We start from the raw sequence: 47,255 nt of genomic DNA on the forward strand, positions 1-47,255 counted from the left end.
CATTATCATTCGAGCTGCTCGCAATGCAGTGAATGAGATGAGTCGCCAAACGCTTTTTCCCCTCTGAATATCGGCTTGGCGCCTGCGGGGCTGGGCTTGGCTGGCCCTTTCTCGTTCCTTCGTCTTCATGATGTCTCTGGGTATGGTGTCAATGGCTTTGGCTCCGGCTATTTTTCCCGATTTGGCTCAGCTCTTTGAATCGGTTTACTGGCGAGGTACTCGCAGGGTTTTGCTTATTGCTACACTTAAATCCATTCTTAATACGCCATCTTGATCGAATTGCAGCATGTTGCGTCCGCGTCTAGGCGTTAAGCGTAGCAATCTGCTGTCTTCATGGGCATCATGAACCTTGATATGGGGCTTTGTCACTTGTGCCACTGGCGTGGTGGCATGCATCCCCGTCATTGATTTGGTCCCTAGATTTTCAGTCATGCTCGACCGCCTGGAACTGCCCCCCTGGCTGAAGGCTGGCCTGGCCCTGCCGCTGCTGGTGCTGAACCTGTGGGTGCTGCGCCAGCTGCTGCTGCCGCTGGCGCCTTTCCCGGCCCTGTTCGTCACCGCGGCGCTGATCGCCTTCCTGCTCGACATCCCCAGCCTCTGGCTGCGGCGCCTGGGGCTGCCCCGGCCGCTGGCCACGGCGCTGGTGCTGGGGGTGGCCCTGGGTCTGCTGCTGCTGGTGCTGCTCGGCCTGGGGCCGCGCCTGGTGGAGCAGCTCGGTGATCTGATCGCGGTGCTGCCGCGCTGGATCTCCCACGGACAGGTGTGGCTCGACAACCTCGAGGCCTGGGCGACCCGGCAGGGCATGCCGTCCGACTTCGGCACCCTCAGCAGCGACCTGCTCGGCCGCCTCAGCAAGCTCGCCACCCAGTTGAGCCAGCGGCTGCTGAGCCTGCTGGGGGCCACCGTGGGGCTCACCATCAACACGGTCATCGTGCTGGTGCTGACGGTGTTCCTGCTGCTGGGCGGCGAGAACATCACCGGCGGGTTGGCGCTCTGGCTGCCGCCCGGCGTGCGCCCCCTGGTGATGGACACCCTGGGCCGCACCTTCCGCGGCTACTTCGCCGGCCAGGTGCTGCTGGCCCTGATCCTCAGCAGCCTGCAGATCCTGGTGTTCGCGGCCCTGGCGATTCCCTACGGCGTGCTGTTCGCGGTGCTGATCGGCTTCACCACTCTGATCCCCTTCGCCAGCTCGCTGACGATCGTGCTCGTGAGCGGTCTGCTGGCCCTCAACGACCCCCGCACCGGCCTGGAGGTGCTGCTGGCGGCGATCGTGGTGGGCCAGGTGGTGGATCAGGTGATCCAGCCGCGCCTGATGGGCCGGATCGTGGGCCTGCAGCCCGCCTGGCTGCTGATCAGCCTGCCGCTGGGGGCGCGCCTGGGAGCGCTGCTGGGGTTCGGGGATCTGCTGGGTCTGCTGCTGGCGGTGCCGGTGGCAAGCTGCGGGAAGACTTTTCTGGATGCCTGGCGTGGACGGCCGGGGCTCAACCTGCCTGGGGAATGATCCCCCGGGCCTCAAGCAATCCCAGCACCGCGCTCACGCAGTCCTCCAGGCTGCCCGTGCCCGTCTCCACCCGCAGCTCCGGTGACTCCGGGACTTCATAGGGGCTGGAGATGCCCGTGAAGTCCTTGATCTCGCCGGCGCGGGCCCTGGCGTAGAGGCCCTTGGTGTCGCGCTGCTCGCACACCTCCAGGCCGGCGTCGCAGAAGATCTCGATGAAGTCGCCCTCCGGCACCAGCGCGCGCACCTTGTCCCGGTCCGAGCGGAACGGCGACACGAAGGCGGTGAGCACCACCACGCCGGCATCCACGAACAGCTTGGCCACCTCGCCGATGCGGCGGATGTTCTCCTCCCGGTCGGCATCGGAGAAGCCCAGGTCGTTGCAGAGGCCGTGGCGGATGTTGTCGCCGTCGAGCACATAGCAGGCCATCCCCTGCTCGAACAGGGCCGAGTTCACGGCGTTGGCCAGGGTGCTCTTGCCGGCGCCGCTCAGCCCCGTGAACCAGAGAATCGCGCTGCGGTGCCCGTGCTGATGGGCCCTGGCCTCGCGGGTCACCGTGCTGTGGTGCCACACGATGTTGGTGCTGTTGCCATGGCTGGTGAGCGCCCCGTAGGTGGGGTTGCTGGCGGGGCTGGCGGTCATGCGGGCGTTGGTGATGGGGCTGGTGGGGCCATTCTCCCCTGCGGCCCGTGGCTTCCAGGGATCAGCCCGCGCTGTTCAGGGGATTGCACCAGCGCAGGCCGGGGAAGCGGCAGAAGTCGGTGTCGTTGGAGTGCACCGTTGCCTGGTTTTCGATCGCCAGTGCCGCGATGTGCCCGTCGGTCATCAGCGCGGCGGTGAGCACACCGGCTTCGCTGAAGCCCTCCAGGATCGCGAGATGGCGGGGGCCTGGCTGGAGGATCCGCACCGACGGCTGTTCCAGCCAGCAGCGCAGATGCTGGAGCACGGTGGCCATCGCCATGGGCCTGGGCAGCACCGTCCGGCTGGTCATGATCCGCAGGTAGCCGAGGGCCACAACCCAGGGGATCGCCACGGGCTGGGAACCGCCAACTGACGTCTCCCACCAGGCCTTGGCCCGCTGGTGGTGCGGGGCGTCGGAGTTGTAGGCGTAGACCAGCAGATTCACATCGGGGATGATCACCGTTCCGGCCCCGCCGGCATCTGGGCAGCCATGAACTGCTCTGCCTCCAGCTGGTCCACCAGCTGGTTGAGCCGCAGGGGATCGATGCCGGGCATCAGGCCACAGGCCTGGGGCTGCACCACGAAGGGCTCCCTGCCCCCATCGGCGGGATGCTCACCGGCGGCCAATCCCCTGCGGATCGCGGCATTCACCACATCCTTGAAGCTCCGTCCGGACAGACGCGCGGAGCGGCTGAGCGCTTCGGCAAGGTCATCGTCCAGCGTCAGCGTGGTGCGCATGGGTCTTTGGCGCCGCCATCGACATCATGATGCTCCACCTACAACGCGTCAAGATGCTTCACGAGTGGACTGGCGCGTGGCGTCGGGCGTTCTGCGGGCGGATGAATGTCAGCCCTTGCCCTTCAACCACCGGCCTGCTTCGGCCGGTAGCCAGCGGCCTCCAGCGCCGCCAGCGCAGCGGCCATCTGGTCACCCTGCAGTTCGATCACGCCGTCCTTGAGGGTGCCGCCGGTGCCGGCGGCGGCCTTGAGCTGCTTGAGCAGGGCCTTCAGGTCGGACTCGGGCGCCTCCAGGCCGGTGATCGCGGTCACGAGCTTGCCGCCCTTGCCGGTCCGGGTGCGCTGCACCCGCACCCGCTGCTGAGCCTTCGCCACCCCAGGGGTTGCTGCGGCAGGGCGTTGCTGGGCGGCGGGGAGGCCCGGGCTGCTGAATTCATGCCAGCCACCTTTTCTGGCCATGGGTTCGCGTCCGTCAACCGCTCTCCATCGTCACGCGTCAGCCGCCGCATCCACTGCGCAGGGCGCAGCGCCAGGGCCAGATAGCTGGCGTCGTAGACGCTGAGGCCAAGTTGCTGGCTGAGTCGCAGAGCTGCCAGGCAGAGATCGGCCGTGGCTGCGGTGCGCAGCGGCAGCTGGAGGAGCTCGTCAAGGAGGTCTTCGGCTTCCCCGGGGCTGAGCAGCCCCGCACCACCTGCTTGCCCACCACCGAGGTCATCTCGAGCCAGCAGAGATCCGGCACCAGCAGAAGGCCCTCGCCGCGGCAGCCCCGTTCCATGACGGCCTCCAGGTTCGCGGGCAGTGGGCCATCGGTCAGATAGAGGCGCAGCAGGGCCGAGGCATCGAGAACGTGACACGCCTCGCGGGGACGGGCTTCAGCGGTCGCGGTCGGCGCGCAGGTCATCCAGCAGCCCGGGTATCGGACGGTCCCGCATCCGTTCTCGCCACTGGCGGGCCCGTTCCATCACGCTTGGCTGGCTGAGTCGCACCTCCCGCTCGATCAGCAGCCGCGCGTGCTCCTGCATGCTGCGGTGATTGCGGGCAGCAAGGGCCTTGAACCCGTCGTAGATGTCCTGGGGGATTCCCCGCAAGCTCAGTGATGGCATGGCACTTCAACCAAGCTGAGACCAAAACGCTATCGGCTTTTGCGGTTCTTGAGAGCAAGTCTTGAGATCAACGGGCCACCACCCTCTGCCTTCCGGCCCCTCCGGCTCCCCCCGCCCCAGCCCCTACCTACGCTGGGCGCAACAGCTCCGGCCCCTGGTGACCAGCACCGTCCCCCCGCTCAGCAGCACCCCGGCCGGGCCGGACGCCCTGCAGCCCCAGGCCCGTCCCAATGCCGCCGGCCGCTTCGGGCGTTTCGGCGGGCAGTACGTGCCCGAAACCCTGATGCCGGCCCTGGCCGAACTGGAGGCCGCGGCCGCCGAGGCCTGGGCCGATCCCGCCTTCACCGGGCGGCTCAACCACCTGCTGCGCACCTATGTGGGCCGGCCCTCACCGCTGTATGAGGCCGAGCGGCTCACGGAGCACTACCGCCGCCCTGAGGGCGGCCCCCGCCTGTGGCTGAAGCGCGAAGACCTCAACCACACCGGTGCCCACAAGATCAACAACGCCCTCGGCCAGGCGCTGCTGGCCCTGCGCATGGGCAAGAAACGGATCATCGCCGAGACCGGCGCCGGCCAGCACGGCGTGGCCACCGCCACCGTGTGTGCCCGCTTCGGCCTGGAGTGCGTGATCTACATGGGCGCCGAGGACATGCGCCGCCAGGCCCTGAACGTGTTCCGCATGCGCCTGCTGGGGGCCACGGTGCAGCCGGTCACCGCCGGCACCGCCACCCTCAAGGACGCCACCAGCGAGGCGATCCGCGACTGGGTGACCAACGTCGAGAGCACCCACTACATCCTCGGTTCGGTGGCCGGCCCCCACCCCTACCCGATGCTGGTGCGCGACTTCCACGCCTGCATCGGTGAGGAGGCGAAAGCCCAGTGCGCCGAGGCCTTCGGCCGTCTGCCCGACGTCCTGGTGGCCTGCGTCGGTGGCGGCTCCAACGCCATGGGCCTGTTCCATCCCTTCGTGGAAGACACCGCCGTGCGGCTGATCGGTGTGGAGGCGGCCGGCGAGGGCGTGGCCAGCGGCCGCCATGCCGCCACGATCACCCAGGGGCGGGTGGGCGTGCTGCACGGGGCCATGAGCCTGCTGCTGCAGGACGCGGAGGGGCAGGTGCAGGAGGCCCACTCGATCAGCGCCGGCCTCGACTACCCCGGCGTCGGCCCGGAGCACAGCTACCTGCGCGAGATCGGCCGGGCCGAGTATCTGGCCGTGTCCGACGACGAGGCCCTGCAGGCCCTGCGGCTGGTGAGCGAACTGGAGGGGATCATCCCCGCCCTGGAGACGGCCCATGCCTTCGCCGCCCTCGATCAGCTCTGCCCCACCCTGCCGCCCGGCACCGAGGTGGTGCTCAACCTCTCCGGCCGCGGCGACAAGGACGTGAACACCGTGGCCGAGCGGCTCGGGGGCCTGGGCGGCTGAGCCCAACCCCGGGCCTCCGGTCGCTCAGCCCTCCGGCACCGCCGCTCCCGGGGGGCTCGCCCAGGCCATCGCGCTGTCCGCCTCCTCTTCCCAGGGGAAGCGGGGCAGGCGTGCGAGCGCCTCGCGCTGGGCCTCCACCCAGGTGCTGAGAAAGTTCTGCATGGCCACGGCGTCGGTGCCCAGGCGCAGCTGCCGGGCGATGCGCAGTTCGTCGCGGCGCACGATCACCAGATCGAACGGCGGCCCCACGGTGAGGTTGGAGCGCCGGGTGATCACCTGCGACACCAGGCAGAGGCGGGCCGCATCCTCCAGCGACATGGCTGTGCTGGCCAGGCCATCGAGGGGAGGCTTGCCGTATTTGCTCTCGCCGATCTGCAGAAAGGGGGTTTCGGTGGTGGCCATCACCGCATTGCCCTGGGGGTAGATCATGAACAGCCCATGGGGCTGGCCGGCGATCTGGCCGCCCAGGATGAATGAGGCCGAGCCGCTGGCGCCCGCCTGGGAGAGGGCCGGCTTGATCTCCGCCTGCACTTCGCGGCTGATCCGGCCCACGTAGTCCGCCAGCTCGAACAGATAGTCGGCATCCAGCAGGGAGTGCAGGTGACCCGACCCGGAGGCCTCACCGGCGGCGGCCTGGCCGGTGTGGCGGACGCCCTGGTGCTGGGCCCGGTCCAGGTCGCGCTGGATGCGGTTCACCACCGCCTGGGTGGTGGCCAGGTTGCCCGCCGCCAGCAGCACGATCAGCCGGTCGTCGGAGGGGCGGAAGATGTGCATCTTCCGGTAGGTGGAGATGTAGTCCACCCCGGCATTGGTGCGGCAGTCGGAGGCCATCACCAGGCCCGCCTCCAGCAGCAGACCCAGGCAATAGGTCACGGGGTGTCGGCCTCAGCTGAGCAGTCGCTGCAGGCTAGAGGCCACCGAACGCACCGCCGCCGTGGCCGTGGCGTAGGCCATGCGCATCGGCCCGATCAGGGCCACATGGCCCACGCCGCCGTCGCCGCTGCGGTAGGCGGCCTGCACCACGGCGCAGGCCGCCAGCGCCGCATGGGGGTGTTCGTCGCCGATCCACACCGCGCTCGGCTGCGGGCCCAGCACCCGCTCCGGCTCCTCCTCCACCAGCTGCACCAGCGGCCGCAGGCTGGCAGTGCGGCTGAAGTCGGGCTGGGCCAGCAGCTTGCCCAGGCCGCTGGCCACGGCGTGCTGGCCGGGGGCCGGGCCAGCGCCGCTCCGGGCGTCCACCACCTGGCGCAGCAGCCGGCCGCTGGTGGCCAGTTCCCGGGGCAGCTGCTGCCAGGCGATCGCTCCCTCCGCCGCGCTGCGCAGCTGGTCGTTCGCCCAGCGCTCCAGCACCGGCAGCTCCGGTTCGGCGCCGGCCGGCAGGCGCAGGTTGTGGCTGCTGGTGTGGGTGGCGCCATGTACCAGGAACACCAGCAGCCGCTCGCCGCTCGGCACCAGCCGCAGCGCCTGCAGCTGGGGCTGGCGCTCCGGCTGCCTCGGCCGGGTGATCAGGCTCAGCAGGCCGGTGAGGTCGGCCAGCCGCCGGCCGAGGTGCAGCAGCAGGTCGTCCAGGGCCGGCCACTGCAGGCTCAGGGTCGCCAGTTCCCGGTCCAGCTGCAGGGCGGCGGCACCGGGTGCGGGCAGCAGCTGGTCCACGTAGAGCCGGTAGCCCTGCTGGCTGGGCACCCGGCCGGCGGAGGTGTGGGGCTGGGTGAGAAGGCCCTGCTGCTCCAGGGCCCCCATGGCCGAGCGCACCGTGGCGGGGCTGGCCGGCAGCCCGAAGCGGCGCACCAGCGTGCGGCTGCCCACCGGCTCCATCGTGTCCACGTAGTGACGCACGGCCAGGCCCAGCACCTCCTGCTGTCGACGGGAGAGGGCCTGCACCGGATGCCACGGCTCGGGGTGGAGCGATGGTAAGGACTTCGCCCAGGCTGGGCGCGATCCGGTGCGACTTCGGTAACGGCTCAGGGCAGCAACGTCCCAGGTCAGTAACGGGGCACGCCGGGATCAACCTCCACGCTCCAGGCGTCGATGCCGCCCTGCAGGTTCCACACCTGCTCGTAGCCGTGCTGCTCCACCAGCCAGCAGGCGAACTGCCAGCTGCGCACCCCGGCGTGGCAGAGCACGGCGATCGGCCGGTCGCGCTCCAGCTGCTGGTCCAGCTGCGCCACCCACTCGGCCGAGCGGCTCAGGGGCAGGTGCAGCACCGGGTGGGGGAGCCGTGCCCAGCTCAGTTCCCGGTCCTCGCGCACGTCCACGAGCTGGATCGTCTCGCCTTGCCGCAGGCGGTCGTTCAGCTCCCGGGCGCTGATGCTGAGCGGCGTGTTCACGGGCCTGGGTCCGGTGCAGGATGGGGCCATCCTGCTGTGGATGCATGAAGGCCCGCCGATTTCTGGCGGTGGTGCTGGCGGTGATCCTGGTGCTGCTGGGGCTGGGCGGAGCTGCCTGGTGGCTGGTGTGGCAGCGCTCTCCCCTGCAGCTCCAGCAGCGGGCCCTCACGGTGCCGCGGGCCGCCCGCTTCGTGCCCCGGGATGCGGACCTCAGCCTCCATCTCCTCAGCGACGCTGAGCTGCCGCTCGCCTACGCCCGGGCGGTGGCCGCGCCGCGCCGCCGTGCCGGGGCCGCCGCCAGCCTGGCGCGGCTGCGCGACGGCGCCTTCGCCGCCGCCGGCCTGGACTACCCCGGTGAGCTGGCCAGTTGGCTGGGGGCGGAAACCGGCCTCTGGCTGCTGGCGGGCGAGGAGCACCGGCCCGCCGGCTGGGTGCTGGCCCTCAGCAGCCGCGACGGCGATGGTGCCCGCCGCTTCCTGCAGCGGTTCTGGCAGACCCGCAGTCTGGCGGGCGCCGATCTGCAGGTGAGCAGCTACCGCGGCATGGGCCTGATCAGCGGCCGGGCCGCCCTGCTGGGCCGTGAGCCGGTGCCCGTGGCCACCGCCCTGATCGACGACGACCTGGTGCTGCTGGCCTCCGGCCGGGGCCTGCTTGAGCAGGCCCTGGATGTGTCCCAGATCGACGAACTCAACCAGGCCGCCGACCCGGCCTTCCGGCGCTCCCTGGAGCGGCTGGGCCAGGGAGTGGTGCTGCTCACGGCGCGTCCTTCCGCCCTTGCGGACTGGCTGGGCAGTGAGCTGCCCGGCGCCGGTTCCCTGGTGGCGGCGCTGAGGCCCCAGGGTCCCGATCTGCTGCTGGAGGGCTGGCTGGAGGCGGCGGCGGAGGGCACGGCCTCCGCGGGTGAGGTGGGCGGCAGCCCCTTCCCGGCCCCCGCCGCCGGCGATGCCGGCGACAGGCTGCTCGCGGCCCTGCGCGGGGAGGCCGAGGGTCTGGCGCTGCTGCAGGACCCGGCCCGCTGGTCCCAGGCCTGGCAGGAGCGCCTGCGCCCCTGGCTGGCGGCGGTGCCCGCAGAGGACTCTCCCCCGCTGCCGGTCCGGCTGGCGGCGGCGACCGAAGGCCCGCTGGTGGTGCGCCGCGCCGCCGATGAGGGCTGGCTGCTGGGCAGCTCCGCCGACTCCCCGGATCCTGCCCTGCTGGCGGCTGAGCTGGCAGAGGATGGACTGGTCGCCGCCCCGCTCGAGCTCGGAGGCGACACGGTGCAGGTGTGGACCCGGCTGGAGGCGCCGGCCCGGCGGCGTGGTGGACCGTCGGAGCAGCTGCAGGCCTCCCTGATGGCCGCCCGGCGGCAGAGCGGCGGCCTGGCCTGGTGGTCGGATTCGCTCACGGCCCTGGCCGAGCAGCAGCAGTCGCGGCAGACGCCCCGGCTGCTGCTGGATCGCCTGGATGCCCTCGGTCTGTCCGGCGCGCCCCTGCGTTGGGTGCTGGCCGCCGAGCCTGCCCGCCAGCTGCTCGCCGCCTGGTTCCCCTGGCGCCTGCTCTCCGGCCTCGCCGCCCAGCCCCTGGCGGAGCCGGTGCAGGGTCTGGGGCTGGCGCTGCAGGGCGAGGATGGGGGGCTGCACCTGCGTGCCCGCCTGAGCTACGGATGAGCTGCGGCATGCAATGCGGCACGACCTGTGGGAGGGGCTGAGTCATGACCGAACTGCTGCTGCTGCGTCATGGCATCGCCGAGGAGCGCTGCGGTGACCGGGACGATGCCGCGCGCGCGCTCACGGACGAGGGCCGCGAACGCACCCGGGCGGTGCTGGCCCGGCTGGTCCAGCTGGAGCTGGGCTGCAGCGCCCTGGTCAGCAGCCCGCTGACGCGGGCGCGCCAGACGGCCGAGCTGGCCTGCGCCGCCGGGCTGGCACCGGCGCTGCAGCTGCACGACGGCCTGGCCCCGGGGGGGGACCCCTGGCCCCTCCTCCGGCCCCTCAGGCAGCGGCAGCGGCTGGCGCTGGTGGGCCATGAGCCCGATCTGGGCCTGCTGGCCGCCGCCCTGATCGGCGCCACCCCCGGCAGCATCACCCTGAAGAAGGCCGGTGTGGCGCTGCTGGAGCTGGAGCCCGCCGGGGACGCCGGCCGGCCGCGGGGGCGCCTGCGCCTGCTGATGGGGCCGCGGCAGCTGCTGGCAGGCAGCTAGTGCTACGGCGTGCCCCTGCGGATGGCCGTAGGGTCGGACCTTCCCCGCCTGTCCGCATGCCCGTGAGTGACCCCGCCGCTGCCCCGGGCGCCCCGGCCGAGGGCGCCGCTTCCCACGCGCCGGCGTTCCGGCCCGGGCTCGAGGGCGTGCCGGCCACCCAGTCGGCCATCTGCGACATCGACGGACGCCAGGGCCACCTCACCTACCGCGGCTACGACGCCGCGATCCTCGCGGCCCAGAGCACCTTTCTGGAAACCGCCTACCTGCTGATCTGGGGGGAGCTGCCCACGGCGCTGCAGCTGCGGGATTTCGAGCATGAGGTGCAGATGCACCGGCGGGTGAGCTTCCGCATCCGGGACATGATGAAGAGCTTCCCGGCCCAGGGCCACCCGATGGACGCGCTGCAGGCCAGCGCCGCCTCCCTGGGGCTCTTCTATTCCCGCCGCGCCCTCGACAACCCGGAATACATCTACGGAGCGGTGGTGCGCCTGCTGGCCAAGATCCCCACGATGGTGGCGGCGTTCCAGCTGATCCGCAAAGGCCAGGATCCGATCCAGCCCCGGGACGACCTGCCCTACGCGGCCAACTTCCTCTACATGCTCACCGAGCGGGAGCCCGATCCCCTGGCCGCCCGCATCTTCGATGCCTGCCTGATCATCCACGCCGAGCACAGCCTCAACGCCAGCACCTTCAGCGCCCGCGTCACCGCCAGCACCCTCACCGATCCCTACGCGGTGGTGGCCTCGGCGGTGGGCACCCTCGCCGGTCCCCTGCACGGCGGCGCCAACGAGGACGTGCTGGCGATGCTGGAGGCGATCGGCAGCGAGGACCAGGTGGCCCCCTGGCTGGACCGGGCCATCGCCGAACGCCAGAAGATCATGGGCTTCGGCCACCGCGAATACAAGGTGAAGGACCCCCGGGCGGTGATCCTGCAGCGGCTGGCGGAACAGCTGTTCGACCGCTTCGGCCACGACCCCCTCTACGACCTGGCCCGCAAGGTCGAGGAGGTGGCCGCTTCGCGCCTGGGGCCCAAGGGCATCTACCCCAACGTCGACTTCTACTCCGGCCTCGTCTACCGCAAGCTCGGCATCCCCCGGGATCTGTTCACGCCGATCTTCGCCATCGCCCGCACCGCAGGCTGGCTGGCCCACTGGAAGGAGCAGCTGGGGGCCAACCGCATCTTCCGGCCCTCGCAGATCTACACCGGGGCGGTGCCCCGGGAGTGGACGCCACTGGAGGCCCGCTAAGTTTCCCCCATCCGTGCAGCGCTCATGGTGAGCACCCCGGCCCCCGGCACCGCTCCGGGGCTCGACGCAGCCGCTGGCCTCGACCTGCAGGCCAGCTTCGAATCGCTCCTCCAGGGCCTTGGTCTCAGCCCCGGCGCGGCCCATCTGCTCTGGCTCCCCCTGCCGATGGTGCTGGTGCTGGTGGCCGCCGTGGTGGGCGTGCTGGTGAACGTGTGGCTGGAGCGCAAGATCTCCGCCGCCGTGCAGCAGCGCATCGGTCCTGAGTACGCCGGCGCCCTCGGCATCCTCCAGCCCATGGCCGACGGCCTCAAGCTGGTGTTCAAGGAGGACATCATCCCGGCCCGGGCCGACGGCCTGCTGTTCACCCTGGGGCCGGTGCTGGTGCTGATCCCGGTGATCCTCAGCTGGCTAGTGGTGCCCTTCGGCCAGAACCTGCTGATCAGCAACGTGGGCGTGGGGATCTTCCTGTGGATCTCCCTCAGCAGCATCCAGCCGATCGGCCTGCTGATGAGCGGCTACGCCTCCAACAACAAGTACTCGCTGCTGGGTGGTCTGCGGGCGGCGGCCCAGTCGATCAGCTACGAGATCCCCCTGGCCCTGGCGGTGCTGGCGGTGGTGATGATGAGCAACTCGCTCAGCACCGTCGACATCGTCGATCAGCAGACCGGTGCCGGCATCCTCAGCTGGAACATCTGGCGTCAGCCGGTGGGCTTCCTGATCTTCTGGATCTGCGCCCTGGCCGAGTGCGAGCGCCTGCCCTTCGACCTGCCCGAGGCCGAGGAGGAGCTGGTGGCCGGCTACCAGACCGAGTACGCCGGCATGAAGTTCGCCCTCTTCTACCTGGGCAGCTACATCAACCTGGTGCTCTCGGCCCTGCTCGTGTCGGTGCTCTACCTGGGGGGCTGGGGCTTCCCCCTGCCGGTGGAGTGGCTGGCCAGCTGGCTGGGCCAGCCGATCGACGCGCCGGTGGTGCAGGTGATCACCGCCTCGGTTGGCATCGTGATGACGGTGCTCAAGGCCTACCTGCTGGTGTTCCTGGCGATCCTGCTGCGCTGGACCACGCCGCGGGTGCGCATCGACCAGCTGCTCGACCTGGGCTGGAAGTTCCTGCTGCCGATCGCCCTGGTCAACCTGCTCGTCACCGCCGGCCTCAAGCTCGCCTTCCCGGCGTTCTTCGGGGGCTGACGCTTCGGCTCCCTGCCGGCGTCGGGCCATGTTGCCCCGCGCTTGCGCTGGCGTTTCCCGTCAATCCCACCCAGGTCCCCCTGCAGGGGGGCCATCATGACCCCGTCACCGCCTGAACGCCATGTTCGGATTCCTCAAGAAAGTCGGCGACTACACCCGTGACGCGGTGAGTGCGGCCAACTACATGACCCAGGGCCTGGCGGTGACCTTCGATCACCTGCGCCGCCGCCCGGTCACGGTGCAGTACCCCTACGAGAAGCTGATCCCCTCGGAGCGCTACCGCGGCCGCATCCACTACGAGTTCGACAAGTGCATCGCCTGTGAGGTGTGCGTGCGGGTGTGCCCGATCAACCTGCCGGTGGTGGACTGGGTGATGAACAAGGCCACCAAGAAGAAGGAGCTGCGCAACTACTCGATCGACTTCGGGGTGTGCATCTTCTGCGGCAACTGCGTGGAGTACTGCCCCACCAACTGCCTGTCGATGACAGAGGAATACGAGCTCTCCGCCTTCGACCGCCACAGCCTCAACTACGACAACGTCGCCCTCGGCCGGCTGCCCACCAGCGTCACCAGCGATCCCGCCGTGTTCGCCCTGCGGGAGCTGGCCTATCTGCCCAAGGGCGAGATGGATCCCCACGGCGTGCCGGACACCGAGCCCCGGGCGGGCAGACTGCCCGAGCAGGTGCTCGAGACCCTGCCCAAGGCCGATACCCCCGCAGAGAAGGGCTGATGACGATCGCATCCACCACCCAGCTGATCTGTTTCGCCGTTCTGGCGTTCACCGTCGTGGCGGGTGCCCTGGGGGTGGTGCTGCTGCCCAACGTGGTCTACGCCGCCTTCCTGCTGGGCGGTGTGTTCCTGTCGGTGGCGGGCCTCTACCTGATGCTCAACGCCAGCTTCGTGGCCGCGGCCCAGGTGCTGGTCTACGTGGGGGCGGTGAACGTGCTGATCCTGTTCGCGATCATGCTCGTGAACAAGCGCGAGGACCTCTCGGCCATCCCCGGCCTGGCCCTGCGCCGTGTGCTCTCCGGCCTGGTGTGCGGCGGCCTGTTCGCCCTGCTGATCCGCGTGGCCTTCACCACCCCCTGGGGCAGCGGTCCGGAGCCGGTGGGGGACGAGGCCACGATCCGCATCGGCGAGCACCTCTTCTCCGACTACCTCCTGCCCTTCGAGCTGGCCTCGGTGCTGCTGCTGATGGCCATGATCGGCGCCATCGTGCTGGCCCGCCGCGATGTCTTCAGCCAGGACATCGCCACCGGCGAGAGCGTCGATCAGGGCCTGATCGAGAAGGCCCGCACCCCTCTGCTGCTGGACCGCTCCGGCCGCTGATCCCGGCCGCACACCTGCCCTCTCACCGCTCCCACCTCGGTCCCACCCATGGATCTCTCCCTCTCCTCCGGCATCCCCCTGCAGGCGTTCCTGGTGCTGGCGGCGGTGCTCTTCTGCACGGGCGTGTGGGGCCTGATCAACAGCCGCAACGCCGTGCGCGTGCTGATGAGCATCGAGCTGATGCTCAACGCCGTGAACATCAACCTGATGGCCTTCTCCAGCTACCTCGACGGCCAGCTGATCCGCGGCCAGGTGTTCGCCATCTTCGTGATCACCGTGGCCGCCGCCGAAGCGGCCGTGGGCCTCGCGATCCTGCTCTCCCTCTATCGCAACCGCGACACGGTGGACATGGAGCGCTTCAACCTGCTGCGCTGGTAAGCCTTCCCCATGCGCCTGGAGCGTGTCTGGCTGATCACGCGCTCCGGCAGTCAGGATGCCCACAGCCAGGCCAGGCGCTGCGCCGACGACCTGCGCGGCCAGGGGGTGTCCGTGGTCGTCGCCAGCTCGGGTGCGGCCGCCGACCCCTTCCCCGGCCTGCTGGCGACCGAGGAGCATCTGCCCGACCTGGCCCTGGTGCTCGGCGGGGACGGCACCGTGCTCGGTGCCGCCCGCCATCTGGCGCCGCTGGCGGTGCCGATTCTCTGCTTCAACGTGGGCGGCAGCCTGGGTTTCCTCACCCACGACCGGGGGCTGCTCCAGCTGCAGGGCCAGCCCAACCTCTGGCAGCGCCTGCGTGAGGACCGCTTCGCCCTCGAGCGCCGCATGATGCTGGAGGCCCGGATCCACCGCGGCGACGGCGTGGAGGGTGAGCTGCACGACCACCATGGCGCCCTCAACGACTTCTACCTCCGTCCCGGTTCCGATGAACTGCCGCCCACGTGCGTGCTGGAGCTGGAGATCGACGGCGAAGTGGTGGACCAGTACCGCGGCGACGGCCTGATCATCGCCACCCCCACCGGCTCCACCGGGTACGCCATGGCCGCCGGCGGGCCGATCCTGCACCCCGGCATCGAGGCGATCGTGGTCAATCCGATCTGTCCGATCAGCCTCTCCAGCCGCTCCCTGGTGGTGCCCCCGCGCTCGGAGCTGTCGGTGTGGCCGCTGGGGGAGAGCAGCCGCCGGGTGAAGCTCTGGAAGGATGGCGCCCATGCCGCCACCCTCGAGCCCGGCGACCGGGTGGTGGTGCGGCGGGGGGAGCACCCTGCTCTGATGGTGCAGCTGGAGCACAGCCCCTCCTACTACCGCACCCTCACCCACAAGCTGCACTGGGCCGGCAGTCTGGTGGCGGCCCAGCCATCACACAATTAGGCCAGCGCAGTGCGGTGCCGTGGGCCTGGAGATCGAACGCCGTTTCCTCGTGGTCGGCGGCGGCTGGCGCCGCCATGTGCGCTGGCAGGGCCGGCTGCAGCAGGGTTACCTGGCCGGCGGCGCTGACGGCTTCACCCTGCGCGTGCGCCTCAGCTCCCAGCCTGATGCCCCTGAGGCGCACCCACGCTCGCCTGGTGCGGACGCAGGCTCCGGGGACGGGGCCTGGCTCACCATCAAGGCTCCGGCGACGGCAGAGCAGGGTGGAGGCGAGGCCGGTCCCGGCAGTGGCCTGGTGCGTCAGGAGTTCGAGTACGCCATCCCCGCCGCCGACGCCGCTGCCCTGCTGGCGCTCACCACCCAGTGCCTGAGCAAGCGGCGCCACGGCCTCGACCTGGAGGGCGGCGACTGGGTGGTGGATGTGTTCGAGGGCGCCAATGCACCGTTGGTGGTGGCGGAGGTGGAGCTGAGCAGCCCCGGCCAGGCGGTGACACTGCCGGACTGGTGCGGGCCGGAACTCACCGGCCGGCATGAGCTCAGCAATGCCGCCCTGGCTCACTCGCCCCTGGCCTGCTGGCCTCCGGAGCGACGGGACGCGCTGCTGCAGGCCCTAGGATCGAACCGGAAGATTTCCTGAAGGTTACGCCTTGGTCGGGCTCTACGACAGTCACGGGGTGCTGCGCTATGCGGGGCGCGACCAGGCCGATTGCCTGGCCTACGCCGATCTGTTCGGGCTCGAGCCGGCCGCCTACAGCCTCGAATCCCTGGCGCTGCGGCTGATCGAACCCCACGCCCAGGTGCAGTCGACTCTGGCCGCTCCGATCGGCTGAACCGATCGGCTGAGTCGTCTGCCCTTGAGAGTCGTCTGCACTCATGAGTCGTACTCATGAGTCGTCTGCCCTGGGGTTTGGCTCCGCTCCGGTCAGCTCACCCGCGTCGCCGTGTCCGAGTCGTTCGGCTCCAGGGCGCAGCAGTTGACCCCGTCACGGCAGATCTTGCCGTGATCCATGGCCCAGTTGAGCAGGGCGACGCGGTTCTTGGCGCCGGTCTTGGTGAAGATGTTGCTCACGTGGTTGTCCACGGTGCGCTTGCTGATCGTGAGCCGGTCGGCGATCTCCTGGTTGGTGAGGCCCTCCGCCACGTGGGCCAGGATCTCCAGCTCCCGCTCCGAGAGGTGGCGATCCTGTGGCGGGCTGTGGTGTGGCTCTCGACCCATGCAGGCAGGCTGCCCCGAGAACACACTCTAGGCAGGACCTGGACCCGTGCATGATGGGGCCTGCGCCCCGAGGCACGGATTGCTGCTGCACCAGGCCCTGACCCGTGGTCGAACGGCGATCACGGCCGAGGTCACCCCGCCGCGGGGAGGCGATCCCGCCCGCACCCTCGCCGCTGCCCGGGAACTGCGCGGCTGGGTGCACGCGATCAACGTCACCGATGGCAGCCGCGCCGTGATGCGCATGAGCAGCCTGGCGGTGTGCCGGCTGCTGCGGGAGGAGGGCCTCGAGCCGGTGCTGCAGATGGCCTGCCGCGACCGCAACCGCATCGCCCTGCAGGCCGATCTGCTCGGCGCCCACGCCCTCGGCCTGCGCAACATCCTCTGCCTCACCGGTGATCCGGTGCGGGTGGGGGATCAGCCCACGGCCCGGCCGGTGAACGAGCTGGAGTCGGTGCGGCTCCTGCAGCTGGTGACCCAGCTCAACCAGGGACTGGATCCGGTGGCCGGCAGCCTCCCGGACGGCGGCACCGCCTTCTTCGCCGGTGCGGCCGCCGATCCCCAGTGCTCCAGCTGGACGGGCCTGCGGACCCGGGTGCGGCGCAAGAAGGAGGCCGGTGCCCGCTTCCTGCAGACCCAGATGGTCACCGATGCCCAGGCGCTGCGCCGTTTCGTGGAGGAGATCGCCGCGCCTCTGGACCTGCCGGTTCTGGCGGGTGTGTTCCTGCTCAAGTCGGCCCGCAACGCCGCCTTCATCAACCGGGTGGTACCCGGCGCCAGCATCCCCCAGGCCCTGATCGATCGCCTGGCGGAGGCTCCTGATCCGGCGGTGGAAGGGATCCGCATCGCCGCCGAGCAGGTGGCTGAATACAGCACGATCGCCCAGGGGGTGCACCTGATGGCGGTCAAGGCCGAGGAGCGCATCCCCCTGATCCTCCAGCAGGCCGGCCTGCGGGCCGAGGCGGCTCAGTCCGAGCGGTTGCCCCTGCTCAGCTCGCCTGGCTCAGGCTGAGGTCGGTACCCAGCAGTTCGGCCAGGGCCTTCTGGTGGGGCGAGGGCTCGAGCACGTCCTGGCGCCTGGCGTCGGTGATCAGCCAGTCGAGGGCGGCTTCCTGCAGGTCGAAATGGTCGCCGTTGCGATCCACGCAGTAGCGGCCGAACACCAGCTTCTCGGCCAGCCGCACGCCTGGACCGATGCGTGAGTAGTCGAAAATGATCGAGTTGTCGATGGTGGCGCCCTCGCAGATCTGGCAGCTGGGGCCGATCATCGCCGGGCCGATGATGGTCACGCCGTCCTCGATCCGGGTCATGCCGCCCACATACACCGGCCCCTGAACGTTGATCCGATCCCAGTTGGCGGCCACGTTCAGGCCTGTGTAGATGCCGGGGCGCACCTGCTTGCCGGGGATCTGCACCTGGCGCACCTCGCCCATCAGCACGCTGCGGATGGCCTGCCAGTAGTCGGGCACCTTGCCGATGTCCACCCACTCGAATTCCATCGGCAGGGCAAAGAAGGGAGCACCGGATTCCACCAGCCTGGGGAACAGGTCTGAGCCGATGTCGAAGGGAACGCCACTGGGGATGTAGTCGAGTACCTCGGGCTCGAAGATGTAGATGCCGGTGTTGATCATGTCGCTGGCGGCCGCCTCCAGGGAGGGTTTCTCCTGGAAGGAGCGCACCAGTCCGTTCTCGTCGGTGACGACGACGCCGTAGCTGCTCACCTGATCGCGTGGCACCCGCTTGGTGATCAGGCTGGCCATGGCCCCCTTCTCGCGGTGGCGGCGCACGGCCTCGGTGAGATCCAGGTCGATCAGGGCGTCGCCGCAGAGCACCACGAAGGTGTCGTCGAAGAAGCGCTGGAAGTTCTGGATCTTCTTCAGTCCTCCGGCCGAGCCCAGCGCCTCGCCGATCAGTTCGCCGTCCTCGATGCGGCCTTCGAAGCTGTAGGCGATCTCCACCCCGAAACGCTGGCCATCTCGGAAATAGTTCTCGATCTCCTCGGCCAGGTGCGACACGTTCACCATGATTTCGGTGAAGCCGTGCTGGCGCAGCAGCTCCAGCAGAAACTCCATCACCGGTTTCTGCAGGATGGGGATCATCGGCTTGGGGATCGTGTGCGTGATCGGACGCACGCGGGTGCCCTTGCCGGCCGCCAGGATCATCGCCTTCATCGGCGCGAGCTCACATCGCTGGGATGGGCGAGCTTAAGCGGTGTGTCAGGCGGCGCGCCGTTCCCCTGCCGGTGCCTGAGCTGACCCGTTCTGGCTGATCCCCTCCGAAAGGGCCAGGGGCACCGGTGCCGGCGGGTTCAGCTGGGCCGCCGGTTCCTGCTGCTGACGGCGCAGGCTGAGCGGGCCGAACAGCCCATCGCGCTGATCGAGTTCCAGGCAGCCCTGGTGGCAGAGGAACAGCAGGGCCCAGAACACCCCCACCCGGTCGCAGTCCAGTTCCTCCTCCCCGGCGCCACTGACCACGCTGGTTCTCCAGGCCGCCACCAGAGTGTCGAACTCAACCCAGTCCTCGGCCACGGGCCAGTGCTGCAGGAAGCGGCTGAGGGCGGCAGTGGTTTCCGGCAGCTTCTCGCGATGGGCCAGGGAGGCCACCTGCTCGATCGCCTCCCGCTCGCTGAAGCGGCGCCGCCGCCGGGCCGGCCGGCCCGGGCCGTCCTCCCGCTCCAGCTGCTCGGCGATGTCCTCCAGCTGGCGGATCAGCTCTCCGAGGGTCACCGGACGCTGCAGCGGCGGCGGCGCGACGGGCCGACGGCGCAGGTAGCGCTCCGGCCGCCGGGGCAGCGCCAGAGCTGGATCGAAGCCCCAGCTGTCTTCTGCGGCCTCCGCGGCCCAGTGGCTGTCCTCGTCCGCCTGGGGCTCCGGCAGCAAGGTGCTGGCCTCGAGCACCTGGGCCTTGAGGCTCACCAGCACCGCCGCCGCCAGGAAGGCCTCGCTGCTCTCCGCCAGGTCCTGCTCGTAGCTGCCGCCATGACCGGGGCGCGGCGGCACCAGCCGCGGCAGTGCGATCCGCTGGCGCAGCTGGTCCAGAAAGCCATCCACCACGGCGATCACATCCACATCCCAGGGATCGATCTCCCCCCGTTCGGCCGCGTCCTGCAGCAGCCGGATGGCCAGCCTGGCGCCTCCTTGAGTCAAACCTCAGCCACCGGGGATGTGCCGCTCTGCCGTGCGGCGCTCACCGCACGTGCATGCACGCTACCGATCCCAGCCGGCGCGCACCAGCAACCCGTCCTCAGCCTGCGCCGGAGGCGGGATCGGCCTGGGCCGAGCTCTGGCCCGCCGCCGGCAGCAGGCCCAGCTGGGCATCCACCGTGGCGCGGTAGCGCTGCAGGTCGTTCTCCAGTTCCTGGATGCGCACCTGCTGGGCCTCGAACTCCCCCTGCCGCTGCATCGCCTCCACCTTGCGGGCCACCCCGGTCCAGACGGCGAACACCCAGGCGGCCGTGGCGCCGACACCACCGACCACCAGCAGCAGGGCGGCGAGCGGCATGGTGGCCTTCATGCCGGGCAGGAAATGAACCGTGGTGGGGGCGGTGTTCTCGAGGGTGAACATCACCGTCGCCAGGCCGAAGCTGAAGATCAGCAGGAAGTTCAGCTGTTTCATGGCGGGGAGCGCTCCAGCCAGGGAGCGTAAGCCCGGCGGCTCGACGGGGGAAATCCAACCCGGGCGCAACCGACCCGTGCGAATCGACCCTGGGGATTCAGCCGGTGAGGGCCGGTGCCTGCAGAGAGGCCTGCAGGCCGGCCTGGCGGATCAGGTTGCCGGCCGGGGTGGGCATCACCAGGGCCATGGCCGAACTCTCGCGCCGCACCAGGGCTTCGATGGAGGCCCGGTAGCTGTCGGTCATGATCCGCGGGTAGAGACCGATGCCGATGATCGGCACCAGCAGGCAGCTGATCACGTAGATCTCGCGCGGCTCGGCATCCACCAGGTTGGTGTGGGAGGCCAGCTCGGTGTTCTCCTTGCCGAAGAAGATCTCCCGCAGCATCGACAGCAGGTAGATGGGGGTGAGGATCACGCCCACCGCCGCCAGGATCGCCATCACCACCCGGAAGCTGAGGGTGTAGGCCTCACTGGTGGCGAAGCCCACGAACACCATCAGCTCGCTCACGAAGCCGCTCATCCCGGGCAGGGCCAGCGACGCCAGGGAGCACACGGTCCAGAGCGCGAACATCTTGCGCATCTTCTGGCCCACGCCGCCCATCTCATCGAGCTGCAGGGTGTGGGTGCGGTCGTAGGTGGCGCCCACCAGGAAGAACAGGCTGGCGCCGATCAGGCCGTGGCTGATCATCTGCAGCATGGCGCCGCTGGTGCCGAGGGCGCTGAAGCTGCCGATGCCGATCAGCACGAAGCCCATGTGGCTGATGGAGCTGTAGGCGATCTTGCGCTTGAGGTTGCGCTGGGCGAAGGAGGTGAGCGCGGCGTAGATGATGTTCACCACGCCCAGCACCACCAGCAGGGGCGCGAACTGGGCATGGGCTTCCGGCAGCAGCTGCACGTTGAAGCGCAGCAGGGCGTAGCCGCCCATCTTCAGCAGGATCCCCGCCAGCAGCATGTGCACCGGTGCCGTGGCCTCCCCGTGGGCGTCCGGCAGCCAGGTGTGCAGCGGCACGATCGGCAGCTTCACCCCGAAGGCGATCAGCAGGCCCGCGTAGCAGAGGAGCTGGAACTTCGCCGGGAAGTCCTTGGCCATCAGGGCCGTGTACTCGAAGCTGATGCTGTCGCCGTAGAAGGCCATGGCCAGGCCGGCGAGCAGGATGAAGAGGGAGCTGCCGGCGGTGTAGAGGATGAACTTGGTGGCGGCGTACTGGCGCTTCTTGCCGCCCCAGATCGCCAGCAGCAGATACACAGGCAGGAGCTCCAGCTCCCAGGCCAGGAAGAAGAGCAGCATGTCCTGCACGGCGAACACGGCGATCTGGCCGCCGTCCATGGCCAGCAGCAGGAAATAGAAGAGCCGCGGCTTGAAGCTCACCGGCCAGGCCGCCAGGGCCGCCAGGGCGGTGATGAAGCTGGTGAGCAGGATCAGCGGCATCGACAGGCCGTCGGCCCCCACCGACCAGGCCAGCCCGAGCTGGGGCAGCCAGTCGATCCGCTCCACCAGCTGCAGCCCTTCCACGGCGGGGTCGTAGCCGTTCAGGTAGCCCCCCACCGTGAGCAGGAAGGTGACCAGGGCCACGCCGAGGGCGAACCAGCGCACCTGCTTGCCGTCACCCTTGTCGGGCACGAAGGGAATCAGCAGGGCCGCTCCGATCGGGAACAGGATCGAGGCGCTCAGCCAGGGAAAGGCCACGTAGACAGGCAGTCCGTTGGCTGGAGTGTAGAAATACCTGCCCGGGCGCCCCGGCGCCGGTGGGGGGAGTCACACAGTCCGTAGTGGCGCTGGGGTGGCCGGGTCACCGGCCGGCGCGGGCGCGCAGCGCCCAACGCGGCCGGCGACCCGGCCACCCCAGTAGGAGTGGGGGGGCGGGCAGGCTGAGCAGTAGGTGCCTGGTGCCAGCAGCGGGACCCGCAGCCGCAGCTGAACCCACCATTGCTGCAGCGCAGCTCGCTTGGCACCTTGCGGCCAGCCCCCAGCGTTTCGATCAGCGCAAATAACCGGGCCCCGGAGCCCCACACCTGCGGGGTTCGGCCCGCTTGGCTGAGGCGCTGAGGCCGTGTTGCGCGCAACGCGCGCGCACGGCCGAAGCCCTCAGCCCAGCGAGCCGAACAGGACCACCAGGGCGATCACCCCCCCGAACACGATCAGCGCATAGAACTGGGCCCGGCCGGTCTCGAAGTACTTGAGGCCCTCGCCGCTGCCCAGGGTCATCAGGCCGGTGAGGTTCACCACGCCGTCCACCACCTTGGAGTCCACCTCCAGCACCGAGCGGGCCAGCTTGCGGCTGCCCTGCACGAACAGCCTGTCGTTGATGGCATCGAGGTACCACTTGTTGGTCAGGAAGGCGTTGATGGCCGGGAAGCGGTTGGCGAACAGGGCGGCCATGTCCAGCTTGCCCAGGGGATAGGCCAGCACCGCCACGGTGATGCCTGCCACCGAGATCGCCACCGAGGCGCCGGCCAGGGGCAGGAACTCGCCCCAGCTGAAGTGCTCGGCCATCTCGGCCGCCTCGTGGGGGTCGAGCAGGGCGCCGAAGCGGCTGTTCCAGGGGGTGCCGAGCAGGCCGATCAGAACGGAGGGCACCGCCAGCACCGCCAGGGGCAGAGCCATCTGCCAGGCGGATTCATGGGGGTGGTCGGCAAGGTTGCCGTGCGCATCGCCGTGGTCCTCGTCACCGGTCTTGCCGGCTGCGGCCAGCAGCTGGGCCGCCATGGCCTTGTCGTTGCCGCGGAACTCCCCTTCGAAGGTGAGGAAGTAGAGCCGGAACATGTAGAAGGCGGTCATGCCGGCCGTCACGAAGCCCATCGCCCACAGCAGCGGATAGGTGTTGAAGGCCTGGCCGAGGATCTCGTCCTTGCTCCAGAAGCCCGCCAGGGGCGGGATGCCGGCGATCGCCACGCAACCGATGAAGAAGGTGCTGCTGGTCACCGGCATCCAGCGGCGCAGGCCGCCCATCAGACGCATGTCCTGGGCCAGCACCGGCTCGTGGCCCACCACCTCCTCCATGGCGTGGATCACCGAACCCGAACCGAGGAACAACATCGCCTTGAAGAAGGCGTGGGTCACCAGGTGGAACATGCCGGCCACAGGGGCGCCGCAGCCCATGGCCAGCATCATGTAACCGAGCTGGCTCACGGTGCTGTAGGCCAGGCCTTTCTTGAGGTCCTGCTGGGTGAGGGCAATCGTGGCCCCCAGGAACAGGGTGATCGTGCCGATCACGGCAATGGTCACCTGCACGGCGGCGAAGGGTTCGTACACCGGCTGCAGCCGGGCCACGAGGAACACGCCGGCGGCCACCATCGTGGCGGCATGGATCAGGGCGGAGATCGGTGTGGGGCCCTCCATGGCGTCGGGCAGCCACACGTGCAGGGGGAACTGGGCCGACTTGGCCATCGGCCCCATGAACACCAGCAGGCAGAGGATCACGGCCACGCCGCTGCTGAGGCTCCCACCCGCCACCGCCTCCTGCAGGCCGGCGCCGATCTCCTCGAAGCCGAAGCTGCCGGTGGCCCAGAACAGGCCCAGGATGCCCAGCAGCAGGCCGAAGTCGCCCACCCGGTTGGTCACGAAGGCCTTCTGGGCGGCGTTGGCGGCGCCATCGCGGTCGTACCAGAAGCCCACCAGCAGGTAGGAGCACATGCCCACCAGCTCCCAGAACACGTAGATCTCGAGCAGGTTGGGGCTGATCACCAGGCCCAGCATCGAGCTGCTGAACAGGGCCAGGTAGGTGAAGAAGCGCACATAGCCCTTGTCGTGGGCCATGTACCCATCGGAATACACCATCACCAGCAGGGCGATGGTGGTCACCAGCGCCAGCATCACCGCTGCCAGCGCGTCGACGCGGAAGCCCATCTGCAGGTTGAAATTGCCGGCGCTGGCCCAGTTGAACAGCACTTCGGTGGGGCCCGCCCCCGCCAGTTGCTGGGCCAGGATCGTGTAGCTGAGCACCGCCGCCGCGCCCACGCAGCTGATCAGCAGCCAGGCCACGGGCTTGCGCAGCCGGTTGATGGTGCGGTTGAAGCTGATCAGCCCGAGTCCCACCAGGCAGGCGCCGGCCAGGGGCAACACCGGGATCAACCAGGCGAGTTCAGCGGCTGAAGGCATTCCGGCGCGGGCTCCCAGGGAGGCGGGCTGCCGGCGAGTGTAGGCAGCTCATGACAGCGCTCCCTGGACCTGTGGGGGATCGCTGGTGCGTCAGCCCCGCGTTGTCCTCAGCCCAGCCAGTGGGCGAGGCCGGTGCGCGAGAAGGCGGTGGCGCCGAGGCCGATGAACCGGTGCGCCCACCAGAACAGCCCCACGGCGATGGCGATGCCGAGCTGCGAAGGTCGCAGGAATTCGCCCGCCACCAGCCGCTGCCGGCCGTCGAGCACGGCCCTGAACGGGATCACCGAGGTGCTGGCGCGCAGCTCCTCGAAGGCGGCGCCGAAGCGGTTGCGCAGCCGCCGGTCGCCGTTCCACACGGCGAACAGGTGATGGGCGATCAGGCCGGCGCAGGTGACGACCATGAAGCTGCTGCCGATCCAGAGCAGGTGGGTGGCGCACCAGAGCACCTGGCCCACTGCCTGGGGATGGCGGCTGATGCGGATGATCCCCGTGGCGTAGAGGCGCACCTGGGGCTTGAGCAGCGCAGGGATCTCGAGGAGGTTGTAGGTGGCCGGGTAGAGGAACGCGAAGCTGATGGCGGTGCCGGTCCACACCACCGGCACGATCCAGGGCTGATCCTGCAGGTTCCAGAGGCGGATGCCGTCGTAGCGGTGGGCCAGGAAGTAGCCGATCACCACCACGGCGGCGGGAATGCTCACCCCGGCGAAGATCAGCCGCCAGGCCCGCTCGCCGATGCGGGCCACCGCCAGGTGGCGCAGCGAGGCGCCGCCGCTGTGGAGCACGGCGAAGGCCAGCAGCAGGCCCAGCATCACCCAGCTGCTGTGATGGCTGCCGGCCGGGCTGGTGAGGCTGGCGATCACGGGCAGGCGGGGATTGTGAAGGGCCCGATTCTGGCCACAGGGCGGTCCCCGTAGAGTTTCAGCCTCCTGCCGGCGCTGGCCTGCGGGCTCCTGGCCGAACCATGGCAGACCTGCCGTTCACCCTCGATCAGCTGCGCATCCTGCGGGCCATCGCCTCGGAGGGCAGCTTCAAGAAGGCGGCCGACAGCCTCTACGTCACCCAGCCGGCGGTGAGCCTGCAGATCCAGAACCTGGAGAAGCAGCTGAGCGTGTCGCTGTTCGACCGCGGCGGCCGCAAGGCCCAGCTCACCGAGGCCGGCCACCTGCTGCTCAGCTACTGCGACCGCATCCTCAGCCAGTGCCAGGAGGCCTGCCGCGCCCTCGACGACCTCCACAACCTCAAGGGCGGATCGCTGGTGGTGGGCGCCAGCCAGACCACCGGCACCTACCTGATGCCGCGCATGATCGGGCTGTTCCGCCAGAAGTACCCCGATGTGGCGGTGCAGCTGCAGGTGCACAGCACCCGCCGCACGGGCTGGAGCGTGGCCAACGGCCAGATCGATCTGGCGATCATCGGCGGCGAGCTGCCCAGCGAGCTCAACGAGCTGCTGCAGGTGGTGCCCTACGCCGTGGATGAACTGGCCCTGGTGCTGCCCGTCAAGCACCCCCTGGCGCGGCTGCCGGAGCTCACCAAGGAAGACCTCTACCGGCTCGGCTTCGTCTGCCTCGACGCCCAGTCCACCACGCGCAAGATGGTCGACCAGCTGCTGGCCCGCTCCGGTCTGGAGGTGTCGCGGCTGAAGATCGAGATGGAGCTCAACTCCTTCGAGGCGATCAAGAACGCCGTGCAGTCGGGCCTGGGGGCCGCCTTCCTGCCGGTGGTGTCGATCGAGCGTGAACTGGCCGCCGGCACGCTGCACCGCCCCCAGGTGGCCGACCTGATGGTGCGCCGCCAGCTCAAGCTGATCACCCACCCGGCCCGCTACTGCTCCCGCGCCGCCGACGCCTTCCGCCGCGAGGTGCTGCCGGTGTTCGCCAGCGCCGACAGCCCCCTGCGGCGCAACGGCCAGCAGGTTGCCTCTGCTCCGGCGGTGGCCCCTGCCGCTGAGGCCGCCGCCGGGGCTGCCGGCGTCTGAGCTAGCTGATCGCCAATCAGAACTGGTTGGCTTCCGGCGTCACCCCGACGCTGTCGTCAGCCGTGCCGCGGGTGATGAACTGGTTCTCGCGGATGTCCGTCTGATACACGCAGCGCACGATCGGCTGGTCCTTGATCGAGCCGATGTAGGCGAAGGTGTTCATGCGCTGCTTGCACTGGCGCATCTGCTCAGCGGTCACCGCTCCCTGCTGCTGCAGCACGCTCCAGTTCTCGCGGCGGATCACGCAGCCGGGCCGCAGCGCGGGCTGGGTCACGAAGCTGGAGCTGGGGTTCATGGTGGTGTAGATCTCCACATCCATCACGAAGGCGCTGGCGCCCCACTGCCGGCAGAACTCGGGATCGGGCACCGCCATGTCCAGCTGCTGGGAGCTGGCGATGTTGCCCTGGTTGCCCTGGGTGGTGCTGGAGAGGGCCGTGCCGATGCCGATGCCGAGCACCAGCACCCCGGCCAGCACGGCGATGGTGGCCATGTTGAACTGAGGCCCGCCGGGCGCAGCACCACCGCCACCGCCAGCGCCCCCGCCACCGGCAGGGCGGCGCGGCGGGCGTTCGCCCCGGGGAGGCGACTCAGCCGCGGAGTAGCGATCCGATCGATAGGGATCGGACCCGTAGCGATCGGAGCGGTAGCGATCCGACCCGTAGCGGTCGGATCCCCCGCGTCCGGTGTCGGAACGGGCTGGTTCAGGGCGGCTGCTGTAACGGGTCACAGGGTGTCCGGCGTGCGGGGCAGGCCCATGGAGTAGTTGAGCACCCGGCAATCCGGGTTGTAGCGCAGCTCCCCGGCCTGCAGCAGCTGGCGGATCTGCCCCTCCAGCTCCGAGCCGATCCGGCGCAGGGTGTAGTCGGTGAGCGGTTCGCCGGCGCGGGCCTCCACCAGCTCACGGAACCGCTGCTGCACCTTGGCCAGCACCGGCTCGTCCCAGAGGAATTCGTTGTCCGGATCCACATCCAGGGTGAGCTGGCCGAGGTCGGGCACCAGGTCGCCGTTCTCCACCCGGGCCGTGAACAGGCGCACGTGGCGGGTGGTGGACTTCAGCAGCGTGGCTGCGGGGCTGGACTCGGCCATGGCGGCTGGGGGGGGGGCTGGTGGCGGCTGGGGCTGGGGACGGCCTCGGGCTGGCGTCCAGGAACCGGACTCTAGGAACCCCGCCGATGGCGGAGGCTGCTGGCCTGGGCGCATGGTCCCGGTGCGCCACCTAGGGTTGCCCCTGGTTTTCAACCTTTGCTATGCGCGTCGCCATCGCCGGTGCCGGCCTGGCAGGCCTGGCCTGCGCCAAGTACCTCTGCGACGCCGGCCACACCCCGATCGTGGTGGAGGCCCGCGACGTGCTCGGCGGCAAGGTGGCGGCCTGGCAGGACGAGGACGGCGACTGGTACGAGACCGGTCTGCACATCTTCTTCGGTGCGTACCGCAACATGCGCCAGCTCTTCAGGGAGCTGGACATCGAGGACCGGCTCCAGTGGAAGAGCCACTCGATGATCTTCAACCAGAAGGAGACCCCCGGCACCTACAGCCGTTTCGACTTCCCCGACATCCCCGCCCCCTTCAACGGCGTGGCGGCGATCCTGGGCAACAACGACATGCTCAGCTGGCCGGAGAAGATCGCCTTCGGCCTGGGCCTGGTGCCGGCGATGCTGCGTGGCCAGCAGTACGTGGAGGAGTGCGACCACTACTCCTGGACCGAGTGGCTGCGGCTGCACAACATCCCCGAGCGGGTGAACGACGAGGTGTTCATCGCCATGGCCAAGGCGCTGAACTTCATCGATCCCGACGAGATCTCCAGCACCGTCGTGCTGACGGCCCTGAACCGCTTCCTGCAGGAGAGCGACGGTTCGAAGATGGCCTTCCTCGACGGCAACCCGCCCCAGCGGCTGTGCCAGCCGATCGTCGATTACGTCACGGCGCGCGGCGGTGAGGTGCATCTCGATTCGCCCCTGCGGGAGATCGAGCTCAGGGCCGACGGCACCGTGAGCGGCTTCCGCATCGGCGGCATCAAGGGCCAGCAGGGCTACACCCTCAGCGCCGATGCCTATGTGAGTGCCCTGCCGGTGGATCCCTTCAAGCTGCTGCTGCCCGAGCCCTGGAAGGGGCTCTCCTATTTCCGGAAGCTGGAAGGCCTCAACGGCGTGCCGGTGATCAACATCCACCTCTGGTTCGACCGCAAGCTCACCGACATCGACCATCTGCTTTTCAGCCGCAGTCCGCTGCTGAGCGTGTATGCCGACATGAGCAACACCTGCCGCGAGTATGCAGACCCCGAGCGCTCGATGCTGGAGCTGGTGTTCGCCCCGGCCAAGGACTGGATCGGGCGCTCCGACGACGAGATCGTGGCCGCGACCCTCGAGGAGCTCCAGCGCCTCTTCCCCCAGCACTTCACCGGGGAGGATCAGGCCCGGCTGCGCAAGGCGATCGTGGTGAAGACGCCGCTGTCGGTCTACAAGACGGTGCCGGGCTGCCAGCGGCTGCGCCCCGATCAGACCTCGCCGATCGCCAACTTCTTCCTCGCCGGCGACTACACCATGCAGCGCTACCTGGCCTCGATGGAGGGGGCGGTGCTGAGCGGCAAGCAGTGTGCCCAGGCCATCGAGGCCGCTCTCGCCGAGGGCCGGCTCACCCCAGGTGGCGCGAGCGAGGCTGCCGCCTCCCTGGCCTCGGTTTGAGCGGCGGCGGCATGGTGCTGGCCGATCGCGCCATCGGACGTCTGCCCCTGCCCACGCTGGCGGAGGCCTTCGAGGCCTGCCGGCGGGAAACGGCCGAGTGGGCCAAGACCTTCTATCTCGGCACCCTGCTGATGCCGCCGGCCAAGCGCCGGGCCATCTGGGCGATCTACGTCTGGTGCCGCCGCACCGACGAGCTGATGGACAGCCCCGAGGCCCAGCAGCGCTCCACGGCTGAACTGGCCGCCAGGCTGGATGCCTGGGAGCAGCGCACCCGGGCCCTGTTCCACGGTGAGGTGCGCGACGGTCTGGACCTGGTGATGCGCGACACGATCGAGCGCTTCCCCCAGCCCCTGCAGCCCTATCTGGACATGATCGAGGGCATGCGCATGGACCTCACCACCACCCGCTACGCCAGCTTCGAGCAGCTGCGGCTCTACTGCTACCGGGTGGCGGGCACGGTGGGCCTGATGACCCAGGAGGTGATGGGCCTCGATTCCGCCTACACCAGCGCCCCCTGGAGCGACCCGCCGGACACCTCGGAGGCGGCGGTGGCGCTCGGCATCGCCAACCAGCTCACCAACATCCTGCGGGATGTGGGCGAAGATCGCGGCCGCGGCCGCATCTATCTCCCCCAGGACGAGCTGCAACGCTTCGGCTACAGCGAAGAGCAGCTGCTGGCCGGTGTGATCAACGACCAGTGGCGGGCGCTGATGCGCTTCCAGCTGCAGCGGGCCCGCGAGTGGTTCACCCGCTCCGAGATGGGCGTGCGCTGGCTGGCCCCCGATGCCCGCTGGCCCGTGTGGGCCTCCCTGCGGCTGTACCGCGGCATCCTCGATGTGATCGAGCGGCACGACTACGACGTGTTCAACCGTCGGGCCTACGTGCCCCGGCGCGGCAAGCTGCTCGACCTGCCCTTCTCCTTCCTGATCGCCCAGGCCCGCTGACCGTTCAGATCGCTCCGGCCTCCTCGCCGATCCAGCGGAGCAGGAGCGGATTCACCAGCTCCGGTGCCTCGTCGTGGGGACAGTGCCCCACGCCCGGGAGCACCACCAGCTCCTGGATGCAGGCGTAGCGCGAGGCCCAGGCCCGGGCCTGGGCCGGGTCTTCCCAGGGATCGGCCTCCCCCCAGATCAGGCGCACCGGGATCAGGGGCTCACCCGCTGCGGCCGGCTGGCTCAGCTCGGCCAGGAGTTCAGGGGCCAGGTGGTCGTTGAACAGGTTCACGAACCCCCGGAAACTCTCCAGGGCGCCGGGGTCGGTGCTGGGACGGACGAGCAGGTCGACGAGTTCGTCGTCCACGTGGCTCCCGCTGGGGTAGGCCCGTGCCAGCACGCGGCGGATCGCGGCCGGCTGCGCCAGCAGCCGGAACAGGGGCCCGATCAGGGCCCGCTGCCGCACCAGGCTCTTGAGCAGGGGCCGCACCGGCCGCTGCCAGGCCGGCAACTCCCCCAGCCGCTTGTCATCGAGGGCGCGCTGGGCACAGTCGATCAGCACCACCTGATGGGGTGCCGAGCCCCGGCTGCGCAGCAGCAGGGCGGCGGTGAGGGCCACCATGCCGCCGATGGAGTTGCCCACCAGATGCAGGCGGACCGGCTGCGTGCCGACCTGCAGGAGTTCCGTGGCGGCATCGGCCACCTGCCGGGCCCAGAGGTCGAAGCAGTAACGCACAGCGCCCGGCTGAGCGGGTTCGTCAGCCAGCCGCGAGCGGGGCTTGGCGCTGGCCCCGAAACCCAGCAGGTCGATGGCGAGCACGTCGGCCCTGGCCGCCAGGGCTGGCAGGGAATGGCGCCAGTGGCCCGAGGACGCCCCGAACCCGTGGATCAGCAGAACCTTGTCCGGGGTTGCCGGATCACCGGTGCGGCGCAGGCCGACGGCGTGGCCCTGCCACGACCAGTGCAGGGAAGGGGCCTGGGTCAGGGAATCAGACGGCAGCCTTCTGGCTGTCGAGGAGCTGCTTCAGCTTGGCGAGTTCACCGGCCCAGCGGGGATCGGGGGCCTGGCTGTCCACCTGATCGGCATGCACCACCTTGTTCACCGCCTGGCGCAGCGGGGCGGTCTGGCCGCGGCGGTCGCCGCTGCCCGCCGTGCGGCTGTCACGCCGTTCGGAGATCTCGATGCGCAGGCTGTTGCCGCCGAACTCCTTGCCGTTGAGCTGGGCGATCACGGCTTCCGCCAGCTTCTGATCGTCGACGTTGGCGAAGCCGAAGCCCCGGCAGGTGCCGGTCTCGCGGTCGTTCACCGCCTTGAAGCGCACCCCCTCACCCACAGCGCTGAACAGAGCCTCAAGCTCCTTGGCATCAAAGGACTGCGGCAGGTTGCCGACATAGAGACGAACGCTCATGGATGGGACTCGGAAAAGGGGGAAAACTTCAGCGGGCGAGGACAGGACCCTCTCACCTCACGCCTTCGCACCATGCAGTTAACCACGGCGCTCCCCCCTGGGCCTCACCCCCGGCGTTCGTCCAGCCAGCGCCGGGCGGCCGCAAGTGTGGCCTCGGCATCGGCAGCGCCCAGCCGCCCGAAGGCCCGCTCGCGGGTGAGGTGCCTCAGCAGAGCGCCCAGCTCAGGGCCGGCGGGCAGGTTCAGGGCCAGCCGCAACCGGTCGCCATCCAAGGGTGGGCGGGGGTGGAACAGGGGATCCTCGCCGTCCCGCCAGCGGGCCAGGGCGCCGCTGGTTCCCGCAGCCGGCAGGGCGAGCAGCAGCGCCGGCAGCGTCGCCTCCAGATCGCGGTGCAGCTCCAGACGCTCGGTTTCGGGCAGGGCGTCGAGCTCCTGGCCGGCCGGAGCGGCCAGATCGTGCAGACGCTGCCACCAGCGGCGCAGGCCCTCGCACTGCCGCTGCAGCCTGCGGCTGCCGCGCAGGGCCGCCACGGCCGCGGCTGGCAGCAGTGCCGCCAGCCGGGCCAGCGGCAGGGCCACCTCCCCCTCCACCGCGCTCAGGCCGAGCCGCTCCGGGGCTTCGCGATCGAGCAGGGCCAGCCGGCCCGCCGCCTCCCGATCGGCGCCCCAGGGGTTGAGCAGACCCAGCTCCAGGGCCTGGGCCAGACCCCGCTGCCCCTCCCCGGCGGCGGCCAGGCGCTGCAGTTCGCTCAGCACCCGCTCGCCCGCCACCGTGCCCAGCAGGGCGGCGTGGGCGCCGATCCAGGCCCGGGTGCCGGTTTCCAGCTCCAGCTCCAGCTCCCAGCGCAGCCGGATGCCGCGCAGCAGGCGCAGCGGATCGTCGAGCAGATTGCCCTCCGACACCGCCACCAGCTGGCCGCGCCGCAGGGCCGCCAGGCCGCCGGTGGGATCGAGCAGGCGGCTGCCCGCCGCCAGCGGCAGGGCGATGGCATTGGCGCTGAAGTCACGCCGGCCCAGGTCGTCGCTGAGCGCCTGCCCCTCCTGGCGGGCCAGGTCGATCGTCCAGCCGCCCACCACCACCCGGGCGATGTCGCGCCCGGCATCGAGCACCACGCAGGTGCCGCCCAGTTGGTCGGCCAGGCGCCGGCCGAGGGTGACGGCGCCGGCCGGCACCACCAGGTCCAGATCCGGATGCTCGGCCAGACGGCCGAGCAGGGCATCGCGCACGGCGCCCCCCACCAGGGCCGTGCCCTGCGGCAGCGCGCCGGGGGGGATCGGCCACGCCTGGGGCCGCAGGCGCTGCCAGAGCCGGCGCTCCAGCTCGCCCGCGCTGCCCTCCGGCGGCAAAATGGCATCCAGGGGGGACCGGGCCGGCATGTGCATCTGTGTGGATTGCCGTTGGGTCGACCGCTGTCAGGCCTATCACGCGGTCGAGCGTCAACATGGCGTCGAGCACCTCAGTTCCCGGCCTGATTTCCGGCCCCGGGAACCCCGCATCCACGTGCAGGTGATCGACCTGCCTGACGGGGGCGCGGGTGTGGAGTGGGACGTGCGCGGCTGCGGCAGCTTCCTGGCCGAGCCGGGGCGCTGGCAGCGCCTGCGGCCCGGAGCGCTCCTGCCCTCATGACGGGTTCCTGCCGCTGGCTGCTGGCACTGCACAGCTCCACCGCCGAGCTGGGTGTGGGCCTGCGCTGCCTCGAGGGCTCCCGGCCCGACCGGATCGCCACCTTCCCCCTGGGCCGGGCCCTCTCCAACCGGCTGCTGAGCTGTGTGGAGGAGGTGCTGCCGGCCGAGGACTGGCCGGCGCTCGGCCGGCTGGCGGTGGCCACCGGCCCGGGCGGGTTCACCGGCACCCGGCTCACCGTGGTGCTCGCCCGCACCCTGGCCCAGCAGCTCAGCCTGCCGCTGGATGGCGTGAGCAGCTTTCTGCTGGTGGCCCGCCGTCTGGCACTTTCCGCTCCCACCTGGCTGGTGCAGGAGCTGCCCCGCCGCGGGCTGGTGGCGGGGCTCTACGGACCCGCTGACGGCGGCGACGGCATGGTGGAGCTTCGCCAGCCCCGTCTCCACGCCGACGCCGCGGCCCTGGCCGCCCTCGACCCGGCTCCCCAGCGCCCGGCCGCCGTGGCCGTGGCCGAGGACGTGGCTGAGCTGCTGGCGCTGGCGCACCAGGCCCACCGTGCCGGACGCGAGGCCCCGTGGCAGCCGGTGCTGCCGGCCTATCCCACCGCGCCGGTGGGCGTGTGATGCAGGCCGTTCCACCCGCTGCTCCCGATCCCCGCCGCCGCCGGCCCCTGCCCCCGCGCCGGCGCCCCCCGCCACCGGTGCCCACGCGTCCCCGGCGCGCTCGCCCGCCGCTTCCGGCGCGCCGAAGCCGGCTGCCCTGGCGCGGCTCCCTGCTGCTGCTCCTGGCCGGCGCCCTGGTGTGGCTGTCGCGGGGCTGGTGGTGGCCGACACCCCCGCCTCCCCAGGTGATCCTGGTGCTCGGGGGGGATCTGGAGCGGGAGCGCCATGCCGCCGCGATCGCCGGTGAGCGCGGCCTGCCGGTGGTGGTGAGCGGCGGCAGCAATCCGGAGTACGCCCACTGGCTGTTCGAGCAGCGCCAGGGCCTGCCGAGCCATCAGGTGACCCTCGACTACCGCGCCACCGACACGCTCACGAACTTCACCTCCCTGGTGGACGATCTGCGCCAGGCCCGCGTGCGCCATGCCCTGCTGGTCACCAGCAGCGACCACATGGACCGCGCCCTGCTGGTGGGCCGCATCGTGGCCGGCAGCCGCGGCATCCATCTCACCCCGGAGCCGGTGGACTGCGGCGACCAGTGCCTGCCGGAGCGGCGGCGGAAGGTGTGGGGCGACGGCCTGCGGGCGGCGCTGTGGGTGGTCAGCGGCCGGGATCTGCGCCACTGGGCGGCAGAGCGTCTGGCACCCGGGCGCTGGACAGAGCGCGTGCGCCGATCGGCCCCTGGTCCAGCAGAGCGTTGATCTGCCGCTGACAGGCGGCGGTGCAGGCGTCGAGATCGGCCCGCCGCCGGGAGGGCGGCGGGCCGATCAGGGTGCCGATGCGCACATGCACCGGCACCAGCCGCGGCCAGCGCTGGCCGCGGCCCAGGGCGCGGTGGCTGTTGAGGATGGCCACCGGCAGCAGCGGGGCGCCGCTGCGCGCGGCCAGCAGGGCGGCGCCGGGCTGGGGCCGGTTCACGCGGCCATCCCTCTGCCGGCTGCCGTCGATGAACACGCCCACGGCCCAGCCCGCCAGCAGCCGGTCGCCGGCCGTGCGGATGGCCTCGCGGTCGCTGCCCCCCCGGGTGACGGGATAGGCGCCGCAGGCGCGGATGATCGGCCCCAGAAGGGGCACCCGGAACAGCTCGGCCTTGGCCATGTAGGCCACGGGCCGGCCCACCGCATGGCCCAGCAGGGGTGGGTCGAGGTGGGAGCCGTGATTCGCCACCACCACCACCGGACCCTCCCAGGGCACATGGTCCCGGCCGCTGACCCGTCCCCGCAGCAGCTGGAACACCGGGAACACGAGCAGGTAGCGCACCAGCCGGAAGGCCAGGTTGGGCCTGGGACTGAAGACCAGCGCCTGCTGCTCGGCCGCGATGGGCCGCAGGCTGCCGCCGTTCATGCGCCCAGGTCGGCGGCGGTGGCGATGCCCGCGGTGCCGATCTCAGCGCCGCTGCGCTTGATCAGGCCGCTGAGCACCGTGCCGGGGCCGATCTCCACGGCGGTGTCGATTCCCGCAGCCGCCAGCGCCTCCATGGTTTCGCGCCAGCGCACGCCGCTGGTCATCTGGCGCACCAGACGATCCTTCAGGGCCGCGCCGCTGGTCTCCGGGGTGGGGTCGGTGTTGCTCAGCACCGGCACGCTGGCGTCGGCGAAGGGGATCGCCTCCAGCTCCGCGGCGAAGGCCGCGGCGGCCCCGGCCATGAACGGGGAGTGGAACGCCCCGCTCACCGCCAGGGGCACGGCCCGCTTGCAGCGCAGTTCGCCGCTCACCCGCGCCACGGAGTCGGGGGTGCCGGAGAGCACCACCTGGGCGCTGCTGTTGTCGTTGGCGATCACCACCCCGTCGCTGGCGGCCACCAGGCTCTCCAGCTCGGTGCGATCGAAGCCCATCACCGCCGTCATGGCACCGCCGCCGGCCTCCGCCATCAGCTCACTGCGGCGCCGCACCAGGGCCAGGCCGGTGTCGGCGTCGAAGACCCCCGCGGCGTAGAGGGCCACCAGCTCCCCGAGGCTGTGGCCGGCCACCAGGTCGGGGCGCCGGCCCTGGCCGTGCAGGGCATCCACCAGCAGGCTCTCCACCACGAACAGGGCCGGCTGGGTGTTGCGGGTGTCGTTGAGATCGGCCGGCGCGTCACTGCCGCCGTTTCCCTCGCCATCGCCGCTCCCGTCGCCGCTGCAGATGGCCAGCAGATCGCGGCCGAGCAGGGCCGACGCCCGGGCGAAGCGTTCACGTGCTCCCGGCAGTTCGATCACGCCATCGGCCATGCCCACCTTCTGGGACCCCTGGCCAGGAAACACCCAGGCAATCGCCATGCCGTCACTGCCGCTCCGATCGGCCAGGAGGTTAGGCCTCAGCCCGGAGGGCCCTGCCAGCGCAGCAGGGCGGCGCCCCAGCTCAGGCCCGCCCCGAAGCCGCTGCTGGCGAGCAGGTGGCCGGACAGCACGCGCCCGTCCCGGACCGCTTCGTCCAGCATCAGCGGGATCGTGGCGGCCGAGGTGTTGCCGTAGTGGGCGAGGTTGCTCAGCACCCGCTCAGCGGGCACCGCGAAACGCTCGGCCACGGCGTCGAGAATGCGCTGGTTGGCCTGGTGCAGCAGCAGCCAGTCGAGCTGGGCGGGCGCGACGCCCGTGCTCTCCAGCAGTTCCTGCAGGATCGCCGGCACCTCGCGGACGGCGAACTTGTACACCTCCTGGCCGTTCATGTGGATGGGGGCGAACCCGCCCTTCTGGGTGGACAGCTCCCCCAGCAGGGCCGCGCGGCTGTCGGTCTGGGCGAGGGTGAGGCAGGCGTTGCGGCTGCCGTCGGAGCGCATGCGAAAACCCAGCAGGCCGGTGTCGGCCGCGGCGCAGGCCTCCACCGCCACGGCGGCGGCCCCATCCCCGAACAGCACGCAGGTGCGCCGGTCGTCCCAGTCCACCCAGCGGCTGAGCTGATCGGCGCCGATCACCACGGCCCGCCGCACGGCTCCGCTGGCGATGTACTGGCCGGCGGTGACCAGGGCGAACAGGAAGCCGCTGCAGGCGGCGGTGAGATCGAAGGCCACCGCGCCCGTGGCCCCCAGGGCCGCCTGCACGCGGGGCGCGGTGCCGAAGAGATCGTCGGGGCTGGAGGTGGCCAGCAGGATCAGGTCCACGTCCTCGGGGCGCCAGCCGGCATGCTCCAGGGCGCGGCGGGCGGCCTGGCTGGCGAGCACCGTGAGCGGTTCATCGGGGCCGCAGACCCGGCGGGCGCCGATGCCGGTGCGGGAGCGGATCCAGGCGTCGCTGGTGTCGACCCGGCGGCTGAGCTCCTCGTTGCTGATGCTCACCGCCGGCAGGGCGCTGCCGCAGCCCACCAGGGCCATGCCGGCAGCGGGGTTGGTGCCGGCCCCAGCCATGGGGCCTGTGAGGCTGAGGGACACGCCGTTGGGCACGCAGCTGGCCCGGAATCGGCCTCAGTCAACCACAGGCGATCACGCCGGCCGCGGCGCTGCTCTGGCCGCTGAGGGCATGCAGGTCGTCCATCACGTGGTGGTTGGCGGCGGAGTGGGCCAGCCGCAGCGCACTGAGCACGGAGAGCGCCTTGCTGCTGCCGTGGCCGATCACGCAGACGCCGTCCACACCGAGCAGCAGGGCACCGCCGTGCTCGGCATGGTCAAGCCGCTTCTTGATGCGGCGCAGGTTGTTGATCAGGAAGGCGGAGCCCACCTTGCCCCGCCGGCCGCGGGGGAGCTCCACCTTGATCACGTCGAGCAGCACGCTGCCCACGCTCTCCAGGAACTTGAGCAGCACGTTGCCGGTGTAGCCGTCACACACCACCACGTCGAAGTCGCCGGAGAGGATGTCGCGCCCCTCGCAGTTGCCGGCGAACAGGAAGCGCCGTTCGGCGGCCAGCAGCGGATAGGTGCGCTGGCAGAGGTCGTTGCCCTTGCACTCCTCCTCGCCGATGTTCACCAGGCCGATGCGGGGCCGGGCCACCTGCAGCACATCGCGGCAGTAGATGTTCCCCAGCAGGGCGAACTGGTGCAGCCACTCGGGCTTGCAGTCCATGTTGGCGCCCACATCCAGCACCAGCACCTGCTGTTCGGGGTCGCGGGTGGGGAACAGGGCGCCGATGGCGGGGCGGTCGATGCCCTTGAGCCGGCCCAGCCGGAAGATCGCCGAGGCCATCACCGCCCCTGAGTTGCCGGCGGAGTACACGGCGGTGGCCTGGCCCTGCTTCACCAGGTCCATGGCCAGGTTGATGCTGGCGTCGCGCTTGCGCCGCACCACGGTCGCCTCCTCGTCCATCCCCACGGAGGGGCCACTGGGCACCAGCTGGATCCAGCCGCGGGCGAGGGCGTGATCGAGCTGCTCCTGCAGCGCCAGTTCCGCCACGGCGGCCCGCAGCAGGTCGGGCTCCGCCACGAAGCGCACCCGCAGCGGCAGACGCTCAACCGCCTGCAGGCAGCCTTCCAGGATCGGACCGGGCGCATGGTCGCCGCCCATGCCGTCCACGGCCACCCAGAGGCGGTCGGCCTCGTTGATCGGGGCGTTCTCGTCGGGCCCGCCCAGACCCCGCTGCAGGCGCCGCAGGGGGTCGAACACCAGCGGCTGCAGCACGGTGTGGGCGGCGCTGGTGGCCGCGCCGGCCACCGAGCCGGCTCCGGACACCGCCGCGCCGGCGACGGAGCCGGCGACGCTGCCCGCGGTGGTCGCCGCGGAGGTGGCCGTGCCCACCAGGGTGGTGACGGCGGCGTTGCGGCGGTACCAGATCACCAGCCGCCGGATCGTGCGGTGAGGCTTGGCGCGCCTGTCAGGCTCCTTCGGAGGCAACGGGGTCAACGATGCGTTGGAACAGATAGCCGGTGCCCCGGGCCGTGAGGATCAGCTCGGGATTGGCCGGATCATCCTCCAGTTTGGAGCGCAGCCGGGAGATGTGGACATCCACCACTCGCGTGTCCACGTGACGTTCCGGGGTGTAGCCCCACACCTCCTTGAGGATCTCGCCGCGGCTGAAGGGCTCGCCGCTGCGGCTCACCAGCAGCTCCAGCAGGCTGAACTCCATGCCGGTGAGCCGGATGCGCTCGTCGCCGCGGTACACCTGGCGCTTGTTGGTGTCGATGCGCAGGTCGCCGATGCTGATCACCCCCGAGTTGGGGATGCCGGCTCCGCTCTCCTTCTCCACCCGCCGCAGCACGCAGCGGATGCGCGCCTCCAGTTCCTTGGGGCTGAAGGGCTTCACCACGTAGTCGTCGGCGCCCAGTTCCAGGCCGGTGATGCGGTCGGCCACGTCGCCCAGGGCGGTGAGCATCACGATCGGCACATCCGATTCCTTGCGCAGCTCCTGGCAGACGCCGTAGCCGTCGAGCTTGGGCATCATCACGTCGAGCACCACCAGGTCGGGGTGGCTGCTGCGGAACACCTCCAGGGCCTCCTGGCCGTCGCTGGCGGTCACCACCTGGTAGCCGATCATCGAAAGCCGGGTCTCGAGGATCCGGCGGATGCTGGCCTCGTCATCGACGACCAGGATCGTCTCCTTCTCTTTGCTGGGGCTCGGGGTCGAGACCGTCATGCCGCCGCAGGCGCTACATCAGACGGCCTCTACTGAAAAGGTCGGAGGGCGCAGGATTCATGCAACGCCACCTTTCTTCATAGTCGTCAGCCGCCGGCCCCATCCGCCCGCCTTCCCGCCGCCAGTCCCTGCCGCCGTCAGTCCTTGGCCAAGCCCGTCACCGTCTACGTCTGCAGTGCCTGCGGCGCCCAGACCCGCCAGTTCTTCGGCCGCTGCAGCAGCTGCGGCAGCTGGAACACCCTGGTGGAGCAGCTGCGGGCGGCGCCGGCCGCCGACGCCCGCCGGCGCCGGCCGGTGAGTCCGGAGTCGGGCTGCGCCCCGAGGGCCCGCCGCTCCGAGCCGATTCAGGCGGTGGGCGAGCGGCCGCTGCAGCGGCTGGCCAGCGGCTACGGCGAACTGGACCGGGTGCTGGGCGGGGGACTGGTGCCCGGCTCGCTGGTGCTGCTGGGCGGCGACCCCGGCATCGGCAAGAGCACCCTGCTGCTGCAGAGCGCCCGCGCCATGGCCGGCCGGGCCTCCGTGCTCTACGTGAGCGCCGAGGAGTCGGCCCAGCAGGTGAAGCTGCGCTGGCGGCGCCTGGCGCGCATGGAGGAGGCTGAAGGCGCGCCTGCGGGGGGAGCGGCAGGGGGCCTGGAGGCGGGGGGCGCCGACTTCCAGCTGCTGGCCGAAACCGACCTGGAGCTGGTGCTGCAGGAGCTCGAGGCCCTGCGGCCGGCGGTGGCGATCATCGACAGCATCCAGGCCCTGCACGACGCCGAGCTGGCCAGCGCCCCGGGCTCGGTGGCCCAGGTGCGCGAGTGCGCCGCCGCCCTGGCCCGCATCGCCAAGCGCCAGGACACGGCCCTGCTGCTGGTGGGCCACGTCACCAAGGAGGGGATGCTGGCCGGCCCCAAGGTGCTCGAGCACCTGGTGGACGCGGTGCTCACCTTCGAGGGCGACCGCTTCGCCAGCCATCGCCTGCTGCGGGCCGTGAAGAACCGCTTCGGCGCCACCCACGAGCTGGGGGTGTTCGAGATGCGCGACCGGGGCCTGGCGGAGGTGAGCAACCCCAGCGAGCTGTTCCTGGGCGGCAGCGAGCCCAGCAGCGGCACCGCCACGATCGTGGCCTGCGAGGGCACCCGGCCCCTGGTGGTGGAGCTGCAGGCCCTGGTGAGCACCACCAGCTACGCCAGCCCGCGCCGCAGTGCCACCGGCATCGCCGTGAACCGCCTGCACCAGATCCTGGCGGTGCTGGAGAAGCACCTGGGTCTGCCGCTCTCGCGCTTCGACTGCTATCTGGCGGTGGCCGGCGGCCTGGAGGTGGAGGAGCCGGCGGCGGATCTGGGGGTGGCCGCGGCGGTGGTGGCCAGCTACCGGGATCTCACCCTGCCCCCCGGCACGGTGCTGGTGGGGGAACTTGGCCTGGGCGGCCAGCTGCGGCCCGTGGGCCAGCTGGAGCTGCGCCTGCAGGAGGCGGCCCGGCTGGGCTTCACCCGGGCGGTGGTGCCCAGGGGCACGGGGCTGGCGAAGGCGGCTGGGGGGCTGGGCCTGCAGCTCCTCGAGGCCGGCACGGTGGCCGAGGCCCTGGTGGCGGCCCTGGGGGTGAACCCGGCCGACGACCGGGCCTGAGCAGCCCTCAGAAGTACACGTCCACGCTGCCGCGGCCGCTGGTCTTCAGCCAGTTCTGGGCCTCGATGTAGTTGTTGGGGGCCAGGCGGATGGCCTTGCTCCACAGGTCGGCGGCCTGGTCGTACTGGCGGTCGGCCTCGTCGGCGTCGCCCTGCTCCTCGGCGATCGAGCCCAGGTGGTGGTGGATCACCGCCATGTTGTTGAGGGCCTGGGGCATCTTGCTGTTGAGGTCCAGGGCCTGGCCGTAGTAGTCGAGGGCCCTGGCGTGCTCGCCGTTGGAGGCGAACACCAGGGCCATGTTGTAGAGGATGAAGGCCTTGTCGTTGGGGTCGTCCTCGAGCTTGAGGGCCTCCTCGTAGTTCTCCAGGGCCTCGGCGTACTCGCCGTCGGCCTGGGCGCTCATGCCGTCGCGGTAGTAGGCGAAGGCCTCCTTGGCGCGCCGGTTGGTGGGCAGCACCTTGAGGATCAGGTCGGCCATCACCGTGAAGCTCTTGTCGATGAAGTTGTCGTTGCGTTGGGAGCGGGGCACCGGCGGAAGTGGAGAGCTTCGAGCTGTGCAGTCTGGCCGATCTGCCTAGCGTGGGTTCCCTGCCTGGCTGATCGGCCCGATGTCCGTCTCGCCCGTCGCCCCATCGGCTGGGGTGTCCGACGCCCCGGGCGAGGCTGCCTCACCGCAGCACCCCCAGCAGCACCCCCAGCAGCACCCCCAGCAGCTGGAGCCCCTGCTGCTGGACATCGAAGGCATGAAGTGCGCCGGTTGCGTGCGGGCGGTGGAGCGCCGCCTGCTCGAGCAGCCTGGTGTGCGCCAGGCCAGCGTCAACCTGCTCACCCGCACCGCCTGGGTGGACATGGATCCGGGCCTGGCGGCGCTTGCCCCCGAGCAGCGCAGCCGGCCCCTGGAGCAGGCCCTGGCCGGCCTGGGCTTCACGGCCCGTCCCCGCGCCAGCGACAGCCAGCCCCTCAGTCGGGGTGAGCGCCGGCGCGAGCGCAGCTGGTGGCAGCTCTGGCGCCGCCTGGTGGTGGCCATGCTGCTGCTCACGGTGTCGGCCCTGGGGCACTTCGGCCTGGTGGCGCCCACCCTCTGGCGGGGGCCGGGGGGCCTGGTGCTCACGGCGGAGTGGTTTCACGCCCTGGTGGCCACCGCCGCCCTGCTGGGGCCCGGCCGGCCGATCCTGGTGAACGGCGTCCGCGTCGCCCTCGCCGGCATGCCCAGCATGGACACCCTGGTGGGCCTGGGGGTGGGCAGCGCCTACCTGGCCAGCCTGGTGGGTCTGCTCCGGCCGCAGTCGGGCTGGCCCTGCTTCTTCAACGAGCCGGTGATGCTGCTCGGTTTCGTGCTGCTCGGCCGCTTCCTGGAGGAGCGGGCCCGCTTCCGCACCGGCCGGGCCCTGGAGGATCTGGCCGGACTCCAGCCCGACACCGCCCTGCTGCTGGTGGGCGAGGGTCCGCCGCGGCAGGTGCGGGTCGGTGGTCTGCGCCCGGGCGACCGGGTGCGCCTCCTGCCGGGCGACCGGGTGCCGGTGGACGGGCGGGTGCTGGAGGGGGAATCGGCGCTGGACGTGTCGGCCCTCACCGGTGAGCCCCTGCCCCTGCAGGCCACCGCGGGCAGCGAGCTGGCCGCCGGCAGCCTCAACCTGGAGGCGCCGCTGGTGCTGGAGGTGCAGCGCAGCGGCAGCGACAGTGCCGTGGCCCGGATCATCCGTCTGGTGGAACAGGCCCAGAGCCGCAAGGCACCGATCCAGGGCCTCACCGACCGGGTGGCGGGACGGTTCACGCTGCTGGTGCTGGGCCTGGCGCTGGCCACCTTCCTGTTCTGGTGGCTGTGGGGCACCTCGCTCTGGCCCCAGGTGCTGCACCTGCAGCATCAGGGCAGCGGCCATGCCGGCCATGGCGTGTTCGGCGTGTCGGCCGACACGCCCTTCAGCCTGGCGCTGCAGCTGGCGATCGCCGTGCTGGTGGTGGCCTGTCCCTGCGCCCTGGGGCTGGCCACCCCCACCGTGATGACGGTGAGCTCAGGTCTGGCGGCCCGCTCCGGCCTGCTGTTCCGCGGCGGTGATGTGATCGAGATGGCCTCGCGGTTGCAGACGGTGCTCTTCGACAAGACCGGCACCCTCACCGTGGGCCGGCCGATGGTGACGGTGGTGGAGCCCGCGCCGGGGGCATCGGCCGAGCAGCTGCTGCAGGTGGCCGCCAGCCTCGAGGCCAGCACCCGCCACCCCCTGGCCCATGCCCTGCTCCAGGAGGTCACAGCCCGACGGCTCCCTCTGCTCGATGCCAACGACTGCCGCACCGAGGCCGGGGCCGGTGTGGCCGGCACGCTGGCCGGGCAGGTCTGCCGGGTGGGGCGGCTCAGCTGGGCGGCGGCCGACGCCGGCGCTCCCTGGCAGCAGCGCCAGGCGGCCCTGGAGGCCGGCGGCGCGTCGGTGCTGGCGGTTGCCCAGGCAGGGCGCCTGCTCGGCCTGGTGGCCGTGCAGGACGCGCCGCGCCCCGATGCGGAGGGTGTGCTGGCCCAGCTGCGCCAGCTGGGCTTCCGGCTGGGCCTGCTCAGCGGTGATCGCCACGAGCCCGTGCTGCAGCTGGCAACCGCGCTCGGGCTCAGGCCCGATGAGCTGGGCTGGGAGCTGCGGCCCGAGCAGAAGCTGGAGCGGATCGTGGCCGCCCGCTCGGCGGGGCCGGTGGCGATGGTGGGCGATGGCATCAACGACGCCCCGGCCCTGGCGGCGGCGGATCTGGGCATCGCCGTGGGCACCGGCACCCAGATCGCCCAGGACAGCGCCGAGCTGGTGGTGATGGGCGATCGTCTCGAGGGCATCGTGCTGGCCCTGCGCCTGGCCCGCCGCACCATGGCCAAGGTGCGTCAGAACCTGGTGTGGGCCTTCGGCTACAACCTGATCGTGCTGCCGATCGCCGCCGGTGTGCTGCTGCCGGGCTTCGGCGTGCTGCTCGATCCCCCGCTGGCGGCCCTGCTGATGGCCCTCAGCTCGATCACCGTCGTGCTCAATGCCCTGCTGCTGCAGGATGGCCGCGTGCGGGCTAGCGAACGGCGTGGCGCCTGAACCCAGACCGGGCCGGTTCGTGGTGCTCGAGGGCATCGACGGCTGCGGCAAGAGCACCCAGCTCGAGGCCCTCAGCCGCTGGCTGCCGGCCAGTGGTCTGCTGGCTCCCGGCGTCCGCGTGGTCTGCACCCGCGAGCCCGGCGGCACGCTCCTGGGCCAGGCTCTGCGCCAGCTGCTGCTCCATCCTCCGGCCGGGGCGGCTCCGCTCCCCAGCGCCGAGCTGCTGCTCTATGCCGCTGACCGGGCCCAGCACGTGGAGCAGGTGATCCGCCCGGCCCTGGCGGCGGGCCACTGGCTGCTGAGCGACCGCTTTAGCGGCTCCACCGCCGCCTACCAGGGCTACGGCCGCGGCCTCGACCTGGCCCTCATCACCCAGCTCGAGACGATCGCCACCGCCGGCCTGCAGCCCGATCTCACCCTCTGGCTGGATCTGCCCCTGGCCGAGAGCCGCCGCCGCCGCGGCGACCGGCCCGGCGATCGGATCGAAGCCGGTGGGGACGCGTTTCTGGAGGCGGTGAACCGTGGCTTCGCCGAACTGGCGCACCACCGGGGCTGGCGCCGGGTGGACGCCGCTGCGGCGCCGCAGCAGGTCACGGCGGCGTGCCAGGCCCTGATCAGCCGGCTCCGCGACGCCCCGTGACCGCCCTGTTCGCCGATCTGGTGGGCCAGGAGCAGGCCTGCGCCCTGCTGCTGGCGGCGCTGGAGCGCCGCCGGATCGCTCCCGCCTACCTGCTCGCCGGGCCGGAGGGGGTGGGCCGGCGTCTGGCGGCGTTGCGCTTTGTGGAGGGTGTGCTGGCCGGACCCCAGGGATCCCCGGGCCTGCGCCGGCGCCTGGCGGAGGGCAACCACCCCGACCTGCTCTGGGTGGAACCCACCTATCTGCACCGGGGTGAGCTGGTGCCTCTCTCCCGCAGCGAGGAGGCGGGGGTGAACCGGCGCAGCCCGCCCCAGCTGCGCCTGGAGCAGATCCGCGAGGCGTCGCGCTTCCTGGCCCGGCGGCCGGTGGAGGCGCCCGGCTGCGTGGTGGTGCTGGAGCAGGCCGAGGCCATGGCGGAGCCTGCCGCCAATGCCCTGCTCAAGACCCTCGAGGAGCCGGGCAGGGGGCTGCTGCTGCTGATTTCGGCGGCCCCCGAGCGCCTGCTCAGCACGATCCGTTCCCGCTGTCAGCTGATTCCCCTGCGGCGGCTGTCGCCCGCAGCCATGGCCGGCGTGCTGGCGGCCCTGCCCGACGCGATCGCCGATGGCGCCGGGGAGGCGGCGGCCGCCGATCCGCCCGAACTGCTGGAGCTGGCGGCCGGCTCACCGGGAGCCCTGCTGCACCATCGCCGCCAGTGGCGGGCGTTGCCGGAGCAGCTCCCGGGCCGCCTGCAGGAGCTCCCCGACAGCCCCGACCCGCTCACGGCCCTGGCCCTGGCCCGCGATCTCAGCGAGGCGCTGGATGGCGAGCAGCAGCTCTGGCTGCTGGACTGGTGGCAGCTCTGGCTCTGGCGCCGTGGGTCGGCGCCGGCGGTGCTGCGCAGGCTGGAGCGCCTGCGGGGCCAGCTGCGCGCCTACGTTCAGCCGCGGCTGGCCTGGGAGGTGGCGCTGCTGGAGCTGGGCACGGCGCTGGGCAGTTCCAGGCAGTAGCCGGCCCCGTACACCGTCTTGATGAAGCGCGGCTTGCGCGGGTCGGGTTCGAGCTTGGTGCGCAGGTGGCGCACATGCACTCGGATCGTCTCGATGTCGTCGTCGGGGTCGTAGCCCCACACCTCCTTGAGGATCAGCGCCGGCGACACGGTCTGGCCGTGGCGCTGCAGTAGGCAGTGCAGCAGCTCGAACTCCAGGTGGGTGAGGCGCACCGGCGCGTCGAACCAGATGGCCTCGAAGCGCTCCGGCACCAGGGTGAGGGGCCCGTAGCTGAGGATCTCGGCGTGCTTGGTGGAGAGCGGCGCATGGTCGCTGCGGCGCAGCAGCGCCTTCACGCGCACGGTGAGCTCCTCGAGGTCGAAGGGCTTGGTGAGGTAGTCGTCGGCACCGGAGTTGAAGCCGCTCACCTTGTCCTTGGTGTCACCCAGGGCGGTGAGCATCAGGATCGGGATGCGCGCCGTGCGCTGGTCGCGCCGCAGGCGCTGGCAGAGCGTGAGCCCGTCCACCTTCGGCAGCATCAGATCCAGCAGGATCAGGTCGGGCACGTACTGCAGCGCCAGGGCCTGGCCGCGGATGCCGTCGTCGGCCTTCTGCACGTCGAAGCCGCTGTGCTCCAGGTGGCCGGCCACCAGGTCGCGCATGTCGCCGTCGTCCTCGATGAGCAGGATGCAGGGCTTCATGGCTGCTGACAGGGTGCTGGAAGGGACGTCACGCTGACGACGCCATTGTTGATGGTGTCGGCGATCACAGCACCGACGGCCCCCGGCAGCGGGCACTTCTTCAGGTTGTCTTCCGATTGCGCGGCCGAGCTGGCCACCTGGAAGCCTGAACTGGGTGGCCTGAAAACTCCCCGGGCGGGATTCGAACCTGCGACCAATCGGTTAACAGCCGACCGCTCTACCGCTGAGCTACCGAGGAATGACATCCCTGGGGCGAAACCGCCTGGGATCTCCGGTCAGCGCCTGCGGCGCCGACGGTCTCAGACCATACCGGTCAGGCGCCCCCCTCAGCAAGCGTCCCCGCTCAGGCGGCCAGCCGCCGGGCCAGGGCCGCCCCGGACTGCCAGGGCCCCAGGCGTCCGTCCCGCATCAGCGCCGCCCCGTCGCAACGGGCCAGTTCCTCGAGCCGGTGGGTGATCCAGAGGGCCGTGAGCGGCTGTTCGGCCCGGCTGGTGAGCCGGCGGATCAGCGCCAGCACCTCCTGCTGGCTGGTGGGGTCCAGCAGGGCCGTGGGTTCGTCGAGCAGCAGCAGACCGGCCTCGCTGGCCAGGGCGGCGGCGATGGCCAGGCGCTGCTTCTGGCCACCGCTGAGGGCATGGATGGGCCGGTCCGCCAGGCCCGCCAGGCCCACCTGCTCCAGGGCCCTGTCCATGCGCAGCTCTCGCTCGCCGCGCCCGAGCGAGGCGTCGATGGCCAGCAGCAGCTCACTGCCGCAGCTGGGGAGCAGCAGCTGGTGGTCGGGGTTCTGGAACACCAGGGCGGAGCGCACCCGCGCGCGGATCCGGCCCTGCTGCAGCGGCAGCAGGCCGGCGATCAGGCGCAGCAGCGTGCTCTTGCCGCTGCCGTTGCTGCCCACCAGCATCCAGAGGCCGCTGTCGGGCAGCTGCAGGTTGCACGCCTGCAGGGCGGGCTGATCCCGACCCGGCCAGGTGTAGCCGATGTCCTCGGCCTCCAGGGCTGGGGCCGGCGCCGCGCTGGGACTGGATGGGGGCAAGGGACCGCTGCGGGAGTGGGCCGGCTCAGCTGTCGAAGCTGAAGCCAGGCCGCTTGCCGCCCGTGCCGGTGGCCGACTTCTCGTACACCTGCACGGCCACCACCTCGCTGCTCAGGAGGCTCACTTTCTTCTCGGGTTCCTTCTCGCAGCTGAGCTCCAGCACCCGCGGACTGCCGCTCTCGAGGGCTGACCGCACGCTGGCGTAGAGGGCCTGGGCATCGGCGAGCTCCTTGCGCTGCACCGCGATCGGCAGGGGGCTGAGCTTGATCGACAGCTCGACGACGTACATCCGCTGGTGGGGGAGACCGCCGCCACTCTGGCGAACGGGATCGCCGTCGCGGCGGCCGTTAGGTGGTTGTACTCAACGCCGGGACCGTCCGGCGCGGTTCGGCTCTCCGCCCCATAGGATTTCAGGTGTAACGCTTCATGAAGCCCCACTCATGACGATCGCAGTAGGGCGCGCGCCGGCGGGCCGGGGATGGTTTGACGTCCTCGACGACTGGCTCAAGCGCGACCGTTTCGTTTTCGTGGGGTGGTCCGGTCTGCTCCTGTTCCC

General features: G+C 70.9%; 52 protein-coding genes, 1 tRNA gene and 1 pseudogene. 24 read left to right on the top strand and 30 right to left on the bottom strand.

Features of this window, described 5'->3' with window-relative positions; translation table 11 throughout:
• Positions 1-430: 430 nt before the first annotated feature.
• Complete coding sequence (locus KBY90_RS02545; protein WP_254966842.1) at positions 431-1,501, top strand: AI-2E family transporter; 1,071 nt, start codon at positions 431-433, stop codon at positions 1,499-1,501.
• On the opposite strand, the gene cysC is transcribed toward KBY90_RS02545, so the two are convergent.
• The 5 genes from cysC to KBY90_RS02570 form a co-directional block, all read right to left on the bottom strand.
• Positions 1,482-2,141, bottom strand: coding sequence for an adenylyl-sulfate kinase (gene cysC, locus KBY90_RS02550; RefSeq protein WP_254966843.1), 660 nt, complete (start codon positions 2,139-2,141; stop codon positions 1,482-1,484). The two genes, KBY90_RS02545 and cysC, sit on opposite strands and share 20 nt — an antisense overlap.
• A 61-nt stretch (positions 2,142-2,202) precedes the next feature.
• Complete coding sequence (locus tag KBY90_RS02555) at positions 2,203-2,640, bottom strand: TA system VapC family ribonuclease toxin (protein WP_254966844.1); 438 nt, start codon at positions 2,638-2,640, stop codon at positions 2,203-2,205.
• On the bottom strand, positions 2,637-2,918 hold the full coding sequence (locus KBY90_RS02560) for a CopG family transcriptional regulator (protein ID WP_254966845.1): 282 nt from the start codon (positions 2,916-2,918) through the stop codon (positions 2,637-2,639). Before KBY90_RS02560 ends, KBY90_RS02555 begins: the two co-directional genes overlap by 4 nt.
• A 122-nt stretch (positions 2,919-3,040) precedes the next feature.
• On the bottom strand, positions 3,041-3,376 hold the full coding sequence (locus KBY90_RS02565; RefSeq protein WP_254966847.1) for a translation initiation factor: 336 nt from the start codon (positions 3,374-3,376) through the stop codon (positions 3,041-3,043).
• Between the two features lie 413 nt (positions 3,377-3,789).
• Complete coding sequence (locus tag KBY90_RS02570; RefSeq protein WP_254966848.1) at positions 3,790-4,020, bottom strand: FitA-like ribbon-helix-helix domain-containing protein; 231 nt, start codon at positions 4,018-4,020, stop codon at positions 3,790-3,792.
• Positions 4,021-4,177: 157 nt separating this feature from the next.
• On the opposite strand from KBY90_RS02570, the gene trpB reads away from it, so the two are divergent.
• Positions 4,178-5,443, top strand: a complete 1,266-nt coding sequence (trpB, locus tag KBY90_RS02575; protein ID WP_254966849.1) for a tryptophan synthase subunit beta — start codon at positions 4,178-4,180, stop codon at positions 5,441-5,443.
• A 24-nt stretch (positions 5,444-5,467) separates the two neighbouring features.
• Here trpB and KBY90_RS02580 read toward each other — a convergent pair whose 3' ends face one another.
• The 3 genes from KBY90_RS02580 to KBY90_RS02590 form a co-directional block, all read right to left on the bottom strand.
• On the bottom strand, positions 5,468-6,316 hold the full coding sequence (locus KBY90_RS02580) for a 20S proteasome subunit A/B (protein WP_254966850.1): 849 nt from the start codon (positions 6,314-6,316) through the stop codon (positions 5,468-5,470).
• Positions 6,317-6,328: 12 nt separating this feature from the next.
• Positions 6,329-7,324 carry a heat-inducible transcriptional repressor HrcA gene (locus tag KBY90_RS02585; protein WP_254966851.1) on the bottom strand — a complete coding sequence of 332 codons (996 nt, stop codon included), beginning with the start codon at positions 7,322-7,324 and terminating at the stop codon, positions 6,329-6,331.
• 101 nt (positions 7,325-7,425) lie between these two features.
• Entirely contained in the window at positions 7,426-7,770 is a 345-nt protein-coding gene (locus KBY90_RS02590; RefSeq protein WP_254966852.1) for a rhodanese-like domain-containing protein, read from the bottom strand.
• A gap of 44 nt (positions 7,771-7,814) precedes the next feature.
• On the opposite strand from KBY90_RS02590, the gene KBY90_RS02595 reads away from it, so the two are divergent.
• From KBY90_RS02595 to KBY90_RS02640, 10 genes are all read left to right on the top strand, one after another.
• Entirely contained in the window at positions 7,815-9,416 is a 1,602-nt protein-coding gene (locus tag KBY90_RS02595; RefSeq protein ID WP_254966853.1) for a DUF3352 domain-containing protein, read from the top strand.
• Between the two features lie 44 nt (positions 9,417-9,460).
• Positions 9,461-9,949, top strand: coding sequence for a histidine phosphatase family protein (locus KBY90_RS02600; protein WP_254966854.1), 489 nt, complete (start codon positions 9,461-9,463; stop codon positions 9,947-9,949).
• A 56-nt stretch (positions 9,950-10,005) separates the two neighbouring features.
• A complete protein-coding gene (locus KBY90_RS02605; protein WP_254966855.1) occupies positions 10,006-11,196 on the top strand; it encodes a citrate synthase in 1,191 nt (396 codons plus the stop codon).
• A gap of 24 nt (positions 11,197-11,220) precedes the next feature.
• A complete protein-coding gene (nuoH, locus tag KBY90_RS02610) occupies positions 11,221-12,381 on the top strand; it encodes an NADH-quinone oxidoreductase subunit NuoH (RefSeq protein WP_254966856.1) in 1,161 nt (386 codons plus the stop codon).
• Between the two features lie 121 nt (positions 12,382-12,502).
• Positions 12,503-13,111 carry an NAD(P)H-quinone oxidoreductase subunit I gene (gene ndhI, locus KBY90_RS02615; protein WP_254966857.1) on the top strand — a complete coding sequence of 203 codons (609 nt, stop codon included), beginning with the start codon at positions 12,503-12,505 and terminating at the stop codon, positions 13,109-13,111.
• Complete coding sequence (locus KBY90_RS02620) at positions 13,111-13,710, top strand: NADH-quinone oxidoreductase subunit J (protein WP_254966858.1); 600 nt, start codon at positions 13,111-13,113, stop codon at positions 13,708-13,710. Before ndhI ends, KBY90_RS02620 begins: the two co-directional genes overlap by 1 nt.
• 48 nt (positions 13,711-13,758) lie before the next feature.
• Complete coding sequence (gene nuoK / locus KBY90_RS02625; RefSeq protein ID WP_254966859.1) at positions 13,759-14,088, top strand: NADH-quinone oxidoreductase subunit NuoK; 330 nt, start codon at positions 13,759-13,761, stop codon at positions 14,086-14,088.
• Positions 14,089-14,097: 9 nt separating this feature from the next.
• Positions 14,098-15,018, top strand: coding sequence for an NAD(+) kinase (locus KBY90_RS02630; protein ID WP_254966860.1), 921 nt, complete (start codon positions 14,098-14,100; stop codon positions 15,016-15,018).
• 19 nt (positions 15,019-15,037) lie between these two features.
• Complete coding sequence (locus KBY90_RS02635; RefSeq protein WP_254966861.1) at positions 15,038-15,652, top strand: CYTH domain-containing protein; 615 nt, start codon at positions 15,038-15,040, stop codon at positions 15,650-15,652.
• A gap of 10 nt (positions 15,653-15,662) precedes the next feature.
• On the top strand, positions 15,663-15,845 hold the full coding sequence (locus KBY90_RS02640; RefSeq protein ID WP_254966862.1) for a hypothetical protein: 183 nt from the start codon (positions 15,663-15,665) through the stop codon (positions 15,843-15,845).
• A 92-nt stretch (positions 15,846-15,937) separates the two neighbouring features.
• Here KBY90_RS02640 and KBY90_RS02645 read toward each other — a convergent pair whose 3' ends face one another.
• Positions 15,938-16,231, bottom strand: a complete 294-nt coding sequence (locus tag KBY90_RS02645; protein ID WP_254966863.1) for a response regulator transcription factor — start codon at positions 16,229-16,231, stop codon at positions 15,938-15,940.
• A gap of 79 nt (positions 16,232-16,310) precedes the next feature.
• On the opposite strand from KBY90_RS02645, the gene KBY90_RS02650 reads away from it, so the two are divergent.
• The gene (locus KBY90_RS02650) at positions 16,311-17,240 is read left to right on the top strand and encodes a methylenetetrahydrofolate reductase (RefSeq protein ID WP_254966864.1); all 930 of its coding nucleotides are present in this window, start codon (positions 16,311-16,313) and stop codon (positions 17,238-17,240) included.
• Here KBY90_RS02650 and KBY90_RS02655 read toward each other — a convergent pair.
• The 6 genes from KBY90_RS02655 to KBY90_RS02680 all read right to left on the bottom strand — a co-directional run bounded on the left by KBY90_RS02655 (position 17,218) and on the right by KBY90_RS02680 (position 24,751).
• A complete protein-coding gene (locus tag KBY90_RS02655; protein WP_254966865.1) occupies positions 17,218-18,399 on the bottom strand; it encodes an NDP-sugar synthase in 1,182 nt (393 codons plus the stop codon). The two genes, KBY90_RS02650 and KBY90_RS02655, sit on opposite strands and share 23 nt — an antisense overlap.
• A gap of 45 nt (positions 18,400-18,444) precedes the next feature.
• A complete protein-coding gene (locus KBY90_RS02660; protein ID WP_254966866.1) occupies positions 18,445-19,374 on the bottom strand; it encodes a segregation/condensation protein A in 930 nt (309 codons plus the stop codon).
• 97 nt (positions 19,375-19,471) lie between these two features.
• Entirely contained in the window at positions 19,472-19,843 is a 372-nt protein-coding gene (locus KBY90_RS02665; protein WP_254966867.1) for a LapA family protein, read from the bottom strand.
• A 97-nt stretch (positions 19,844-19,940) separates the two neighbouring features.
• Positions 19,941-21,530: an NAD(P)H-quinone oxidoreductase subunit 4 gene (locus KBY90_RS02670; protein ID WP_254966868.1), complete on the bottom strand. Its 1,590-nt coding sequence runs from the start codon at positions 21,528-21,530 to the stop codon at positions 19,941-19,943.
• A gap of 399 nt (positions 21,531-21,929) precedes the next feature.
• The gene (locus KBY90_RS02675) at positions 21,930-23,942 is read right to left on the bottom strand and encodes an NAD(P)H-quinone oxidoreductase subunit 5 (protein ID WP_254966869.1); all 2,013 of its coding nucleotides are present in this window, start codon (positions 23,940-23,942) and stop codon (positions 21,930-21,932) included.
• Between the two features lie 107 nt (positions 23,943-24,049).
• A complete protein-coding gene (locus KBY90_RS02680) occupies positions 24,050-24,751 on the bottom strand; it encodes an NnrU family protein (protein WP_254966938.1) in 702 nt (233 codons plus the stop codon).
• A gap of 152 nt (positions 24,752-24,903) precedes the next feature.
• Between KBY90_RS02680 and KBY90_RS02685 the strand changes: the two genes are divergently transcribed.
• Entirely contained in the window at positions 24,904-25,917 is a 1,014-nt protein-coding gene (locus KBY90_RS02685) for a LysR family transcriptional regulator (RefSeq protein WP_254966870.1), read from the top strand.
• 16 nt (positions 25,918-25,933) lie between these two features.
• On the opposite strand, the gene KBY90_RS02690 is transcribed toward KBY90_RS02685, so the two are convergent.
• Positions 25,934-26,644 carry a DUF3172 domain-containing protein gene (locus tag KBY90_RS02690; protein WP_254966872.1) on the bottom strand — a complete coding sequence of 237 codons (711 nt, stop codon included), beginning with the start codon at positions 26,642-26,644 and terminating at the stop codon, positions 25,934-25,936.
• Positions 26,641-27,003, bottom strand: a complete 363-nt coding sequence (locus KBY90_RS02695; protein WP_254966873.1) for an NAD(P)H-quinone oxidoreductase subunit M — start codon at positions 27,001-27,003, stop codon at positions 26,641-26,643. Before KBY90_RS02695 ends, KBY90_RS02690 begins: the two co-directional genes overlap by 4 nt.
• 161 nt (positions 27,004-27,164) lie before the next feature.
• Between KBY90_RS02695 and pds the strand changes: the two genes are divergently transcribed.
• The gene (gene pds / locus KBY90_RS02700) at positions 27,165-28,598 is read left to right on the top strand and encodes a 15-cis-phytoene desaturase (protein ID WP_254966874.1); all 1,434 of its coding nucleotides are present in this window, start codon (positions 27,165-27,167) and stop codon (positions 28,596-28,598) included.
• Between the two features lie 11 nt (positions 28,599-28,609).
• On the top strand, positions 28,610-29,542 hold the full coding sequence (locus KBY90_RS02705; RefSeq protein ID WP_254966940.1) for a phytoene synthase: 933 nt from the start codon (positions 28,610-28,612) through the stop codon (positions 29,540-29,542).
• A gap of 4 nt (positions 29,543-29,546) precedes the next feature.
• Here KBY90_RS02705 and KBY90_RS02710 read toward each other — a convergent pair whose 3' ends face one another.
• From KBY90_RS02710 to KBY90_RS02720, 3 genes are all read right to left on the bottom strand, one after another.
• On the bottom strand, positions 29,547-30,464 hold the full coding sequence (locus tag KBY90_RS02710) for an alpha/beta fold hydrolase (RefSeq protein ID WP_254966941.1): 918 nt from the start codon (positions 30,462-30,464) through the stop codon (positions 29,547-29,549).
• 55 nt (positions 30,465-30,519) lie between these two features.
• A complete protein-coding gene (locus tag KBY90_RS02715; RefSeq protein ID WP_254966875.1) occupies positions 30,520-30,939 on the bottom strand; it encodes an RNA-binding protein in 420 nt (139 codons plus the stop codon).
• A 104-nt stretch (positions 30,940-31,043) separates the two neighbouring features.
• Entirely contained in the window at positions 31,044-32,315 is a 1,272-nt protein-coding gene (locus KBY90_RS02720; RefSeq protein WP_254966877.1) for a CCA tRNA nucleotidyltransferase, read from the bottom strand.
• On the opposite strand from KBY90_RS02720, the gene KBY90_RS02725 reads away from it, so the two are divergent.
• Genes KBY90_RS02725 through KBY90_RS02735 form a run of 3 tightly spaced genes read left to right on the top strand, consistent with a single transcriptional unit; the run spans position 32,314 to position 33,919 of the window.
• On the top strand, positions 32,314-32,565 hold the full coding sequence (locus tag KBY90_RS02725; protein ID WP_254966878.1) for a Ycf34 family protein: 252 nt from the start codon (positions 32,314-32,316) through the stop codon (positions 32,563-32,565). The genes KBY90_RS02720 and KBY90_RS02725 overlap by 2 nt on opposite strands.
• Positions 32,562-33,182 (top strand): tRNA (adenosine(37)-N6)-threonylcarbamoyltransferase complex dimerization subunit type 1 TsaB, encoded by a 621-nt coding sequence (tsaB, locus tag KBY90_RS02730; protein WP_254966880.1) that lies wholly within the window; start codon positions 32,562-32,564, stop codon positions 33,180-33,182. Before KBY90_RS02725 ends, tsaB begins: the two co-directional genes overlap by 4 nt.
• Positions 33,182-33,919, top strand: a complete 738-nt coding sequence (locus tag KBY90_RS02735; protein ID WP_315858697.1) for a YdcF family protein — start codon at positions 33,182-33,184, stop codon at positions 33,917-33,919. The genes tsaB and KBY90_RS02735 overlap by 1 nt, the downstream gene beginning before the upstream one ends.
• Here the strand turns inward: KBY90_RS02735 and KBY90_RS02740 are convergent.
• From KBY90_RS02740 to rpaB, 5 genes are all read right to left on the bottom strand, one after another.
• Positions 33,819-34,562, bottom strand: coding sequence for a 1-acyl-sn-glycerol-3-phosphate acyltransferase (locus KBY90_RS02740; protein WP_254966882.1), 744 nt, complete (start codon positions 34,560-34,562; stop codon positions 33,819-33,821). The two genes, KBY90_RS02735 and KBY90_RS02740, sit on opposite strands and share 101 nt — an antisense overlap.
• Positions 34,559-35,476, bottom strand: coding sequence for an ACP S-malonyltransferase (fabD, locus tag KBY90_RS02745; protein WP_254966884.1), 918 nt, complete (start codon positions 35,474-35,476; stop codon positions 34,559-34,561). The genes KBY90_RS02740 and fabD overlap by 4 nt, the downstream gene beginning before the upstream one ends.
• Before the next feature lie 38 nt (positions 35,477-35,514).
• Positions 35,515-36,507, bottom strand: coding sequence for a beta-ketoacyl-ACP synthase III (locus KBY90_RS02750; RefSeq protein ID WP_254966945.1), 993 nt, complete (start codon positions 36,505-36,507; stop codon positions 35,515-35,517).
• Between the two features lie 94 nt (positions 36,508-36,601).
• Positions 36,602-37,957 (bottom strand): phosphate acyltransferase PlsX, encoded by a 1,356-nt coding sequence (plsX, locus tag KBY90_RS02755; protein WP_254966947.1) that lies wholly within the window; start codon positions 37,955-37,957, stop codon positions 36,602-36,604.
• A complete protein-coding gene (gene rpaB / locus KBY90_RS02760) occupies positions 37,938-38,696 on the bottom strand; it encodes a response regulator transcription factor RpaB (protein WP_254966885.1) in 759 nt (252 codons plus the stop codon). The genes plsX and rpaB overlap by 20 nt, the downstream gene beginning before the upstream one ends.
• 144 nt (positions 38,697-38,840) lie before the next feature.
• Between rpaB and radA the strand changes: the two genes are divergently transcribed.
• A complete protein-coding gene (radA, locus tag KBY90_RS02765; protein WP_254966886.1) occupies positions 38,841-40,304 on the top strand; it encodes a DNA repair protein RadA in 1,464 nt (487 codons plus the stop codon).
• Positions 40,305-40,311: 7 nt separating this feature from the next.
• Here the strand turns inward: radA and KBY90_RS02770 are convergent, their stop codons facing one another.
• The gene (locus tag KBY90_RS02770; protein WP_254966887.1) at positions 40,312-40,833 is read right to left on the bottom strand and encodes a photosystem I assembly protein Ycf3; all 522 of its coding nucleotides are present in this window, start codon (positions 40,831-40,833) and stop codon (positions 40,312-40,314) included.
• Between the two features lie 79 nt (positions 40,834-40,912).
• On the opposite strand from KBY90_RS02770, the gene KBY90_RS02775 reads away from it, so the two are divergent.
• From KBY90_RS02775 to KBY90_RS02785, 3 genes are read left to right on the top strand one after another with little or no spacing between them, the layout of a single operon-like run.
• A complete protein-coding gene (locus KBY90_RS02775; protein ID WP_254966888.1) occupies positions 40,913-43,360 on the top strand; it encodes a cation-translocating P-type ATPase in 2,448 nt (815 codons plus the stop codon).
• Positions 43,350-44,000, top strand: a complete 651-nt coding sequence (gene tmk / locus KBY90_RS02780; protein WP_254966890.1) for a dTMP kinase — start codon at positions 43,350-43,352, stop codon at positions 43,998-44,000. The genes KBY90_RS02775 and tmk overlap by 11 nt, the downstream gene beginning before the upstream one ends.
• On the top strand, positions 43,997-44,986 hold the full coding sequence (locus tag KBY90_RS02785; protein WP_254966891.1) for a DNA polymerase III subunit delta': 990 nt from the start codon (positions 43,997-43,999) through the stop codon (positions 44,984-44,986). The genes tmk and KBY90_RS02785 overlap by 4 nt, the downstream gene beginning before the upstream one ends.
• Here KBY90_RS02785 and KBY90_RS02790 read toward each other — a convergent pair.
• The 4 genes from KBY90_RS02790 to KBY90_RS02805 form a co-directional block, all read right to left on the bottom strand.
• Positions 44,917-45,666 (bottom strand): response regulator transcription factor, encoded by a 750-nt coding sequence (locus KBY90_RS02790; RefSeq protein WP_254966892.1) that lies wholly within the window; start codon positions 45,664-45,666, stop codon positions 44,917-44,919. The genes KBY90_RS02785 and KBY90_RS02790 overlap by 70 nt on opposite strands.
• 166 nt (positions 45,667-45,832) lie before the next feature.
• Positions 45,833-45,904, bottom strand: a tRNA-Asn gene (locus KBY90_RS02795).
• A 105-nt stretch (positions 45,905-46,009) separates the two neighbouring features.
• Positions 46,010-46,699 carry an ABC transporter ATP-binding protein gene (locus tag KBY90_RS02800; RefSeq protein ID WP_396122491.1) on the bottom strand — a complete coding sequence of 230 codons (690 nt, stop codon included), beginning with the start codon at positions 46,697-46,699 and terminating at the stop codon, positions 46,010-46,012.
• 25 nt (positions 46,700-46,724) lie between these two features.
• Positions 46,725-46,988 (bottom strand): hypothetical protein, encoded by a 264-nt coding sequence (locus KBY90_RS02805; RefSeq protein ID WP_254966893.1) that lies wholly within the window; start codon positions 46,986-46,988, stop codon positions 46,725-46,727.
• 151 nt (positions 46,989-47,139) lie between these two features.
• On the opposite strand from KBY90_RS02805, the pseudogene KBY90_RS02810 reads away from it, so the two are divergent.
• Positions 47,140-47,255: pseudogene (locus tag KBY90_RS02810) on the top strand (photosystem II D2 protein (photosystem q(a) protein)); the annotation flags it as partial.

Source organism: Cyanobium sp. CH-040, assembly GCF_024346135.1.
In the GTDB taxonomy this organism is placed as follows: Bacteria; Cyanobacteriota; Cyanobacteriia; order PCC-6307; family Cyanobiaceae; genus NIES-981.

What these genes read in the sequence shown, in the direction of transcription:
- KBY90_RS02545 (WP_254966842.1), top strand. Translation starts at nt 431, where the DNA reads ATGCTCGACCGCCTGGAACTGCCCCCCTGGCTGAAGGCTGGCCTGGCC.
- cysC (WP_254966843.1), bottom strand. Translation starts at nt 2,141, where the DNA reads ATGACCGCCAGCCCCGCCAGCAACCCCACCTACGGGGCGCTCACCAGC.
- KBY90_RS02560 (WP_254966845.1), bottom strand. Translation starts at nt 2,918, where the DNA reads ATGCGCACCACGCTGACGCTGGACGATGACCTTGCCGAAGCGCTCAGC.
- KBY90_RS02565 (WP_254966847.1), bottom strand. Translation starts at nt 3,376, where the DNA reads ATGGCCAGAAAAGGTGGCTGGCATGAATTCAGCAGCCCGGGCCTCCCC.
- KBY90_RS02570 (WP_254966848.1), bottom strand. Translation starts at nt 4,020, where the DNA reads ATGCCATCACTGAGCTTGCGGGGAATCCCCCAGGACATCTACGACGGG.
- KBY90_RS02595 (WP_254966853.1), top strand. Translation starts at nt 7,815, where the DNA reads ATGAAGGCCCGCCGATTTCTGGCGGTGGTGCTGGCGGTGATCCTGGTG.
- KBY90_RS02600 (WP_254966854.1), top strand. Translation starts at nt 9,461, where the DNA reads ATGACCGAACTGCTGCTGCTGCGTCATGGCATCGCCGAGGAGCGCTGC.
- KBY90_RS02605 (WP_254966855.1), top strand. Translation starts at nt 10,006, where the DNA reads ATGCCCGTGAGTGACCCCGCCGCTGCCCCGGGCGCCCCGGCCGAGGGC.
- nuoH (WP_254966856.1), top strand. Translation starts at nt 11,221, where the DNA reads ATGGTGAGCACCCCGGCCCCCGGCACCGCTCCGGGGCTCGACGCAGCC.
- ndhI (WP_254966857.1), top strand. Translation starts at nt 12,503, where the DNA reads ATGTTCGGATTCCTCAAGAAAGTCGGCGACTACACCCGTGACGCGGTG.
- KBY90_RS02620 (WP_254966858.1), top strand. Translation starts at nt 13,111, where the DNA reads ATGACGATCGCATCCACCACCCAGCTGATCTGTTTCGCCGTTCTGGCG.
- nuoK (WP_254966859.1), top strand. Translation starts at nt 13,759, where the DNA reads ATGGATCTCTCCCTCTCCTCCGGCATCCCCCTGCAGGCGTTCCTGGTG.
- KBY90_RS02630 (WP_254966860.1), top strand. Translation starts at nt 14,098, where the DNA reads ATGCGCCTGGAGCGTGTCTGGCTGATCACGCGCTCCGGCAGTCAGGAT.
- KBY90_RS02645 (WP_254966863.1), bottom strand. Translation starts at nt 16,231, where the DNA reads ATGGGTCGAGAGCCACACCACAGCCCGCCACAGGATCGCCACCTCTCG.
- KBY90_RS02655 (WP_254966865.1), bottom strand. Translation starts at nt 18,399, where the DNA reads ATGAAGGCGATGATCCTGGCGGCCGGCAAGGGCACCCGCGTGCGTCCG.
- KBY90_RS02665 (WP_254966867.1), bottom strand. Translation starts at nt 19,843, where the DNA reads ATGAAACAGCTGAACTTCCTGCTGATCTTCAGCTTCGGCCTGGCGACG.
- KBY90_RS02675 (WP_254966869.1), bottom strand. Translation starts at nt 23,942, where the DNA reads ATGCCTTCAGCCGCTGAACTCGCCTGGTTGATCCCGGTGTTGCCCCTG.
- KBY90_RS02680 (WP_254966938.1), bottom strand. Translation starts at nt 24,751, where the DNA reads ATGCTGGGCCTGCTGCTGGCCTTCGCCGTGCTCCACAGCGGCGGCGCC.
- KBY90_RS02685 (WP_254966870.1), top strand. Translation starts at nt 24,904, where the DNA reads ATGGCAGACCTGCCGTTCACCCTCGATCAGCTGCGCATCCTGCGGGCC.
- KBY90_RS02695 (WP_254966873.1), bottom strand. Translation starts at nt 27,003, where the DNA reads ATGGCCGAGTCCAGCCCCGCAGCCACGCTGCTGAAGTCCACCACCCGC.
- pds (WP_254966874.1), top strand. Translation starts at nt 27,165, where the DNA reads ATGCGCGTCGCCATCGCCGGTGCCGGCCTGGCAGGCCTGGCCTGCGCC.
- KBY90_RS02705 (WP_254966940.1), top strand. Translation starts at nt 28,610, where the DNA reads ATGGTGCTGGCCGATCGCGCCATCGGACGTCTGCCCCTGCCCACGCTG.
- KBY90_RS02715 (WP_254966875.1), bottom strand. Translation starts at nt 30,939, where the DNA reads ATGAGCGTTCGTCTCTATGTCGGCAACCTGCCGCAGTCCTTTGATGCC.
- KBY90_RS02725 (WP_254966878.1), top strand. Translation starts at nt 32,314, where the DNA reads ATGTGCATCTGTGTGGATTGCCGTTGGGTCGACCGCTGTCAGGCCTAT.
- KBY90_RS02720 (WP_254966877.1), bottom strand. Translation starts at nt 32,315, where the DNA reads ATGCCGGCCCGGTCCCCCCTGGATGCCATTTTGCCGCCGGAGGGCAGC.
- tsaB (WP_254966880.1), top strand. Translation starts at nt 32,562, where the DNA reads ATGACGGGTTCCTGCCGCTGGCTGCTGGCACTGCACAGCTCCACCGCC.
- KBY90_RS02735 (WP_315858697.1), top strand. Translation starts at nt 33,182, where the DNA reads ATGCAGGCCGTTCCACCCGCTGCTCCCGATCCCCGCCGCCGCCGGCCC.
- KBY90_RS02740 (WP_254966882.1), bottom strand. Translation starts at nt 34,562, where the DNA reads ATGAACGGCGGCAGCCTGCGGCCCATCGCGGCCGAGCAGCAGGCGCTG.
- fabD (WP_254966884.1), bottom strand. Translation starts at nt 35,476, where the DNA reads ATGGCGATTGCCTGGGTGTTTCCTGGCCAGGGGTCCCAGAAGGTGGGC.
- KBY90_RS02750 (WP_254966945.1), bottom strand. Translation starts at nt 36,507, where the DNA reads ATGGCCCTGGTGGGCTGCGGCAGCGCCCTGCCGGCGGTGAGCATCAGC.
- rpaB (WP_254966885.1), bottom strand. Translation starts at nt 38,696, where the DNA reads ATGACGGTCTCGACCCCGAGCCCCAGCAAAGAGAAGGAGACGATCCTG.
- KBY90_RS02775 (WP_254966888.1), top strand. Translation starts at nt 40,913, where the DNA reads ATGTCCGTCTCGCCCGTCGCCCCATCGGCTGGGGTGTCCGACGCCCCG.
- KBY90_RS02790 (WP_254966892.1), bottom strand. Translation starts at nt 45,666, where the DNA reads ATGAAGCCCTGCATCCTGCTCATCGAGGACGACGGCGACATGCGCGAC.
- KBY90_RS02805 (WP_254966893.1), bottom strand. Translation starts at nt 46,988, where the DNA reads ATGTACGTCGTCGAGCTGTCGATCAAGCTCAGCCCCCTGCCGATCGCG.